At 65.8% G+C, this 57,671-nt stretch carries 49 protein-coding genes and 1 pseudogene; 14 read left to right on the forward strand and 36 right to left on the reverse strand.

Translation table 11 applies throughout. The features are described 5' to 3' along the window. The first annotated feature begins 246 nt into the window (after positions 1-246). Together DPV74_RS01550 and DPV74_RS01555 are read left to right on the forward strand one after the other, a co-directional pair. Positions 247-1,329, forward strand: a complete 1,083-nt coding sequence (locus tag DPV74_RS01550; protein ID WP_060372584.1) for a porin — start codon at positions 247-249, stop codon at positions 1,327-1,329. Between the two features lie 44 nt (positions 1,330-1,373). Then, the gene (locus DPV74_RS01555; protein WP_119336386.1) at positions 1,374-2,843 is read left to right on the forward strand and encodes an MmgE/PrpD family protein; all 1,470 of its coding nucleotides are present in this window, start codon (positions 1,374-1,376) and stop codon (positions 2,841-2,843) included. 16 nt (positions 2,844-2,859) lie between these two features. Here the strand turns inward: DPV74_RS01555 and DPV74_RS01560 are convergent, their stop codons facing one another. The 10 genes from DPV74_RS01560 to DPV74_RS01605 form a co-directional block, all read right to left on the reverse strand. Continuing rightward, a complete protein-coding gene (locus tag DPV74_RS01560; RefSeq protein ID WP_059699660.1) occupies positions 2,860-3,789 on the reverse strand; it encodes a LysR family transcriptional regulator in 930 nt (309 codons plus the stop codon). A gap of 292 nt (positions 3,790-4,081) precedes the next feature. Next, positions 4,082-5,101: a cyclase family protein gene (locus DPV74_RS01565; RefSeq protein ID WP_060196938.1), complete on the reverse strand. Its 1,020-nt coding sequence runs from the start codon at positions 5,099-5,101 to the stop codon at positions 4,082-4,084. Further along, entirely contained in the window at positions 5,098-6,591 is a 1,494-nt protein-coding gene (locus DPV74_RS01570) for an MmgE/PrpD family protein (protein ID WP_060316824.1), read from the reverse strand. The genes DPV74_RS01565 and DPV74_RS01570 overlap by 4 nt, the downstream gene beginning before the upstream one ends. Then, complete coding sequence (locus DPV74_RS01575) at positions 6,588-7,460, reverse strand: CoA ester lyase (RefSeq protein ID WP_027792760.1); 873 nt, start codon at positions 7,458-7,460, stop codon at positions 6,588-6,590. The genes DPV74_RS01570 and DPV74_RS01575 overlap by 4 nt, the downstream gene beginning before the upstream one ends. After that, complete coding sequence (locus DPV74_RS01580) at positions 7,457-8,695, reverse strand: CaiB/BaiF CoA-transferase family protein (RefSeq protein WP_119336387.1); 1,239 nt, start codon at positions 8,693-8,695, stop codon at positions 7,457-7,459. The genes DPV74_RS01575 and DPV74_RS01580 overlap by 4 nt, the downstream gene beginning before the upstream one ends. 102 nt (positions 8,696-8,797) lie before the next feature. Then, a complete protein-coding gene (locus DPV74_RS01585) occupies positions 8,798-9,961 on the reverse strand; it encodes a zinc-binding alcohol dehydrogenase family protein (RefSeq protein ID WP_162922919.1) in 1,164 nt (387 codons plus the stop codon). A gap of 58 nt (positions 9,962-10,019) precedes the next feature. After that, positions 10,020-10,607: a hydrolase gene (locus DPV74_RS01590; RefSeq protein WP_119336389.1), complete on the reverse strand. Its 588-nt coding sequence runs from the start codon at positions 10,605-10,607 to the stop codon at positions 10,020-10,022. A gap of 9 nt (positions 10,608-10,616) precedes the next feature. Then, complete coding sequence (locus DPV74_RS01595; RefSeq protein WP_059699439.1) at positions 10,617-12,110, reverse strand: MFS transporter; 1,494 nt, start codon at positions 12,108-12,110, stop codon at positions 10,617-10,619. A 654-nt stretch (positions 12,111-12,764) separates the two neighbouring features. Then, a complete protein-coding gene (locus DPV74_RS01600; protein ID WP_119336417.1) occupies positions 12,765-13,856 on the reverse strand; it encodes a triacylglycerol lipase in 1,092 nt (363 codons plus the stop codon). A 606-nt stretch (positions 13,857-14,462) separates the two neighbouring features. Continuing rightward, complete coding sequence (locus tag DPV74_RS01605) at positions 14,463-15,416, reverse strand: LysR substrate-binding domain-containing protein (protein ID WP_060372577.1); 954 nt, start codon at positions 15,414-15,416, stop codon at positions 14,463-14,465. A gap of 166 nt (positions 15,417-15,582) precedes the next feature. On the opposite strand from DPV74_RS01605, the gene DPV74_RS01610 reads away from it, so the two are divergent. The 6 genes from DPV74_RS01610 (at position 15,583) to DPV74_RS01635 (ending at position 20,038) form a co-directional block, all read left to right on the forward strand. Then, positions 15,583-16,125, forward strand: a complete 543-nt coding sequence (locus DPV74_RS01610) for a hypothetical protein (RefSeq protein WP_027792767.1) — start codon at positions 15,583-15,585, stop codon at positions 16,123-16,125. A 7-nt stretch (positions 16,126-16,132) separates the two neighbouring features. After that, positions 16,133-16,459 (forward strand): hypothetical protein, encoded by a 327-nt coding sequence (locus DPV74_RS01615; protein ID WP_060372575.1) that lies wholly within the window; start codon positions 16,133-16,135, stop codon positions 16,457-16,459. Between the two features lie 29 nt (positions 16,460-16,488). Then, a complete protein-coding gene (locus DPV74_RS01620; RefSeq protein ID WP_119336390.1) occupies positions 16,489-17,334 on the forward strand; it encodes an MBL fold metallo-hydrolase in 846 nt (281 codons plus the stop codon). 340 nt (positions 17,335-17,674) lie between these two features. Continuing rightward, positions 17,675-18,421: an SDR family oxidoreductase gene (locus DPV74_RS01625; RefSeq protein WP_027792770.1), complete on the forward strand. Its 747-nt coding sequence runs from the start codon at positions 17,675-17,677 to the stop codon at positions 18,419-18,421. A gap of 134 nt (positions 18,422-18,555) precedes the next feature. Then, the gene (locus tag DPV74_RS01630) at positions 18,556-19,428 is read left to right on the forward strand and encodes a DJ-1/PfpI family protein (RefSeq protein ID WP_370448754.1); all 873 of its coding nucleotides are present in this window, start codon (positions 18,556-18,558) and stop codon (positions 19,426-19,428) included. Between the two features lie 124 nt (positions 19,429-19,552). Further along, positions 19,553-20,038 (forward strand): DUF4440 domain-containing protein, encoded by a 486-nt coding sequence (locus DPV74_RS01635; RefSeq protein WP_027792772.1) that lies wholly within the window; start codon positions 19,553-19,555, stop codon positions 20,036-20,038. A gap of 92 nt (positions 20,039-20,130) precedes the next feature. Here the strand turns inward: DPV74_RS01635 and DPV74_RS01640 are convergent, their stop codons facing one another. Continuing rightward, the gene (locus DPV74_RS01640) at positions 20,131-21,078 is read right to left on the reverse strand and encodes a GlxA family transcriptional regulator (protein ID WP_027792773.1); all 948 of its coding nucleotides are present in this window, start codon (positions 21,076-21,078) and stop codon (positions 20,131-20,133) included. A gap of 272 nt (positions 21,079-21,350) precedes the next feature. Between DPV74_RS01640 and DPV74_RS01645 the strand changes: the two genes are divergently transcribed. After that, entirely contained in the window at positions 21,351-22,256 is a 906-nt protein-coding gene (locus DPV74_RS01645; RefSeq protein WP_060196955.1) for an AraC family transcriptional regulator, read from the forward strand. A gap of 14 nt (positions 22,257-22,270) precedes the next feature. Here DPV74_RS01645 and DPV74_RS01650 read toward each other — a convergent pair whose 3' ends face one another. Continuing rightward, a complete protein-coding gene (locus DPV74_RS01650; RefSeq protein ID WP_027792775.1) occupies positions 22,271-22,585 on the reverse strand; it encodes a hypothetical protein in 315 nt (104 codons plus the stop codon). 414 nt (positions 22,586-22,999) lie between these two features. Between DPV74_RS01650 and DPV74_RS01655 the strand changes: the two genes are divergently transcribed. Then, positions 23,000-23,203: a hypothetical protein gene (locus tag DPV74_RS01655; RefSeq protein WP_162922921.1), complete on the forward strand. Its 204-nt coding sequence runs from the start codon at positions 23,000-23,002 to the stop codon at positions 23,201-23,203. Here the strand turns inward: DPV74_RS01655 and DPV74_RS01660 are convergent. Together DPV74_RS01660 and DPV74_RS01665 are read right to left on the reverse strand one after the other, a co-directional pair. Then, entirely contained in the window at positions 23,184-23,783 is a 600-nt protein-coding gene (locus DPV74_RS01660; protein WP_059699453.1) for a DJ-1/PfpI family protein, read from the reverse strand. The two genes, DPV74_RS01655 and DPV74_RS01660, sit on opposite strands and share 20 nt — an antisense overlap. 164 nt (positions 23,784-23,947) lie before the next feature. Then, positions 23,948-25,399, reverse strand: coding sequence for a DEAD/DEAH box helicase (locus DPV74_RS01665; RefSeq protein WP_048027318.1), 1,452 nt, complete (start codon positions 25,397-25,399; stop codon positions 23,948-23,950). A 399-nt stretch (positions 25,400-25,798) separates the two neighbouring features. Here DPV74_RS01665 and DPV74_RS01670 point away from each other — a divergent pair, with 399 nt between their 5' ends. Beyond that, positions 25,799-26,533 carry an ABC transporter substrate-binding protein gene (locus tag DPV74_RS01670; protein ID WP_027792779.1) on the forward strand — a complete coding sequence of 245 codons (735 nt, stop codon included), beginning with the start codon at positions 25,799-25,801 and terminating at the stop codon, positions 26,531-26,533. Between the two features lie 79 nt (positions 26,534-26,612). Here the strand turns inward: DPV74_RS01670 and DPV74_RS01675 are convergent, their stop codons facing one another. From DPV74_RS01675 to uvrA, 11 genes are all read right to left on the reverse strand, one after another. Next, a complete protein-coding gene (locus tag DPV74_RS01675) occupies positions 26,613-29,330 on the reverse strand; it encodes a TonB-dependent receptor (protein WP_119336391.1) in 2,718 nt (905 codons plus the stop codon). Between the two features lie 363 nt (positions 29,331-29,693). Further along, positions 29,694-31,052 (reverse strand): MFS transporter, encoded by a 1,359-nt coding sequence (locus tag DPV74_RS01680; protein WP_162922922.1) that lies wholly within the window; start codon positions 31,050-31,052, stop codon positions 29,694-29,696. Beyond that, on the reverse strand, positions 31,045-31,755 hold the full coding sequence (locus DPV74_RS01685) for a hypothetical protein (protein ID WP_048027334.1): 711 nt from the start codon (positions 31,753-31,755) through the stop codon (positions 31,045-31,047). Before DPV74_RS01685 ends, DPV74_RS01680 begins: the two co-directional genes overlap by 8 nt. 2 nt (positions 31,756-31,757) lie before the next feature. Then, positions 31,758-32,531, reverse strand: coding sequence for a 2OG-Fe(II) oxygenase (locus tag DPV74_RS01690; RefSeq protein ID WP_230948779.1), 774 nt, complete (start codon positions 32,529-32,531; stop codon positions 31,758-31,760). A 76-nt stretch (positions 32,532-32,607) separates the two neighbouring features. Then, the gene (locus DPV74_RS01695; protein ID WP_240439898.1) at positions 32,608-34,992 is read right to left on the reverse strand and encodes a TonB-dependent siderophore receptor; all 2,385 of its coding nucleotides are present in this window, start codon (positions 34,990-34,992) and stop codon (positions 32,608-32,610) included. A gap of 752 nt (positions 34,993-35,744) precedes the next feature. Beyond that, a complete protein-coding gene (locus DPV74_RS01700; protein ID WP_119336394.1) occupies positions 35,745-36,176 on the reverse strand; it encodes a biopolymer transporter ExbD in 432 nt (143 codons plus the stop codon). Positions 36,177-36,188: 12 nt separating this feature from the next. Continuing rightward, positions 36,189-36,611 carry a biopolymer transporter ExbD gene (locus DPV74_RS01705; protein ID WP_119336395.1) on the reverse strand — a complete coding sequence of 141 codons (423 nt, stop codon included), beginning with the start codon at positions 36,609-36,611 and terminating at the stop codon, positions 36,189-36,191. A gap of 12 nt (positions 36,612-36,623) precedes the next feature. Further along, complete coding sequence (locus DPV74_RS01710) at positions 36,624-37,559, reverse strand: MotA/TolQ/ExbB proton channel family protein (RefSeq protein ID WP_119336396.1); 936 nt, start codon at positions 37,557-37,559, stop codon at positions 36,624-36,626. A gap of 66 nt (positions 37,560-37,625) precedes the next feature. Then, the gene (locus DPV74_RS01715) at positions 37,626-38,321 is read right to left on the reverse strand and encodes an energy transducer TonB (RefSeq protein ID WP_119336397.1); all 696 of its coding nucleotides are present in this window, start codon (positions 38,319-38,321) and stop codon (positions 37,626-37,628) included. 108 nt (positions 38,322-38,429) lie between these two features. After that, entirely contained in the window at positions 38,430-39,470 is a 1,041-nt protein-coding gene (locus DPV74_RS01720) for an LLM class flavin-dependent oxidoreductase (protein ID WP_119336418.1), read from the reverse strand. An 859-nt stretch (positions 39,471-40,329) separates the two neighbouring features. Next, positions 40,330-46,224, reverse strand: a complete 5,895-nt coding sequence (uvrA, locus tag DPV74_RS01725; RefSeq protein WP_119336398.1) for an excinuclease ABC subunit UvrA — start codon at positions 46,222-46,224, stop codon at positions 40,330-40,332. A gap of 312 nt (positions 46,225-46,536) precedes the next feature. On the opposite strand from uvrA, the gene DPV74_RS01730 reads away from it, so the two are divergent. Together DPV74_RS01730 and DPV74_RS01735 are read left to right on the forward strand one after the other, a co-directional pair. After that, positions 46,537-46,920 (forward strand): cytochrome c, encoded by a 384-nt coding sequence (locus DPV74_RS01730; protein WP_119336400.1) that lies wholly within the window; start codon positions 46,537-46,539, stop codon positions 46,918-46,920. A 212-nt stretch (positions 46,921-47,132) separates the two neighbouring features. Then, positions 47,133-47,516 carry a hypothetical protein gene (locus tag DPV74_RS01735; protein WP_027792792.1) on the forward strand — a complete coding sequence of 128 codons (384 nt, stop codon included), beginning with the start codon at positions 47,133-47,135 and terminating at the stop codon, positions 47,514-47,516. A 112-nt stretch (positions 47,517-47,628) separates the two neighbouring features. On the opposite strand, the gene DPV74_RS01740 is transcribed toward DPV74_RS01735, so the two are convergent. From DPV74_RS01740 to DPV74_RS01780, 9 genes and pseudogenes are all read right to left on the reverse strand, one after another. Next, positions 47,629-47,949 carry a high-potential iron-sulfur protein gene (locus DPV74_RS01740; protein WP_027792793.1) on the reverse strand — a complete coding sequence of 107 codons (321 nt, stop codon included), beginning with the start codon at positions 47,947-47,949 and terminating at the stop codon, positions 47,629-47,631. Positions 47,950-48,077: 128 nt separating this feature from the next. Then, complete coding sequence (locus tag DPV74_RS01745; protein ID WP_027792794.1) at positions 48,078-48,419, reverse strand: cytochrome C oxidase subunit IV family protein; 342 nt, start codon at positions 48,417-48,419, stop codon at positions 48,078-48,080. A gap of 8 nt (positions 48,420-48,427) precedes the next feature. Beyond that, positions 48,428-49,162 (reverse strand): heme-copper oxidase subunit III family protein, encoded by a 735-nt coding sequence (locus DPV74_RS01750; RefSeq protein WP_119336401.1) that lies wholly within the window; start codon positions 49,160-49,162, stop codon positions 48,428-48,430. After that, the gene (locus DPV74_RS01755; RefSeq protein WP_119336402.1) at positions 49,159-49,770 is read right to left on the reverse strand and encodes a cytochrome c oxidase subunit 3; all 612 of its coding nucleotides are present in this window, start codon (positions 49,768-49,770) and stop codon (positions 49,159-49,161) included. Before DPV74_RS01755 ends, DPV74_RS01750 begins: the two co-directional genes overlap by 4 nt. Then, entirely contained in the window at positions 49,767-51,521 is a 1,755-nt protein-coding gene (gene ctaD / locus DPV74_RS01760; protein ID WP_119336403.1) for a cytochrome c oxidase subunit I, read from the reverse strand. The genes DPV74_RS01755 and ctaD overlap by 4 nt, the downstream gene beginning before the upstream one ends. A 13-nt stretch (positions 51,522-51,534) precedes the next feature. Beyond that, on the reverse strand, positions 51,535-52,686 hold the full coding sequence (locus tag DPV74_RS01765) for a c-type cytochrome (RefSeq protein WP_119336404.1): 1,152 nt from the start codon (positions 52,684-52,686) through the stop codon (positions 51,535-51,537). A gap of 104 nt (positions 52,687-52,790) precedes the next feature. After that, the gene (locus DPV74_RS01770) at positions 52,791-53,306 is read right to left on the reverse strand and encodes a hypothetical protein (RefSeq protein ID WP_119336405.1); all 516 of its coding nucleotides are present in this window, start codon (positions 53,304-53,306) and stop codon (positions 52,791-52,793) included. 197 nt (positions 53,307-53,503) lie between these two features. Then, complete coding sequence (locus tag DPV74_RS01775; RefSeq protein ID WP_027792800.1) at positions 53,504-54,013, reverse strand: hypothetical protein; 510 nt, start codon at positions 54,011-54,013, stop codon at positions 53,504-53,506. 119 nt (positions 54,014-54,132) lie between these two features. Further along, positions 54,133-54,347, reverse strand: a pseudogene (locus DPV74_RS01780) (DUF3820 family protein). Between the two features lie 165 nt (positions 54,348-54,512). Between DPV74_RS01780 and DPV74_RS01785 the strand changes: the two are divergent. Continuing rightward, entirely contained in the window at positions 54,513-54,701 is a 189-nt protein-coding gene (locus tag DPV74_RS01785; protein WP_027792802.1) for a hypothetical protein, read from the forward strand. A gap of 192 nt (positions 54,702-54,893) precedes the next feature. Here DPV74_RS01785 and DPV74_RS01790 read toward each other — a convergent pair whose 3' ends face one another. Both DPV74_RS01790 and DPV74_RS01795 read right to left on the reverse strand, forming a co-directional pair. Continuing rightward, positions 54,894-56,354 carry an aspartate/glutamate racemase family protein gene (locus DPV74_RS01790; RefSeq protein WP_119336406.1) on the reverse strand — a complete coding sequence of 487 codons (1,461 nt, stop codon included), beginning with the start codon at positions 56,352-56,354 and terminating at the stop codon, positions 54,894-54,896. After that, complete coding sequence (locus tag DPV74_RS01795; protein WP_027792804.1) at positions 56,351-57,625, reverse strand: dicarboxylate/amino acid:cation symporter; 1,275 nt, start codon at positions 57,623-57,625, stop codon at positions 56,351-56,353. Before DPV74_RS01795 ends, DPV74_RS01790 begins: the two co-directional genes overlap by 4 nt. Positions 57,626-57,671 lie beyond the last annotated feature (46 nt).

Below are 57,671 nucleotides of genomic sequence, written 5' to 3' on the forward strand. Positions count from 1 at the left end.
GTGCTCGCACGTCACGCGGCGGTACAGGCGCGCGCCGACGGCGTGCCCCGGTAATGCGGGCGCCGCCCTTCATCGCTGCACGTCCATGCGCGCGTCGCGCGGTGCGCGCACGCGCCCCGTCACGATGCCGTCCGTTCACCACCCGGCCCGGATAGCGTCGCCCCGCAGCACCGCCGCACCGCCGCACCGCTCGACCGGCGCGGCGCCGAACTCAAACAAAGAACAAACCCTGGAAGGAGACAAACCATGGGCAAGCGGATGTCCGCACTGTGCGGACTGGGCCTCGTATCGGCCGGCGCCTGCGCGCAGAGCACGATCACGCTGTATGGCGTGGCCGACATCTATACGGAATTCCTCACCCATCAGGCCGCGCCCGGCGACAAGTCGTCGGCATCGCTCGTGCGGATGGCGTCGGGCGGCAAGAGCGGCTCGCGCTGGGGCCTGAAGGGCGTCGAGGAACTCGGCGGCGGCTGGCAGGCCGCGTTCCGGCTCGAAAGCGGCATCAACCTGAACAACGGTACCGGCACCGGCGCGGGCGGCTTCGACCGCTCCGCATGGGTCGGGCTGCAGCACGAGCGCTGGGGCGCGCTGCGGCTCGGCCACCAGTACACGACGCTGTTCGACGTCATGGAGCGCTATTCGCCGACGGGCGCGTACTCGACGCTGTACGAGCCGGCCGGCGCGATCGTCGGCGTCAACTTCCGCGAGAACAACGTCGCCAAGTACCTGGCGAAGATCGGCCCGCTGACGCTCGAAACGCACTATTCGTTCGGCGGCACGCCCGGCGCGTTCCAGTCGAACGCCGCCTATGGCGCCGGCTTCGACTATGCCGGCGGCGCATTCTCGCTCGCCGCCGCGTTCGACAACGTCAACACACCGCAGCCGGGCGGCTTCGCGCACTTCCGCCGCTACGCCGCCGCCGCGATCGCGTCCGTCGGCCGTGCGCAGCTGCTGGCCGGCGTCACGCACGGCCAGAGCGGCGTCGCCGCGCCGTCGGTCGTGACGCGCTACACGTTCTGGTGGGCCGGCGTGCGCTACGCGATCACCCCTTACCTGCAGGCGGTCGGCGCGTTCTATTACGAGGACATCCGCGCGCAGAATGCGCCGAACGCGCAGACACCCACCCCGCACCCGGCCAACCCGCAGCAGGTCACGCTGCAGCTGAACTACTTCCTGTCGAAAGCCGTCACGCTGTACCTGGCGGGCGGCTACGCGCGCCGCGCCGCGCTCGATTTCGACAACTACAACTACAACTTCCTCCACTACACGCTGGCCGGCGACCGCGCCAGCAGCGCGGGCCTGGCACTCGGCCTGCGCAAGCTGTTCTGATCTCGCCTCTCCCCAGCCTCAGGAACCTTCGGAGTCTTCGCACAATGAACCGCCGCCACTTCCTTTCCACGCTGACCGGCGCGGCGCTCGCGCTGCCGTTCGCCCACGCCCGCGCGGGCGCACTGCCGGCCGCCGGCGTCAGCCCCGGCCGCCCCGATCTCGCGCAGCAGCTCGCCGACTACGCGGCCGGGCTGCAGTATCGCGACCTCGACGCCGCGACGATCGAAACGATCAAGGCGCACCTGATCGACGCGCTCGGCTGCGCGATCGCCGCGCACGACGAACGTCCGGTGCGGATCGCGCGCGACGCGGCGCTCGCGTCGCCGGGCGGCGTGTCCACGATCGTCGGCACGAACCAGCGCACGAGCCCCGATCTCGCCGCGTTCGCGACCGGCACCGCACTGCGCTACTACGATTTCAACGACGCATACGCCGGCAAGGAGACCGGCCATCCGAGCGACAACATGTCCGCGTGCCTCGCGGTCGCCGAAGCGCAGCATGCGAACGGCCGCGACCTGATCCTGTCGATCGCGATCGCCTACGAGATCGCGTGCCGGCTGATGGACGCCGCCGCGATCAGCCCGCGCGGCTGGGATCACACGTGCTACAGCCTGCCCGCCGTCGCGCTCGCCGCGGGCAAGCTGATGCGCATGCCCGCGCCGCAGCTGGTGCAGGCGGTGAACCTGTCGATCAACAGCCATCTCGCGCTGAACCAGACGCGCGTCCAGGAATTGTCGAACTGGAAGGCGCTCGCCGATGCGGACGCGGCGCGCAACGCGGTGTTTTCGACGCAGCTCGCGCGGGCCGGGCTGACCGGCCCCGCGCCGATCTTCGAAGGCATGGCGGGATTCTTTCCGCAGGTGTCCGGGCCGTTCGCCGTCGACACGCGCGAATTCGGCGGGCGCGGCGGCGCGTTCCGGATCGGCAAGTGCTTCGTGAAGTTCTATCCCGCGCAAGGGCTCACGCAAACCGCGATTCCGGCGGCGCTCGACGTCGCCGCGCAGGTCGGCGACCTGCACCGGATCCGGCGCATCGAGATCGACACGACCGAAGTCGGTTATGTGACGGCCGGCCGCGACCGCGAAAAATGGGCGCCGTCGACGCACGAGACCGCCGATCACAGCCTGCCGTACATCGTCGCGCGCGCGATGCTCGACGGCGACATCACGACCGAGAGCTACCGGCCCGATGCGCTGCACGATCCGGCGCTGCGCGCGTTGATCGAGCGGATCACGGTGCGCGAGGACCCGGCGCTGACCGCCCGCTATCCCGCGCACGCGCCGAACCGGGTAACGGCCGTGTGCGAAGACGGGTCGGTCTGCACGAAGCAGGTGGACGACCTGCCCGGCTCGCCGACGCGGCCGATGCGGCGCGACGACTACGAGGCGAAGTTCGCGAAGAACTGCCGGCGGCACTGGAGCCCGGCGCAGATCCGCGCGGCGCTCGATTACCTGTGGCGGCTCGACGAGCAGCCCGACGTCGCGACGCTGCCGCCGCTGCTCGTCGTCGGCTGACCTGCGTGAACGAACCCTAAGCTTCCGCCGCGACGCCGTGCCGTTCGAGCGCTTCCGCGACCTCGACGATGCGGCTGCGCAGCCACGCGTGCGCGTTGCTGCCGTCGTAGCGCCGGTGCCAGTACAGCGACCACGCGACGGGCTCCATCGCGAGCGGCAGGTCGCGGATCACGAGCCGCGCATCGTCGAGGCTCAGCGCATGCCGCTCCGACATGATCACCGCGTACGGCAGCGCGTCCAGCATGTTCGGCACGACGAGCCAGTGCGGCACGTTGAGCGCGATGCGCCGCGTGCAGTTCATGTTCGCAAGCAGGTTGTCGACCAGGCTGTGGTCGACCGGATTGATCGTCACGTTGAGGAAGTCGAGCGCGAGAAACCGTTCGAGCGTCAGCGGCGTGCCCGCTTCCGGATGGCTGCGGCTCATCACGCAGACCATCCGGTCATGAAACACGATTTGCGACGACAGCGTGCCCGAATGTTCGAGGCCGGCGCTGATCGCCAGGTCGAGCAGCCCCGATTCGAGTGCGTCGGCGGTCTTGGCGGCACTCATGTGCACGACGTCCATGCCGATATTCGGGCTGGTCAAGCGCATGCAACGCAGCAGAGCCGGCAGCAAAAGCAATTCGGTGAGATCCGACATGCGCAACGTGAAATGGCGCTCGGACGTAAAAGGATTGAATTGATAATCCGATTCAAATAATTCCTCGATTTGTTGCATGATCTGTCGAATCGGCATCGCCAGTGCCTGTGCGCGCGGCGTCAACTCCATGCCGACCGCGGTGCGCGCCAGGATCTCGTCCTTGAACAGGAACCGCAGCCGCGCCAGCGCGTTGCTGACGGCCGGCTGCGTGAGGCCGACCTTCTGGCCGGCCCGGGTGACCTGTTTCTCCGTCAATAGCGCATCGAGTATGACCAGCAGGTTCAGATCGATCGAACGTAGATTCATGTTTGCGACCATCCACTAAACAGGTTAAACACCGCCTCCGATTGCGATCGCGAAATTCCGCAATCGGAGCAATCCCCTGATATTTAGTGCAATGCACAAGAATAGTCCAATCTTGACGTATCTATATTTTTAGGTATCGAGCGGTATTGGTTAATTTTTTAAATTAGTGGGTCCGTTTCGCATCGATTCTTCCGGATACCGTGCCAATCGGCCATTTGATTCGCGATTTTTGAAAAAAGGTCGCATTGCAAAAAAATGCGGGCGAGCGCCGCCCCGGCGGCCGCCCGCAAGCTCAAACGGTCGCGACCGGATTCGCCGGTGCGCCGACCAGGCCGCGGATATGCAGCGGCGGCGCGGTCAGCAGAAACCGGTTCCGGCCGTGTGCATGCAGCCAGTTCGCGAGCGGCGTCAGGTGCCACAGCTCGCCGAGGTGAATACCGAGCTTGAACAGGCACAGTTCGTGAAGCGGCATCAGCGCGCCCGGTTGCGCGAGCGGCTGCGCATGTTGCGGACGTTCCTCGATCGCATGGTTGTCGGCCACGAGCGCGGCCAGCCCCGATTCGTCGATCCATTGCAGCAGCCGCGCATCGCTGCTGTCCAGCACGCACGCGCTCGCGACCGTTGCCGGCGATCCGCCGTCGTCATGCAGCAGCAGATCCGCGAAGCCGGTGTGAATGCAGACGATGTCGCCGCGCTCGACCTGCACGCGGTCCGCCTCCATCACCTGCATCAGTTGCGCGAAGCCGACCTTCGTGCGCGCGTCGCCGAAATGACGCCGCAGGTCGATCAGCACGCCGCGCCCCTGCACACCCGTTTGCGCCATCACCTCGATGCCGAGCGCGTGCGCGCCGCCCGTCGCGTCGCCCTCTTGCGGCACCCGCAGATGCTCGCCCATCCGGAAGCCGTTGTAGAACACGATTTCAGGCACGCCGTCGTCGTCCGCGTCGAACACGCCGCCCACGTGCGACAGGCCGTCCCATTGCGTCGAGAACTGCGAGTGCATGCAGAACGAATCGTCGCAGACCACATCGGTTGCGTTCGCAACCTGTTCGTCCGCGCGATAACCGAAATACGGCTTGTCGCCGAGCAGCGCCGGCATGATCGCCGGCGGCCGCCGCCGCGCGTTCAGCCCGCCGCCGCGCGGCACGTCGAGCGGCAGGCTCAGCGAGAACGACAGCCCCTCCCGCACTTCGGCTGCGCCCTGCCGCACCTTGTCCGGCGTCAGCCAGTTCAGCCGCCCCTTCTGATCGTCGGGACCGAAATCGCCCCAGTTCGAGCCGGGCGGCCGCTTTTTCCAGCGGGGTGCATTCAAGATCGGTGTCCTCCTTCAGTGCCCGACGTCAGCGCCGCGAGCGCATCGAGCGGCGCATCGTCGGCGAGCGACCGTACCGCGTCGCGCAGCGCGAGCGCGCGCTCCATGCCGAGCGCCGAACTCGCCGCCAGCACGAATTTCGCGGTGAGTTCCTGTTCGGTCAGCGGCCGCGAATTCGTGCCCTTGCTCGACTCGATCCACGCCTCGCGCACTTGCCCGTCGCGCAGCTCGACGCGCAGCACCGCCGGCAGGAAATGCGGGAAGCGCGCATCGCACCACGGATCGGCCACGCAACGCACCTTCGCGGCCAGGGCGCGCCGTGCGGGGTCCCGCGCAAGCGCATCGTCGAAATCGTCGAACCAGACGCCGAGCCCGCCGCCGCCGAGCAGCGCCGCCGCGACCGTGTACGGCCCCGAGAACGCCGCCGCATAACCGTTCGGCGGATTCGCCTTCAACTCCGCCGGCTCGCCGATCGTGCGCAGCGTCGACGTCGCGACCCGCAGCTCGGCCGACACCACGTCGTCCGCCGTCACGCCTTGCGCCTTCAGTTGCAGCGCCGCGTCGATGCCCGGATGCGTGAAGTGGTTGCACGGATACGGCTTGAAGATGATCCGGCTCGTCTCCCATTCGTCGCCCAGGTCGCGCAGCACTGCGTCGACGTCGGCGAGGTCGCCGCACCACGCATGGAAGAAGCCGAAGCGGCCTTCGAGCGCGGTCGGCGGCGCGGTGACGCCCGCGCCCGCCAGTTCCGCCGCGCTCACGCCCGCATGCGCCGCCCAGCCGCAGTGGATCCGCTTCACCGAGCCGCCGGTGCGGTTCGCTTCGAGCAGGCCCGCGCCCATGCTCGCGGCAATGCCGAGCGCCGCCGCGATCTGCGCGGCGTCGAGCCCGAGCAGCATCGCCGCGGCCGCCGCCGCGCCGATCGTGCCGCAGATCGACGTCGCGTGCTGGCCGCGCTCGAAAAACACCGAATTGCCGAGCCGCTCGTTATAGGCGGCGACGCCCAGCCGGATGCACACCTCGGTGCCGACCGTGATCGCATCGAGCAGCGCCGCGCCCGACGCGCCGCTCGCCTGCGCGGCGGCGAGCGCGGCCGGAATCACCGACGCACTCGGATGCAGCACCGACAGCATGTGCGAATCGTCGAAATCCATCGCATGCGCGAGCGTGCCGTTGACGAGCGCGGCACTCGCGGCCGGCAGCCGGTCGGGCGCGCCGATCACGCTCGCCGGGCCGGTGCCCGCCCAGCGCCGCGCGACTTGCAGCACCGACTGCACGACCGGTTCGTCGTGCGCGATCAGGCTGTTGCCGACCACGTCCAGCACGCGCGCGGCGGCCTCGACGCGCAGCCGGTATTCCAGCCCTCCGGCGCGCACCTCCGCCGCGAAGCGGCCGAGCGCGCCGACGATGCCGTCGGGCGGCGCGGGCCGGTCCGGTGCGACCGGATCGGCAGTGGCCGCCGGAGCGGAAAGCGTCTCGGGTGTGCTCATGCCAGTGCTCCACTGAGTCGAAGATTGTTCGCGAGCGCGAGCGTCACGCGCGCGTTGGCGATCAGCGGCGGCGCGACCACGCGGCCGTCCGGCAGCACGAAGACCGACGACGCCGAGGCCTTGCCCGCTGTCGCATCGACCGCCTCGAGCACCCGCTCGGCCGCGCGAATCTCGTCTTCCGACGGCGTGAACACCTCGTTGATCACCGCGAGCTGCGACGGATGAATCGCGAAGCGGCCGAGGAACCCCATCGACTTGGCGCGCAGCGTCGATTCCCTCAGCCCGTCGAGATCGGGCAGCGTGTGATAGACGGTCTGGATCGGCCCGGCGAGCCCCGCCGCGCGAGACACCACGACGCAGCGCGCGCGGCACACCTCGAGCGTGAAGTTGTCGACGCCGATCTGCAGGTCCGCGCGCAGGTCACTCTCGCCGAGCCCGATGCGCTCCAGCCGCGGCGACGCGGTCGCGAGCTGGTAAGCCGTCTCGACACCGTACGCCGACTCGATCAGGATCTGGATGCCCGCATCGCTGCCGAGCGCGTCGAGCCAGCCGGCCACTTCCTGGATATGCTGCGGCAGGTCGCATTTCGGCAGGCGCAGCGCCTGGAGCGCCGGCTGCGCGATCGCGTCGACGTCGTCGCGACACCACGGGCTGCCGATCGGGTTGATCCGCACGTAGGTCGGCTTCGGCGGGCCTTCCGCGAGAATCGCGGCGGCCGCCTCGCGTGCCTCGGCCTTGTGGCTGGCCGGCACGGCATCCTCGAGGTCGAGCACGATGGCATCGGCTTCGCTTGCATACGCCTTGTCCACCACCTGCGCCTTGTGCGCGGGCACGTAGAGGTAACTGCGGTAGGTTGCGCTGGTTTTCATACAATGCCCCGTTCGGTCAAATCGGCGATCTCGTGCCGCTCCAGCCCCAATGCGCCGAATACTTCGTCGTTGTGCGTGCCGCGCGCCGGTCCGCCCCAGCGGATCGCGCCGGGCGTGTCGGACAGCCGGAACGGCACGTTGTGCGTGCGGAACGCGCCGAGCTCCGCATCGGGCACCGACACGACCGAGCCGAGCGCCGCGTACTGCGGATCGCGGAGCACGTCGGCGACGTCGTAGATCGGCGCGACCGCCGCCTGCGCGCGCTCGAATTCGGCGATCACGTCGTCGCGCGAGCGCTGCCCGATCCAGCCGCCGACCGCCGCATCCAGTTCGTCCGCATGCTTCGCGCGCTCGGCGCCGTTCGCGAACCAGGGTTCGTCGATCAGGTCCGCACGGCCGACGAGGCGCATCACGCGCTCCGCGATGCTGTGCGCCGACGTCGACAGCGCGACCCACTTGCCGTCCGACGTGCGGTACACCCCGCGCGGCGAATTGTTCGGCGAACGATTGCCGGTGCGCTCGGGCACCCGGCCCGTCTGGTCGTAGCTCGCGACCTGCGCGCCCATCGCGGCGAGCATCGTCTCGATGATCGCGAGATCGACGACCTGGCCGCGCCCGGTGTGCTCGCGCGCCTTCAGCGCCGTCATGATCGCGAATGCGGCGTTCAGCCCCGCGACGGTGTCGGCGAGCGGGAACGACGGCAGCAGCGGCGGCCCGTCGGCCTCGCCGGTGACCGACGCGAGCCCGCTCATCGCCTCGGCCAGCGTACCGAAGCCGGGGCGGCTCGCATACGGGCCGAACTGCCCGAAGCCCGTCACCCGCACGAGCACGAGCCGCGGGTTGATCGCGGACAGCACGTCGTAACCGAGCCCCCAGCGTTCGAGCGTGCCGGGCCGGAAATTCTCGACGACCACGTCCGCCTGCGCCGCCATTTCGCGGAAGATCCGCTGGCCGTCGGCCGTGCCGAGATTCAGCGTGACGGCCCGCTTGTTGCGCGCGAGCACCTTCCACCACAACGGCACGTCATCGCGACGCGCGCCGTACTTGCGCGCCGGATCGCCGTCCGGATGCTCGACCTTGATCACGTCGGCGCCGTAGTCCGCCAGCATCGTCGCCGCGAGCGGGCCCGCGAACAACGTCGCGGCGTCGATCACGCGAATGCCGTCGAGCGGCGCCGGTTTGGACGCGTCCGACGCCGCACCGGCGTCGACGCTCCCCATTTCCACAGTGGCCATGCCGTTCTCCAGTCAGATGGATTGCACGGCGCGCCGCACACCGCCATCATCTGCATGACTAATCGTCTTGCAGCGATGCGTGCGCGGCGCGCGACCTGCCGCTCAGACGGCGTTGATCCGGTAGATCGGGAAATACGTCTGGATCTTCCCGTTCAGGTAGTCGGACGCGAGCTTCGGCACCTCGTCGAAATCGAAGATCTCGGTCGGTTCCTCGCCGATCCAGCCGCTCGTTTCCTGGAAATCGCGGATCGTGATGCTGTCGTCGTAGCGCCACGCGTGCGTGTGGATGTGCAGGCGGCGGTTGATGCATTCCGTCGCGCGCAGGTTCCACAGGCGCATCCCGGTCTTCCAGCCGACCGTCGTGACGATACCCGTGCGGCCGACCACGCGCATCGTCGCGCGATACAGCGCGCCGCCGAGGTTGTCGAGGAAGATCGCGACGCCGCGGCCGCCGCTCAGCTCCGCGATCGTCTCCACGAACACGCGCTCCGACTCGCGATAGCTCGCCTGGTACTCCGGATCGGTCTTGTAGCGCTCGTCGTCATACGCGAGGTTCGGGAACTTGCGGCGATCGACCGGCGTGATGCCGAGCTTCGCGAGCTCCTCGAGGCGCCGGTCGTTGCTCGCCGTCATCGCGACGCGAAAACCCTCGCGCTTCGCGAGCTGCAGTTCGGCGAGCGTCGTGCCGCCGCCCCAGCCGAACACCAGGTAGTCGGCCGGATCGACGTCCGGCAGCTGCGAGCGCCAGCACGTCGACGCCACCTTCCAGTTGTCCCACGCGGTGAAGTAGCGGCCGTACGTCGCCCATTGCAGCAGCGAATGACGGCTGTCCGTCGGCACCGCCACGAGGTTGTCGGCGCGCATCTTGGTCCGCTGCGCCATCACGCCGATCGTGCCCGGCGCGTCGTACGCGTAGACGAGCTCGGCGAACCCGTATTCGTCGCGCTTGCCGAACGGCATCACCATGCAGATCTCGCCTTCCTTCAGCGTCTTCACGCCGCTGCCGCGCTCGACGATGCGCACCAGCGCACCGTTGCCGAGCACGATCTTGTCCTCGCGGCGCTGCCGGCAGATGTCGACCGGATTGCGCGACAGCGCGTGGTCGAGGTTCGCCTCCCACGATCCGTACAGCGGCTCGACCAGCACCTCGTCGGCTTCCAGATCGGAGAATTCGAAGGTCTCGCGACGCAGCTCGCCCGCCACGGGCGCCTGCTTCCTGCTCGGTTCCGGTCCTGCGTAGAGAACCCATGCATCGGTCTTGATCATCGTCATGCCTCGGTAAATGACTCTGTTTGAATGGTGCACGCCGAACACGCCGCTTCGTTCAGCGCGAATACGCCTGCTTCAGTGCCGCCTCCACGTCGGCCGTCGCGGCGACCTGCCCGAGCTTCGGGAAGATCTGCGTCAGCGCGAAGGTCTGCGCGTCGGCGGACGACGTGCTGACCGCGTCGCTGACGACGACGACGTTGTAGTTGTTCTCGTATGCCTGGCGCGCCGTCGATTCGACGCCGATGTTGGTCGCGATCCCGGTCAGCACGATGTCCGTGATGCCGCGCCGGCGCAGCTGCACGTCGAGGTCGGTGCCGGTGAACGCGCCCCATTGGTGCTTCGTCACGACGATGTCGGACGGCCCGACGCCGAGCGCCGGTGCAAACGCGCTCCATTCGGGGTCGAGATTCGGCGGCGCCGACGGCGTATCCGTCCTGACCTTCAGCGCGACGCCGCCGTCCGGCTGGTAGCTCGTGTGCACGTAGATCACGGGAAGCTTCAACGCGCGGAACGCGGTCGCGAGCTCGACCGTCTTCGCCACGACCTGCGCGCCGGTGTAGGGCACGACCGGCAGCGACACGATGCCGTTCTGCAGATCGATGGCGACCAGGGCGACCGTGCGATTGAGCGTCGGAGTGGACATGTCAAAACCTCACTTCTGTTGGGGGATGGAAGAAGCGGCGGTATCCAGGTGCCGGCTCGACGCTGCGTTGAGCAGCAGCAGCACGCTGATGACCGCCAGGACGATGGCCAGCTCGCGCAGGCCGCGATCGCTCGCCGGATGGCCGAGCGCCAGCCCGACGAGCGCAAACGACAGGCTGCCGCCGACATACTGCGCAGTGCGGTACAGCCCCGAGGCCGTGCCGATCCGGTCGTGCGGCGCGCTCTGGTAGAGCGCGGCCTGGTTGCCGAGATTGTTGAAACCGTTCGGCACGCCGAACACGATCGATAGCAGTACGATCGACCAGACCGGCATCGCGCTGGTGAGCAGGCTCATCACGACGCTGCCGACGCACAGCATCGCGGAACCGATGATCAGCACCGGCCGCGAGCCGTGACGGTGTGCGAGGCGGGTCGCGAGCATCGTCGCCACGGTGCCGATCCCGGCGACCGGCAGCATCACGAGGCCGGCATCGGCGGCGGACAGGTGCTTGGCCTCCTGCAGCCACATCGGCAGCGCATAGAAGATCGCGTAGAACACCGCGTAGGTGCCGACGCAACGCAGGTACGTACTCGTGAGCGCACGGTTGTCGCCGAGCATGCGGATGTCGATCAGCGGCGTCGCGGCCCGCCGCTCGTGCCCGACCAGCACCGGGCACAGCACCAGCGTCGCGACGAGCAGCAGCCAGTCGGGATCGTGCGTGACCGATTGCAGGAACAGCAGCAGGCTCGCGAGCGTCAGGACGAACAGCACGACGCCCGGCAGGTCCAGCTCCTTCAGCGTGCCCCGCAGCGTGCGGCGTTGCTGCGCGCCGCGCGGGACGACGTCGGCCGGAATCCACAGCCATGCCAGCGCGAACGCCAGCAGCACGATCGGCACGTTGATCCAGAAGATCGCACGCCAGCCGGCGAACTGCACGAGCGCGCCGCCGAGCGGCGGCCCGAACGCGACGGCCACCTGCGCCGCAACCGAGATCGCGCCGAGTCCGCCCGTCGGCGTCGCGCCGTTCGCGTGCCGCTGCGACCACGTGCGGATCATCGCCATGCCGGCCGGATACGCGGCCGACGTGCCGATGCCGAGCGCGACGCGCGACGCGATCAGCCACCCGAGCGACGGCGCGAACGGCGCGAGCGCGGATGCGATCAATACGATCGCGAGGCCGATGCAGAAGATCCGCTTCGCGCCGAACCGGTCGGCGAGCCGCCCCATCGTCGGCTGGCCGACGGCCGTCGCAAGATAAAGGCCCGACACGAGCCACATCGTGTCGATGCGTTCCTGCCCGTGCGGGTTGAACGCCTGCTGGATGCTGACGAGCGCGACCGCGATCATCGACGAGTTCAGCGCGTTGAGCAGCGTGCCGAGCACGATGGGGCCCACCAGCCTGGCCGGCAGGCGCGGGCCCGCCGCCCGCGCATTGCCGCCTGCCGGCGTGACACCGGAAGGCGGGGCTGGCACTTTGGCAGGTCGATCGCGGTTCGTTGTCATGGCATCGTCACAGGGTGGTTTCGCATCGCTCGATCAAATTCGAACGTGCGTTCACCTTACCGTTACGATTGCCGTGAATGAAATGGATTGTTGCGATGCACACATTCGTCGCTTGAATGCGGATCGCGAATCTGACGATCGAGCGCGTCCCCTGCGAGCCGGGAATGAAATCGTCAAACGCCCGGCATTCCTTGCTGGACGGTCATACTCCCGGATCGCGATGAATTTTTTAGATGGAGTACGAAGCGATTTTTTCCGTGCACTCCCTGCGGATGACGATCGTTTTATGCGGCAGCGCAACGGGAATCCAGAGCGGTGGCTCTAGACCGGCACCGCACTCGCGAGTGCGGGAGTAATCGACGTCGTTGCGCCCTGCGCCCGCACGATGAGATCCTGACGCGTTCGAGACTGACGCGGCCGCATGGCCGATAGCCGTCACGACAGCTCGCCGGCGCCTCCGGAACGGTTCCGCGATGAAGCGCGTATCGACCGCGCCGAAGCACGGATAAGCCACGCCCTGGTAACCGTTATCGACGACGCGCTGAAGCAATCGCTCGATGCACGGCGACCCGCCCGATCGCGCCCGGATCGCGGCATCGCGCGACGCCGGACATGCCGGCGTCGCGCGATGCCGCGCTTGCTCCCTGTCATCGATTACACGCCTTGATTCTTCAAGCGGTTCGCGTGCGTGCGGATTACCGCAACCGGATCCTCCACATTCGCGCCGAGCACGCCGAGGATCTGGTTGATCGCATCGGTGTGATTCCAGTGATACGTGCCGAGCACCTGGCCAAACCGCGCGCTGCATTGCGACACGACGCCGTCGTTCGGACCGGCGCTGCGATTGATCATCACCGTGCCGCTGCCGAGGAGTGCCAGCGTCGACGGATCGAGCGCGTTCGCCGGATCGATGGCCCCGCTCGCGCTCGTATCGACGGCCCCAGTCACGCCGGCCACCGTCGCTGTCGGCTGGATCGCCGTGCCGCCCCACGAATAAAGCAGGTGCGTATTGCCGCCGACAGTCTCGGTCGACGCGCCGGTTTGACACGAGCCCGGCGCACCGAGCCCTGCGCTCGGGAATTTCTGGTTGTATGCGGCGGCCTTTGCCGTCGTCAGCACCGACAACGCCTGAATCGCATTCTGGTTCGTATTGAAGTTGCTGCTCGTCAACGTGCCGAGCGCATTCGCGAATGCACCGAGCACGGTCGACGACAGGCCGGTCGGGTCCGTCTGCAACAGTTGCTGGACGAAGTCCGCGAATTGCGAGCCCCAGTGCGGCGTACTGATCGTCGTCACCGACGCGACCAGTTCCGGCGCAACGGACGCAACATAACGCGATGTCAGGCCGCCCTGGCTATGGCCGATCAGATTCACTTTCTGCGCGCCCGTCGCCGCGAGCACCTGCTTCACGAACGCAAGCAATTGCTCGCCACGCCCGTTCGGGCCATCGTCGCTCTGAAAGCCGGACAGATTGGCAACGTATACCGCCGCGCCGTGCGCCTGCAGGTCCTCCGGAATGCGATACCAGTACTCGACGACGCCACCGTACTTGTCGGTGCCGGTCAGCCCGTGCACGAGAATGATCGGGTACCGGGTCGCCGCATAGTCGTCAACGGCGGTCGTCGCGGCGGTAGCAGCCTGCGCGCCGGCCAGCGACAGAACGGTTCCAACACTCGCGGCCGGGGCCGCATTCATTGCGATTGCCACCACGGTCGCCACTGCTTTCGCTCGTATCGATCTGCTCATCTTGCTCTCCATTTTTTACGTACATGTCAGTTGCTCGAGGATGAGGATGCGGAAATCGCTGATGCAGCGACGCTTCCGGCACTGAAGCGTCGCCCGCGCGCGGGATGTCGGCCGTACCGACTCGACGGCTTGGCGCGACGGTTTGGCCCGACGTACTCCGACGCCGGAAAACGAATAAAAACGAACACAAACGAACGTTTTCGCACCAGCACGCGAAGTGAATCACGTTCAACAACGCTGTGCAGGCAGTTAGACAGGGCCCTCCAGTCAGTTGACAACGGGTGCATCAACCGCTAAATCCACCGATCTTCCTCGACGTCTTGTGATCCCGCCGTGACGGCTTTGCACCGGCACGTCGTCCCGCCCGACGTGCCTTATCGAGTTGCCGTCATGGAGCAATGGTCATCAAGGATGCAAAGGAGACCAAACGATCATGTGGAAGAACCCGCATTGCGCGGGTGGAACCGGTTTTCAGTACCGGCAGCACGGTTGGTCTTGGGGCTTTGCAGGCCCGTCGGTTGAGCGCATACGCGCGACTGACGGGCGCATTCGGCAGGCGGTGTCTCGCCGAGCGAGCGCACCCGATCGCGGCCTGCGTGCGGCGAATCAACGTGGAGAGGAAGCGCCGCGCTGACGTCTGCCTCGCGGTGTGCGTCGCGCGCTGCCGTACGGTGCCAGGCCCGGGGCGTCATTCAGCATCCACGTCGCGAAAGCCTGCAACGGCCCCTGGGCCAGTTCGATCGGTTCGGGCAGGACGAGGCAGAAGTTTTTCGTGACGGACCTGCCCGCCGGCCAGGGTGCGACCAGCCGCCCCTGCTCGAGCTCCGCGTCGACGTAAAGACGCGGCACCAGCGCGACACCCAGGCCCGCGAGCGCCGCTTCGATCAGCATCGAATGGAGATCGTAGCGCGCGCCAACCGCCGAATTGCCCAGCACGATGCCGGACTCCTGCGCATAGGCCTGCCACGCGTCCGGGTTCTGCCGCCGGTGAAGGCGTGGCAGTGCATCCAGCGACGGGTTCGCCCCGGCGCCCGCCAGCAACGCCGGACTGCACACGGGCACCAGCACTTCCTCCAGCAGCGGATGCAGATGCATCCCCGCCCATGCCGGATGCTCGAAATGGATGGCGGCATCGAAACCGCTCCCGGCCAGCAGGAACGGTTCCATGCGCTCGGCGATATGCACCGTGACGTTCGGATGCCGGTCCTGAAAGTGTTTCAGCCGGGGGATCAGCCAGCGCGTGGCGAAGGTCGGAATGGCGGCGATATCGATGCTCGCGCCTTCGACGGGTTGCCCCATCAGGTACAGGCTGTCCCGTTCCAGCCGGTCCAGGATCTCGCGAACCTGCACGGCGTACCGCGCACCGTTCGGTGCCAGCCGTACCCGGTTGCCGATCCGCTCGAACAGCGTGACACCCAGGAACGCCTCCAGCCGGGCGATCTGACGGCTGACGGCGCCCTCGGTTCGGGCGAGTTCATCAGCGGCTCGGGCAAAGCTGCCGTGTCGGGCCGCGGCTTCGAACGCCTGCAGTGCGGAATTGCTCGGGATCTTGCGGGGCATGCGTGGCTCGCCGGTCAGGGTGGGTTCGACGTCAGCTTGAGTAAATATCACTGATGGCTGACTTTATTTCGTTTTATGGGCTGCAAATGCGAGCTTAGCATTACGTTACCGCACTGACCATCAAGCGCTCGCTGACGGAAGTGCACCCTGTTCAAAGGACGATCCGATGATCTACACCGTGGAATGCAGCTTCGCCGACGTCGACAGCGAAGCCGAATGGAACGACTTCTACAGCCTCGAAAAGCTGCCTGCCCTGATCTCGGTGACGGGGTTTCACACGTCGCAGCGGTTCAAGGCGATCGGCAGCGGTTGCCCCGTCTATCTGGCGATTCACACGATCGACGGTCTCGATGTCCTGACCGGCGACGAATATCGCCGGAAAGGCGGCGGCAATTTTGCGAAGTGGCAGCAGCACATCACCGACTGGCATCGCAATCTCTATGGCGCTATCGGATTGGCCCCGGCGGTGGAGGAAGGCGAACACCTCGCGCTGTGCGCCGGCGGCCCTGATCCGCTGATCCGGTTGGGCCTCGACCCGCTGGCCATGCAAGCCGTCGCGCTGGAGCAGTTTCCGGCACGACGCTGGCTCGCCGTCGTGCCGCGCAACAACACGCTGCTTGTCGACGAACGCGCGGAAGGCGTTCACCTTTACGCGCCGATGACGGAGCAACTGACAAGCGCACGCGCCCTTTCAACTGCCCAGGAGTAAGCCCACGATGCCGAACGTCACTTTCTCGATCGATGCACAGCGGATGCCCGCTGACGAAAATCTTGCCGAGCTGTCGCGCGACTGCGTCGAGCTCTGTACGCATGTGCTCGGCGCTGAGCTCAAGAACGTCCACGTCATTTTTCAGCCGGTTCTGCACGGGCACGGGCATCCTGTCTACGCGGACATTCGGTATCGCGCCGGGGCGCCCCGCACGTCGGCGGTCATGGACCGGTTCATGGAAGCGCTGGATCGTGCGATCGTTCAGCGCACCGGCCTCACCGCGCGCATCCGGTGTTTTGGTTACACCGCGTCGAACATTCACGCCCGCAACTAGCCCACCATTCGCCGATCCGGAGAAGCACGATGGCCATGCTTACCTTTCCCGGCCAGCAAGTCGGGGATTTCACGATTACCGCCATCAGCGATGGCTACCTCACCGCGAGTCTCGACTTTCTGTCGAATGTCGATCCGGCCGACGCGTCGAACATGCAACGTGACGCCGGGCAGAAAGAGCCAGAAGCCGTACACATCAATTGCTACGTCGTACGCGGCGCGGGCCGCACCGTGCTCATCGATGCCGGGGCGGGCGGGTTCAGGCAATGGGGCGGCCAACTCAGGACGAACCTGGCGCTGGCCGGTATCGAGCCCGCCGCGATCGACACCATCCTGCTGACCCACGCGCATCCCGATCATGTCGGGGGGCTCGTGAACGGTGCAGGAGAGATCGCGTTCCCGAACGCGGAACTGGTCGTGCATCGACGCGAGGTCGGGTTCTGGCAGGACGACGGGAATCTGAGTCGCGCCAGCGAACGCGCACGCGGAAATTTCCTGGTGGCGCGCCGGGTATTCGATGCTTATGGCGACCGGCTTCGTCTTTTCGACGACGGACAAGTGCTCCCCGGCATCGACGCACTGCCGATACCGGGGCACACCGATGGACACACCGGATATGTGCTTGAATCCCGCGATCAGGGGCTTCTTGTGTGGGGAGACGTGGTTCATTTCCCGCATATCCAGATTCAGCGACCGGAGGTGTCGATTGCCTTCGATCACGATGCGTCGTTGGCCGCTGCTACGCGGTCACGGCTTCTGGATCAGGTCAGTTCGGAGGGGCTGTTGATCGCCGGCATGCATCTGGGGGAACGCGGGTTCGCACGCATCGAGCGAACGAATGGGGGATACCGTTTGCGTTATGAGCGCGAGGAATGAAGCAGACGGCCTCCAGATACCGGCCACTCGTTGCGATCGCGCGGACATCCGCATCGCGACCACTGCGCGTCCGACCGCCGCGCGAGCCTGCTCCAAACGCCACTCGCCGCCCGCGAGACCACACATGACGCGTGCGAACACGCAATGCTTCCGCCAAACACCGAGCCGCGTTATTCACCCGTTTGAACCGAGTGGCGCTTTTTGAGGGTTATACGACCTTTGCGCCATACGCCTCGCGTTCCATACTGCACGTGGAAGATCGAGCCGGAAAAGGCACACAAACGCAATTGCGTTTGAAGCCTTCGGCCCGATCAATCACGACGTAAAAATGGAGCAGAAGATGAGGCTTAAAGACAAGTCAGCGTTAATCACCGGTGGTACCAGCGGCATCGGCCTCGCAACCGCGAAGCTGTTCATTGCGGAAGGCGCCCGCGTAGCGGTGACGGGCCGCGATGAGACGGTGTTCGAGCGCGTGAAGGCCGAGCTTGGCGAGCATGCGCTCGTTCTCAAGGGCGACGTCCGTTCGCTCGACGACATGCGGGCGATTGCCGCCGAGGTCAAGGAGACGTTCGGCGGCCTGGATGTCGTATTCGCGAACGCGGGCTGGGCGTTCCCGTCCGCGGTCAACGACATCGACGACGCGCTCTATGGCGAGATCATGGACATCAACGTCAAGGGCGTGGTGTTCACGCTTCAGGCGGTGCTGCCGGACCTGCGGCCAGGCGCCTCGTTCATTCTCAATACATCGTTCGTCGCGCAGACCGGCAAGCACGGCATCTCGTTGACCGCGGCAGCGAAAGCCGCCGTGCGATCGCTCGCCCGCAGCTGGTCCTACGAGTTTCTCGACCGCAAGATCCGCTTCAACGCGATCGCGCCCGGTGTGATCGACACGCCGCTGCTCACCAAGTGGGGCATGCCCGACGAATGGGTTCGCGACCGCAAGGCCGAATTCGCCGAAACCATTCCGGTGGGCCGCATGGGCAACGCCACGGACATCGCGTACGCGGCGCTCTATCTCGCCAGCGACGAATCATCGTATGTCGTCGGCACCGAACTGGTCGTCGATGGCGGCGCGTCGCAGCTTTAAGCCTGCGGCGCGCGATGCCTGAGCCCTGCACGTCATCCGGGCTCATCCCCATCCCGATCTCACGTCCGCCACGCCGTTCGTCGCGGCGGCCATTCAATCCGGCCCAATCTGGTTGCGCTCGCAGAGGGGCCGAAGTGCAAGGAGAAACGATCTTGACCGACCGTAGCGAAGACAATGCTTCCGGAACACCGCTCACGAGAGCGGGCCGTTCGCGCCGCGATGCCCTCAAGCTGGGGGGCGCCGCCACCCTCGGCGCCATCCTGGGCGGCAGCGCGTTGCTCGCGCACACCACCCCTGCTCTTGCGCAGGCCGGCAGCAAGGGCGAACTTGCTCCGAATGAACCGCTCAACATCCTGATCGTCAATTACGACGGCGGGACGCTGCTCGACTTCGCCGGCCCCAGCGAGATCTTCCATCGGCTGCCGAATACGAACGTCCGCTACGCGAGCCTCGATGGCGGCAACGTGACGCTCGAATTCGGCGTCGTGTACGGCAAGACCGAGCGGCTGGCCGACATCGAGAAGACGGACGTGATTCTGGTCCCCGGCGGGTCCGATTTGACGGCGCCGATGCGACCCGCGTACCAGGCGCAGATCCGGCGCCTGGCGGAAAGCGCCAGGCACGTTACCTCGGTCTGCAACGGATCGCTCGTGCTCGCTGCAACGGGCGTGCTCAAGGGCAAGCGAAGCGCGTGCCATTGGGCCTTCGTAAACAAGCTGGCCGAATATGGCGCGATTCCCGTTCCCGACCGCTTCGTGGAAGACGACAACGGCCGGTTCATGAGCGGCGGCGGCGTGACGGCGGGCATCGACTTCGCGCTTCGCGTGGCGGAGAAGCTGCGCGGCCGACAGGCGGCCGAATTCACGCAACTCGTGATCGAATACGATCCCGCGCCGCCGTTCCACTCCGGCCATCCGAGGGACGCGCGGCCGGAAGTCGTCGCAATGGTCGACAAGGAATTGCCCGGCGCCTCCAGGGGGCTCGCACGCATTCCTGGCGTTCGGTGAGACATGCGCCGGCAATGTGCGCGGGCCGTTTTCAGGCCTCGATGATCACCGGCTCCGACATTGCCTGCCCGCCCTGCCAATTTTCGCAGTCCTCTCAATTCGATCTATAACCGGAAATCACCCGATGCAACAGAATCGTACTTTCGCTACCGCACTTGCAGCAGCCTGCGTCACCTTTTTCGCGTTTGCAACGCCGGCATCTGCCGGTGGTTCGCAACATCCGCCCGAAGCGGCCATCAAAGCCGAGAATGCACGATGGGCGGATGCCTTCGCGCGAGGAGACTACGAATCAATCGGTCGCCTCTATACCCGCGACGGCACACTCTTGCCGCCCGGCGGCGACAAGGTAACGGGGGGCCGCGCGATCACCGAATACCTCACCAAAGGGTATGGCGGATCGAAGCCTGTCACCGTATCGTTCAGCAACTACGAGTTCTACGGCAACGACCGGGTCGTGACCGAGGTCTCGGATACGGAGATCCATGACCACGACGGAAAGCTCAAATACCGCGGCAAGCAGACGCTCATCTTTCTGAAGCAGGGCGGCGCGTGGAAGCTGCATCGCGACATGTGGAACGATTACGGTCCGCTGCCGACGAATGACCAATGAGCATCCGGCGAAACGGATCATGACCTGCCCGCAGCACGACTAATTCGTTAGACGGACATTCATGGGCAGTGCGCTGATCGGCCGGCAGCCGATCAGCGCGCGCCGTTCGATCGGCTCTCGCGTCGAATCGCTTGCGGCGGGTGCCCATGCAGTTTGATGAAGGCCCTGCGCATCCGCTCCGGATCGGTGAATCCCACCGCCAGCGCAATCTGCTCGATCGGTTCGCTACCACTCTGCAGGCGCAGCCGCGCCGCTTCGACTCGCAGGCGCTCGACCGCCTTCGCAGGTGTTTCACCGGTTTCCCGGCGAAATGCGCGTCCGAACTGCCGCACACTCAATCGTGCTGCATCGGCGAGCCGTTCGACGGGCAACGCTTCGGCCAGGTGCTCCCGGGCAAAATTCAGCGCGATGCGGATCCGGTCCGATTCCGGCTCCATCTGCGACATCGCCGAGAATTGGGACTGGCCGCCCGGTCGGCGATACGGAACGACCAGATACCTGGAGACAGCACGCGCAATCTCCGCACCCATATCCCGTTCAATCATGCCGAGCGCCAGGTCGATTCCGGAGGCGATGCCCGCCGACGTCCAGATGCGGCCCTCCTCGATATAGATACTGTCGCCTTCGACCCGGGTGCGCGGGAAGCGCGACTGCAACTGAGCCGCGTACAGCCAGTGCGTCGTGGCTCTCACGCCGTCCAGCAAGCCGGTTTCCGCCAGCAGAAACGCCCCCGTACACACGCTTGCCACCCGCGAGGCCCGGGCGCCGAGTTTCCTGGCAGCGGCGATGTTCTCCGGAGCCCGCATCGGCTCGATCTCCCCGCCCACGAAAATGACGGTGTCGAACGTACGCCGTCCGATCGGCCGCGTTTCGATCGAAACGCCCGTATTGCCGGGAACCGGGCCGCCGGACTGCGAGATGACCTGGAGGTCGTACGGCGTGTGGCCCGCCACGGTGGCCACCTGATTGAAGGCCGACAGCGGCCCACCCAGATCGAGCACATCGTAGCCACGGCAAACGAAGAATCCGATTCGATGCATGACGAAGTCGTTAACTGAGAACCCGGAAAGTCGCATTTTATCCGGAACCCTCAAATAACGACATTCCGCCTGAAACGAGGGAAAAACGTCCTTTACGCGCTGATCGATTGTCCGTATGTCCAATCGCTGACATCGACCCGGCCGGGACAGGAGCGCGGCCCACGTCACGCCGAATTCACGCTCTGCCACTACATCGGCGACACACGACGCACGCCAGCCAAATTTTGCTTTGATATACTTCGCCGCCCCATTCTTCACGTTCCCGCGGACTTATGACTGCCGCACAGTCGGACAACGCATCATCTGATTTCATGCCGGCCGACCTCAGGCAAAGCGTCGTCACGCAGACGTTGCCGCACTCACAGGTCAGCATCAGTCGGCTGAAGACATCTCGCAGGGATATTGGCCGAACCGCGCCATACGAACTTGAAGACGCCGATCTCGTCGTGTTGCAATTGCGCGCGTTCGGCGAACAGGAATTGTGGCTTGACGGACGTGTCGCTCGTTTCGTCCCTTATCAAGCAGGAACCGTCACGATCCATGACCTCGATCGCAGATGGGTTTCCGACCTGAAGGGAACGTTCGACTGCATTCATTTTCACCTCCCCCGCCGAACGCTGGAGGAGACAGTCGATGAACTCGGGGGCAGGCAGCGGCCACAGCTTTACCTGCCGCCGCATTTGAGCAAGGTGGATCCGATCATTCATCGCCTGGGCCAGGCCCTGCTCCCCGCTTTGGCGCAGCCCGGGCATGCCTCCCGGCTCTTCGTCGACCACGTCGCGCTCGCCTTTCAGGCGCATGTCGCGCGCCAGTACGGCGGCGTCGGCGAGCGGCGGGAGAAGTCGACGGGCAAGCTCACGGCGTGGCAGGAGCGAATGGCGAAAGGATTTCTTCTCGAGCACCTGACCGGGAACATCTCGATTGCCGATGTCGCAAAAGCGTGCGGCCTGTCTCGCGGCTACTTTGTCAAAGCCTTTCATCAGACGACCGGGTTGCCGCCCCATCGCTGGCTGATCAATCAGCGCATCGAGCGCGCAATCATGTACATGCGCACGTCATCCATGCCGCTGCACATGATCTCGGATATCTGCGGCTTCGCGGATCAGAGCCACTTCACCAGAACATTTACGCGCGTCACCGGCGTGTCACCGCGTCGTTGGCGCGCGGACAACATCTGAGGCCTCCGCGATACTCATCGCATCCCCGCCCGGGCATCCTGCCCGGCACGCACGCTGCCCGTTCGGGCAAAATCGGAAACCTTCAGCGAAACCGTATCGGCTTTCGCATTCGAGCGCGTCTTCCGGGCGACTGCCAGGATCGAGGCCAGATGCTCGTAAAAGCATTCGAGCTGTCGCGCATCGGATGCCAGTCGCTCGAGGTCGCATGCCTTCTCGAGAATCAACCGGGAAACATGAAAGCGCTGAAGCCCGCGGCCGACCCGAGCCTGAAACACGACGCCATCGCTGCTATGCGGTACCCCCGCCCACACAAGCGAACTGCGGTCCATGAAGCCTCCGAACATTCTTAATCGTCACATCAATATGCCAGCCATCTCCGACGCTGCATATTTGTATTTCAAAATTGTGGCGCGCGACACATCGGCACGTTCGCGTCATCCGGATATTGCGCTGCAGCAAAAGTGCCCGTAGACTGGGTTCGCGCATCCGATGTAGTTGCCCTGCAGTCGCCCCATGACGGGAGAGCACGCCATGACGACTTTTTCATCAGCACTGAATCAGGCACCCCCTGCCCTCCACGTGTTCCAGCAGGACGGTGGCTGGCATTGGGGTATCACCGTCCCTCGTCCCACGGGGTCCGGCTTCAAACTGATCGCATTCAGTCACCACATCTTTTCCACTGAAGACACGGCCCAACACGACGGCGCTCGAGCGTTGGCGTCCATCGTCGCAAATGACGTGCATTGAACCTCGCGGATCTGGACCCCATCACGCTTCCCGATTCGGTGGTATCCGACATCCGCAAGCAAGGGAAAACGAAAGTCACGGCTGCCGCCGGCAAGGCGGTTGCGAACCGAGGGCGCCGAAGAAGCCGCCATCGCGAACACCGCATGACCCGCGATGAACGCAGTGCGATTTTTTATCGCATTACGGCAGATAAGGCGTGATGTTCGTCAGCGCACGGGAAACGTACTCATCCTTCTCCCCGACCGGCGCAACGTAATGAAGTGCACTGCGCGCGGCTTCCTCGCCCTCGAGGCGCGCGATGATCCATGCGGCCAGGTATTGCGAAGCAAAACAGCCGCCTGCCGTTGCGACGTTACCTCGAGCAAAGAACGGCTGATTGAGGACTTCGACGCCTGCCTCGAGTACCCACGGTTTGGTCGTGAGGTCCGTACAGGCCGGGACGTTGTCGAGGAAGCCGAGCTTGGCCAGAACCAGCGTGCCCGAACACTGGGCACCGATCAGTTGCCGGGCGGGATCGAGTTTCAACTGCTCCATCAGCGTCGCGTCGTTGACGACATCCCGGGTTCGAATGCCGCTCCCGACGATGACGGCATCCGCCGTGCATGCGTCGGCCAATGTCGACTGCGCCTGTACGGTCACCCCGTTCATCGATGTGACGAAATGCTCCGGGCATGAAAGCGTGACCCGCCAGTCGGGCTTCTTGATGCGATTGAGCACGCCCAGTGCGATGAGGGAATCGAGTTCGTTGAAGCCCTGAAAGGTCAGAATGGCGATGTGCATGGGGTGCCCGTGTCCGAAGTCCGTCGATGCATATTGCCAGATCGCCGACGCGAGTGGCCTGGCGTTACGCCGGATTCATCCCGTCGATGCAATCGCCTTGAAGCTGCCGGCGGGCCCCGAACCGCCCGCCATGTTCAACGACCGGCGTGACTCGTCCCGGCACGTCAAGGCTGCCGCTTGCCACGGCCACCGGCGGGTTTGCCGGCCGGCTTGCGCGATCCCGCAGCCGGCTTGCCCGCCGGTTTGCCGCGCGGTTTCTGCACGCTGAACGGGCTGCCGATCGTGTAATCCGGTTCGTTACCGGCCGGCTTTGCGTGCGCCGCCGCAGGCTTGTGCCTGCTTTCTCCACCTTGCGCTGGCGGGCGCGGCTTTTTACCGGCCACCGGCCTGGCAACGGGCGCCGCTTGCTGCACTTTCGGCTTCTTCGGCTTTTTGGGTTTCTTGATGATCTGACCCGTCGCGCTGGTTTCCGGCACGCGGTGTTCGGCCTCGAAACCCGGCTCTTCTTCACGGCGCAGCGTTTGCCGGATCAGCGCTTCGATCGCGGCCAGTTGCGGCGCTTCGTCGGCACACACCAGGGACACCGCGACGCCGCTGGCGCCCGCGCGCCCGGTACGGCCGATCCGGTGCACATAGTCTTGCGCGACGATCGGCAGATCGACGTTGATCACCAGCGGCAGATCGTCGATATCGAGCCCGCGCGCCGCCACGTCGGTGGCGACCAGCATCTGGACTTCGCCCGTCTTGAAGCGCTCCAGCGCGCGCAAGCGCGCGGGTTGCGGCTTGTCGCCGTGGATGGTGTCGACCGCATAACCGGCTTCGTCCAGCATGGCCGCCAGGTAATCCACGCCGTTGCGCGTCTTGACGAACACCAGCGCATGCTCCCACTTGTTCTCGGCCACGAGGTGCATGAAGAGGTCGGGCTTGTTCCGCTTGTCCACCGGCACCACCCACTGCTTGATCTTGCTGGCCGTGGCGTTGGGCGGGCTGACGCTGATGTTGACCGGGCCGCGCAGAATGCTCGCCGCCATCGCGCGGATCTCGTCGCTAAACGTGGCCGAGAACAGCAGCGTCTGGCGCTGGGCGGGCAACGCGGCAAAAACGGCGTTCAGTTCGCGCGCGAAGCCGAGATCCAGCATGCGGTCGGCTTCGTCCAGCACCAGCGTTTGAACCTGATCGAACTGCACCGCGTTCTGGCGATTCAGATCCAGCAACCGGCCCGGCGTGGCCACGAGCACATCCACGCCCTTGCGCAACTTCATCATCTGCGGGTTGATGCTCACGCCGCCATACGCGGCCAGGAATCGCAGGTCGAGGCCCTTGCCGTAAGCGATGAAGCTTTGCAGCACCTGTTCGGCCAGTTCTCGCGTGGGCACCAGCACCAGGACGCGTGCGCGGTTGCTGGACACCGCCGGGCCGTGCTGCACCAGCCGCTGCAGCAGCGGCAGCGCGAAACCCGCCGTCTTGCCGGTGCCCGTCTGGGCCCCGGCCATCACGTCCTTGCCGCCGAGCACGGCAGGAATCGCCTTGGCCTGCACCGGCGTAGGAGCCTGGTAATTGAGGTCCTGCAGGTTACGCAGCAAGGGATCGATCAGGCCGAGCGAGGCAAAAGACATAGACGTATTCCGGGCTAAAACCGCAATTCTAGCGGTTGCCGGACCGATCAAGGCCCGCCGCGCCCGGCCGGAAGCCCGCTACGTGGAACGGCACGGCAAACCGGAAGCCGCCACGGGCGTAAAGCAAAAAGCGCTTCCAGCCCCTTTTCCACTTCAAAAGCGCGCTCGCCGCCGGTCGGTCATTTGCCTTTCCATGGCTTCATGGCCCACGGTCAGGCTGCGCCGTGACGGAAAGGCTGATGTATCGCGTCTCGGGGTCGGCGACGAACGCTGGCTCGCGACGCTCGATGCGGCCCCGTCACGAAAGCCGGGTGATAAGCTCGATGCCGGCGCACTGTCGTGCTTCGACTTGCATCGACACGCCCGGAACCCTGACCCTACGACCGCAACGAGCCACCCATGCCTCTCGCCCCCTCCGTCCTCTCCGCGTTCACGCCAACCGGCAAGCTGCGCGCGTCGATCAATCTCGGCAACCCGATCCTCGCGAACCGCGACCCGGAAACCGGCGAACCGTTCGGCGTGTCGATCGACCTCGCGCGCGCGTTCGCCGAACGCCTGTCGGCCGAGCTGGAACTCGTGGTGTTCGACACCGCGGCCAAATCGGTGCAGGCGCTGACCGACGAGCGTGCCGATTTCGGCTTCTTCGCGGTCGACCCGCTGCGCGGCGAAACGGTCGCGTTCACGGCGCCGTACGTGCTGATCGAGGGGTTCTATCTCGTGCGCGATGCGTCGCCGATCCGCACGAACGCGGACGTCGACCAGCCTCACAACCGCGTGACCGTCGGCAAGGGCAGCGCGTACGACCTGTTCCTCACACGCGAGCTGAAGGCCGCGCAGATCGTGCGTGCACCGTCGTCGCAAGCCGTCGTGCAGACCTTCGTCGACCAACAGCTGGAAGTCGCGGCGGGCGTGAAGCAGCAGCTCGAGGCCGATGCGGCGAAAACGCCCGGCCTGCGCCTGCTGGACGAACGGTTCATGGTGATCCGGCAGGCAATGGGCGTGCCGAAGAGTCGCGGCGAAGCCGCCGCCGCGGCGCTGAATGCGTTCGTCGAGGAAATGAAGGCGTCGGGCTTCGTCGCGGATGCGCTGCGACGGCATGGCATCACCGGCGCATCCGTCGCGCCGCCGGGCTGATCGAAAGCGGCTCGGCAGCAAGCCGCCGCGCGGCGCGTGACCATCAGCGGTTACCATTCGACGGCAAAGGCGACGGCCCTCAGAACCGGTACGTCGCCCCCACCTGCGCGAATCGCCCGACATACGTATAGAGCGACGAATCGTAGCCGGTCGGCCCCGCCATCCATACCGGATCGAACGGCGGCTTGCGATTGAAGAGGTTGTCGATCCCCGCGTACAGCGTCCAGTGCTTGAATCCCGTGTAGCCGATCATCAGGTTGAACTGGCTGTACGACGCAACGCCATCCGCCATGCCGGGGTACGTGCCCGGCGCGAGAATGGCCTGCGCGTAAGGGCCGACATAGAGCCAGCTCAGGGTCGCGTTCCACTGGTGATGGTTCCAGCTCAGGTCGGTGTTCCCTTTCCAGCGCGGCGAGCTGCCGCCGAACGGCTGGTGAAGTGCGCCGTTGTTGCCCGCGTAATCCCTTTCCACGCCGCCAACCGGCATCTTGAAGTGCCACATGTACGCCCAATCGCCGGACAACGTGAAGGTACCGATTTTCGTCGCGACCGTCTGGCGGAACGTGGCCTCGAAGCCGTCGGTGTCCAGCGACGACAGATTGCGATACGGCAGCGTGACATAGGCGATGCTGCCGTTGGCATTGCGAACCACCTGCGACGGATCGTTCTGATTGACCACGACCTGCACGTCGTCCGTGCCGATCACGTTGTCGATGTGAATCTTGTACCAGTCGAAACCGATATCGGTCGTACGCGTCGGCGAAAACTGGAAGCCGACGTTATAGTTCTTCGTGCGCTCGGGCTGCAGGCCGCGATTGCCCGCGCGAATTTCCTCGACGATGTTGTACGAACCCGGATTGTTCGGATCTCGCGCGTCCACCACGCCCTGCGAGCCGAACGTCCGCGACGACGTGTTCTCGATCAGCGTCGGCGCACGGAAGCCGCGATTGTACGAACCGTACAACGTGAGTTCCCGCACCGGCTGAAAACGCAGCGCGAACCGCGGCGAAAACGCGCCGCCGAAGTCGCTGTAGTGATCGTAGCGGCCCGACTGGCTGAACGTCAGTGTCTTCAGCAGCGGAATGTCGAGCTGATAGTAGACGGCCGCGACGTTGCGCTCGCCGTCGACGGACTGGATCGACGGCGACGTCAGCTGGCCGCTCGCCCAGCCCGCTCCCGTGCCGATGTACTGGCTCTGATGCATGAACTGAGCGCCGAGCCCGAGGCCCACGTTGCCCGTCGGCAGCCTGAACAGGTTCGGGCTCGATAGCGTCGCATCGAGCACGTCGAGCTTCGTGATCGCCTGGTTCGACGTGCTCTGGTAAAGGCCGTTCAGTCCGTTCGGCGTCGCGGACGGATTGGAGAAATCGAACGTGCCGTTCCGGATGATGTTCGTCAGCGCGCTGGCGCTCATCTGGTTCGAATAGTTCTGCGAGACCGTGTCCTGCGAATGCGCATACGACGCGCTCCAGTCCCAGTCGCCCGCGGACGGCACCGCGAACGTTCCCTTCACGCCCGTCGCGGCGCGCCAGTAGTTCGAACTGACATGCACCGACTGCGACGCCGGAAACGCATAGCGCAACTGCGTCGGCACGCCGAACGGATTGTAGGGATTACCGGCCGGCACGACGTTCGATACCAGCGCGACGCTGCCCGTCGCCGGATCGTAGGTCTGCGTACTGGTCGTCAGGCGGCCGACACCCCGGTTCGCGACCGTCGTGTTGTTGCTCTCCCACAGATCGGCGAACGCCTGCATCGCGTCGTCGATCCTGAACTCGCCGTGCAGCTTCGCGCTCAGGCGCTCGGTCCACGGCGAGAGCGACGACGCGCCTGCCGTGTTGCGCTGGCAGATCGTGCCGCCTGCGCCGAACGATTGGGAATTCGCGTTGCCGGGTGCGACCTTGCCGCCATACGCACAGGGGTCTAGCGGCACGTTGCCGTTCGCCCTCGCCCAGTACGACGTCGACTGGTTGGACAGGCCGCCGGGATAGTTCGAGAAATTCTGGTTCTCCGTCATGTTCCGGTCGGAAGCGAGCACGCCGTTGTTCTTGTAGTAGCTGAGCGCCGCCGTCACGTTGAAGCGATCCGCGTTTATGTCGCCGAAGCCGCCCAGCAAGCCGAACCGGGTCGTGCCCGCGCCGCCGCCTCCGTTCGTCGCACCGCCGTAGCTGCCGGTCAGCTCCAGGCCCCGATAGTTCTTCTTCGTGATGATGTTCACGACACCGGCGACGGCATCGGAGCCGTACTGCGACACCGCGCCCGTCTTGACGATCTCGATCCGGTCGATGATGTTGAGCGGCAGCGTGTTCAGGTCGAAGAACTGATCGGTGCCGTTGGCCGCGTACGCATACGGGGCGGCGCGCTGGCCATCGATGAGTACCAGCGTGTATTTTTCGCTCAGCCCGCGCAACGCGATCCCCGATCCGCCGACCGCGAAGTTGGCCGTCGCGGTCGAGCCGTCCCCCCAGCTGCTCGATGAATTGGCCGTCACGCTGCGCAGATAGTCCGCGACCGTCGTATGGCCGCTGTTCACGATGTCCTTCGCCGTGATCGTCTGGACCTGGTTGAAGCCGACCTTGTCCGCGCTGCGGATCAACGACCCCGTCACTTCGAAACGCTTGACCGTCAGCGCCTCGTGCGCGCCCGATGCCGGCAACGCCGGCGCCGCGGGCACGGCCACTGTCGACGTCGTCGCGTCGGGTGCCGGCTGCGACTGCGCCCATGCGGACGCTCCCGGTACCGCCGTGGACGCGCAGAACCACGCTGCGGCAATCCCCCTCACCACGCTTTGCTTCATCTTTTTTCCCGCCCACAATCGCCGGCCTGGCCGCGCGTATTCTTTAATACGGTATCTATTTAGAGATCCGAATTCATGTTCGAAATGCAGATCGTTCCGACTCGACGAGGTGCCTGCCACGTTTCGGTCACCGTGCCCGATTCCACGTCAGCCCGGATCGCATGGACGCCGCACGGGAATCGCCCGCGGCGTCGGGTCGACGCTGCCTGGAAAGCACGCATGCGCGAGCGCGCCCCGCGCGATCGAGGCCGAGCGCCTGTCGGGCAAGACGACGGATGCCCGGCAACCGCCCGGACATCCGCCTGCTATTGATGGGAACCCGTCTGCTCGACGATCCGCGAGCGATGCGTGTCCGGCAGCCGGTCAGTCGATGGCCACCGCCACCGACTCGCGCGACAGCACGTGGTACAGCGCGCCGGCAGCGAGGATGATGGCCGCGAGTGCCAGCATCAGCGTCTGGTAGCCATGCCGGAAATCGTCGACCTGCCGCATCAAGAAAATGGCGAACGCAATGCCGCTCGCGCCGCCCACGTTGTGCACGGTCCACGACGTGCCCATCGCCACGGCCGCCTTTTCGCGCGGCAGCGCACCCAGCGCCACCAGCGTCGAGGGCCCGAGTATCGCGCCCCAGCCGATGCCGAACAGCAGCAGCGGCACGACGAACCAGGCTGCGTCGGGCTGCCCCGCGACGATCGACAGCAGAATCGACGCGACGACGAACAGCGACAGGCCGGTCACGATCACCCGCGACGGGCCGAGCCGTTCGCTGCGGCCGCCGATCCAGGACGACGCGATGGAAAACGTGATGGTCGCCGGCAGCAGATACAGCCCGATGGTGATGTCGCTCTTGTGGAGCTGGGTCGAAAAGAAGATCGGCAGGGTGAGCAGCACGATGCAGTAGAAGAACGCGAGAAAGAACGTCGCGAGCAGCGCGGACAGGAACCTCGGTTCGCGGAAAAAATGAAACTCGACGATCGGGTCGCGCGTGCGCAACTCATGCCAGACGAACAGTGCCAGCGCGACGAGCGACACCGGCAGCAACCAGAGATTGAGCCGGCCGCCGTCGACGGACAGATAGCTGACGAGCGTGGTCAGGCCAACGACCAGCAGCAGGCACCCCGTCACGTCGATGCGCTTGCGCGCCTGCGCCTTGAACTCCGGTATCGCCCAGGCGCAGAGCGCCAGGCTGATCGCGATGAACGGAATGTTGATCAGGAACGCGTCGTGCCAGTCGAGCGCGCCGGCGAACAGGCCGCCGATGATCGGGCCGAGCGCCAGCCCGACGCCGTTGGCGCCGAACAGGATCCCCAGCGCCTTGCCCTGTTCGTTCTCGTCGAACGTGTAGCTGACGATCGCGCCCGATACCGTATACAGGATCGCGCAGCCGATGCCCTGCAGGAAGCGGAACCCGACCAGCAGCCAGAACTGATGCGCGATACCGGCCAGCAACGAAGCCGCGCCGAAGATCACGAGGCCGACGATCAGCAGCTTCTTGCGGCCCAGGTTGTCGGCCAGCGTCGCAACCGGCACCATGAACGCGGACAGCGCGACCATGAAGATGGACGTGATCCACTGCGTCGTCTGGATCGGGATCGAAAAGTCGCGGCCGATCGCCGGAAGAATCGTGTTGACGACCGTGAGATCGATACATCCCAGGAAGCTCGCGATACAGATGCCGGTCAGCCCGACGTATTTCCGAACCTTGCTCGATGAATTAGTCATGCGCCAGTGCCTCGGTTTCCTCGTCTGCGTGCGACTGCGATTTTTTCTTGAACTTGACCGCCAGCCAGTTGGCGCGGGCATCGCTCCCGTTCTGCACGAAAATCTCGCGGGTCTTGCTCATCGCGGCGGTCATCTGCTTCGGGTAGATGATGAAATCGATGCCGTCCCGCGCCCACATCGGCATGATGATCGGGCATTCCTCGAGAATGTAGAAGAGCGAGCGATAGAACGCGTCCTCGTGTTCGCGGGTGCCCTGCACGAGCCCGTTCCGCTCCGCGAACACGCCGATGGTGTCGTTGATCGCGTAACGGTATTCGGGATTCGAGTAGTATTCGTTCGTGATCAGATGGTAGTACTGCGAATAGTCGTCGCGGCGCAGCAGGTCGTCCCATCGCAGGATCTCGCGCCGCATCGACAGTTTCGCGAGGGTTCCCTCGTGGTCCCGCAGCCACGCGTCGCCGCGGTCGCGGCTTTTCTGATAGTTGCTGCGCGCGGAGCCGGTCGCATAGTTGTGGCGCTGCAGCGTATCGGCCACGCCGATCACGCATTGCCCGAACCCCGCCACGTTGATCTTGTCGACGGTCGCCGCCAGTTTTTCGCCTTCGTGATATTCCTTGCCGACGCTGATCAGCAGCAGTGCCGTCTTGCCGACGTACTCGTGCGCCTGAAATTTTCCTTGTGCCTGCAATGAAACCTTGTACATGGTCAGCTCCAGTAAACTAAGGGTTCGGTAACGGATTTGATGCCGACGAAGGCACTCAACGTTACCCGGTCGGCGCCCCGGACAGGGCGAACCGCGTGGATGAAACGCGGATTCAGGAAGATCAGGTCGCCCACCTCCGGCTTGATCACCAGGTCAGGCGCGCCCACCTGCTCGCGGCCGATCCCGTAGTGGCGATCACCCTTGAGCGCTTCGTATTCGCGCGCATCGGGTGCGACGCGCCAGAGTTCCAGCTCGCCGCCGTGCGGCGGCACCTGCAGATAGATGTTGGCCGACAGCTGATACTGCAGCGCCCATCCGGTGCCCGCCGGCAGCGTCCATTCCAGGTTGTCGATGTGCGGCTCGAGATCCACGCCGGGCGTCAGGTAGCGGCACACGCCGACGAAGCACTTGCTCCCGTCCACACTTAGCAGCCGTGCCCCTTCGGGCCACGCGTCGTCGAGCAGCGTGCGGAACCGGTCGACCGGCGACGCCAGCTCGCCGAACAACGTCCGAACGCGTTCGATATTGGCGCGCGCATGCCGGTGATACGCCTGCCGCACCTCTTCGGATCGCACCTCCGCGTACGCGATGCCGAGCCGCGTAAATTCAGCTGCGTGACCCAGCGCGCCCCGGTCGGGATGGGCGAACAGCTGCTCCTCCGCTCGCCGGACGACCGCCGGCGGCGTGAACGCACGAATGCGTATCGCGAGCGCATTGCCTCTGCACAAATCGAGAATGTGATCGGCGCACAGCGACGTTTCGTCGACGTCGATCACTGCATGGTCAACCTCTGCCGGTCGGTTCATGGCGTGATGGAATGAAGAAGTGAAAGAAATAAGGGAGCCACGCGCATCAGAGCAGGTAGCGGGCGCGCAGGTAATAGAAGCCGCCGTTGATGCCGATCGGCGACGACACGATGTCGTACTGCGTGCCCAGGAACTGGTTCTCGGACGGCAGCTTGCTCGGGTACACGTTGAACAGGTTGTTCGCGCCCACCGCGATTTCGAACTTGCGTGTCATCGCATAGCGCAGCTCGACGTCGGTGACGTAGCGCGCCGCGTTCGTGAAATGCGCGAAGCGCGTCGTCGAAAATGCATTCGGGCCGCTCCAGTAGCTCTCTTCGCCGGAGGTCGTGCCGTAACGCGTTTCGTGCAGGCTGAGCGCCCATTTGTCACGGTGCCAGGTGCCGCCGACGATGATCTTGTTCTTCGGCGTCGACGACGTGATGTAGCCGACCTGCTGCGCGTTCAACAGCGTGTTGCCGTTGGTGTCGCGGCCCACGCTCGTCACGCTCGTCGTGTTGAAGTTGATGCCGAGATCCCAGTCGACGCTCCCCCACCTCGCGAAGTTGCTGTGATACGTGGCCAGGATGTCGAGGCCGCGCGTGCGCGTATTCACGCCGTTCGTGAAATAGTTCGCCGTCACCGACGGCAAGCCCGCCGGCAACGTGATGCCGGCCTGCGTCAGCGCATCGATCGCGGTCTGTCCGCTATAGGTGCCGCCCTGCACGATCCGGTCGCGGATGTTGATCTGGTACGCGTCGATCGTCACGTTCAGGTTCGGCAGCGGGTTGAGCACGAGCCCGATATCGAAGTTGGTCGACTTCTCGGGCTTGAGCGGCGTCGCGCCGAGGTTGCGTGCGGCCTGCGAGTTCGGGGCCAGTTGCCCGTAGGCGGAAAGCGGCGAGATGTTCAGGTTCGTGAAGTACTGCTGCGCGAGCGACGGCGCGCGAAAGCCGGTGCCGACGCTTCCGCGGACCGCGATGCGCGGCGTGATGTCGTAGCGCGTCGAGACCTTGCCGTTGCTCGTGCTGCCGACGTCGTTGTAATGCTCGAAGCGCCCCGCGAGATCCACCTGCCAGTTCGGCGCGAGCCGGGTGGCGAGATCGATGTAGGTGCCGAGCACCTCGCGCGATTTCGACAGCGCACTGAGCGGCGACAGGCCCGGCAACGCCTGGCTGCCCGCACCGTAGGTCGACGCGGGATCGCCCGCGCCGACCGTGTAGCTTTCGTGGCGATGCTCGGCGCCGACCGACACGTTGAGCGGCGCGGGCAGCAGCGGCAGGTGGAATGCACGCGACAGGTCCAGGTTGTTGGTCCACTGCGTGTTCGTGAAGGTCGACAGGCGGAAGCCGGTCGGCGTCGATCCGGTCGCGGCGAACAGGCTCGTATTCGCCGAATTGACCATGCCGATGCCGATGTTGTCTCGGCCGTAGGTCGAACTGATGTCCCATGCCCAGCCGAGCAGCCGGTCGCCTTTCACGCCCGCGGTCAGCGAAAAGTCGTTTTCGTTGATCGTTTCCTGCGGCGTGAAGCCGTTCGGATAGAGCGCGGGCAGGACCGACGGCAACCGGAAATTCTGGTAGCTGCCGCCGCTCCGGTGCGCATACGTGCCGAAGCCGTACAGCTTCGCGCCGCCTTCGAGCAGGTAACCCGCGTTGAAGGCGACCGATTCCCGCGTGCTGGAAGGCGACCCGAGAATCAGGTTGTCGTTCCGGCCGGTTCGCGGATCGGCGTCGGTTCGCACCGTATGATTCTGCCGGTTGTATTCGGCGCTCAGGTCGACATAACCGGCATCGCCGAGCCTCAGCCCGATGGTGGCCGCATTGTTCTGCGCGAGGCCGTCGCCCTGATAGGTCTGGCCGGTGGTGTTCGACACCTCGCCGCCCTGGTAATTCGACTTGAGGATGACGTTGATCACGCCGGCAATCGCATCCGAGCCGTATTGCGCGGATGCGCCGTCACGGAGAATCTCGACATGATCGATCGCCGTGACCGGGATCAGGTCGACGTCGACACCGGTCGATCCTTGCTGCGGCCCGCGGTTCAGCGACACGTTCGCGGTCGAATGGCGGCGCTTGCCGTTCACGAGCACCAGCACGTAATCGGGGCTCAGCCCGTGCAGCGTCAGCGCGCTGGTCAGGTTGCCCGCATCGCCGCGCATCGCCTGGCGCGCGATCGACGGCGAGAGCTGGACGAGTGCGTCGCGCAGGTTGCCCTGCCCGGTGCGCCGCAGCGCGTCGCCGCTGATCACTTCCACCGGGGCGGCGGCATCGCGCACCTTCCGCGCGCTTTCACGCGTGCCGGTCGTGACGACGACGTCCTGAACGGTGACGACGACGTCCCGGGTATCGCCGGCAGGCGCCGGTTCCGGCTTCGTGCCCTGTGCCCACGCGGCGCTGCCGGCGGTAATCCAGCAGGCGGCCAGCGCCAGCGAGCGGCAACGGGGGATCCTCACGCGCGCAATGTCGTTTCTCTGATAAACCACTTCAAGGCCCTCATTTCAGCGCGCCGCGAAGTGTCGTTTCATTCTCGCGTCACGCTTCTCGTTTGTTTTGATATCAGTGCGTGACGAATCATCCTCCTGGTGTAATAGTTTGTTAAATAACAAATACGCATTTTCATTTATCGATTCATCCGACAATTGCCGGCCTTGCGCACGATTACGCAATCACGCAGAAAATGTTGCGATTGCGTGGCGAATGGAAATGGCACCCGTTAATTTGGTTGATATTGACGATGCCCGACTTGAATAATGAAAATGAATATGCGCACGTTTGTGAAATATCGATTTCGCTCGACAAGCTGCGCATTGCATGTTCGAACCGATGGGCCGGAAAGTATCGTGACGATGTCGACATCATTGCGATGGCGGAACAATCGCAGCCCGGCGGCCCTGCTCCGCTTCGAGCAGTCTCCGCTGATGGGGGGGGCCGGCTTAGGAGGAACGCGTCGGTTTCTCGATGCGAATGGATGGCCAGTCGCCCGGCGTATCCGTTTGCAGCGTGGCAGGTGATCTGCTCGTGCGGGAGCGCCGGGCCTGGACAACACGTTTGCGTCGCCCGGCCGGCGAATGCGATTCACGCGAGGTTGCGCGAAGTTGCGTGACAGTGCGGCGATTGTGCGGACAGCGGCACCCGAGAGGATCGCGCGATCGCGTGCGACCCGGCGGGATACGACTCGATCCGCGCCATCGTTCTTTCGAGCCGCTCACTCCAAGTACTGCTCGTTGCCGATCAGGCCGATCTTCGTCGCGCCTTCGCGCTGGGCGGAGGCCAGCACTTCGGCCACCGCCTTGTAAGGTGCGGACTTGTCCGGGCGCAGCCGGATCTCGTCCTGGTCGGCCTCGGCCGCCACCGCGCGGAACTTCGCGTCCAGCGCGGCCCCGCCGCCCACGGCCGCGCCGTTCCAGTTGACGGCACCGTCCGCACCGATGTCGATCTGCACCACCTGGGGCGGATGCGGCGGTGGCGGTGGGTTCCCCACCGGCAGGTTCATCTTCACCGAGTGCATCTGGATCGGGATCGTGATGATCAACATGATCAGCAGCACCAGCATCACGTCGATCAACGGCGTGGTGTTGATGTCCACCATCACGTCCGGATCGTCCTTGCTCCCTCCGGAGCCTGCGTTCATACCCATCGTTCGAACTCCCTAGCCCCCGCGCGCGGGCGGCTGCGTGATGAAGGCGACCTTGACGACCCCGGCCCGCTCGCATGCCGCGACGACCCGGCCGATGTACCGATACGGCGTGGCCTGATCGCCGCGCACGTGGACGTCCGGTTGCGGCGCCTGCGTCGAAGTCTCCTTCAGGCGCGACACCAGCGTCGGAAGGTTCACATGCTCGGTTCCCCAGAAAAGGTCGCCCTGCCGGTTCACCGCGATCTCGATGCTTTTCGGGTGGGTCTGCAGCGGCTGTACGCGCTCCGCCGGCAACTGCACCTGGATCGTGTGCGTCACCACCGGGATCGTGATCAGGAAGATGATCAGCAACACCAGCATCACGTCCACGAGCGGCGTCGTGTTGATCGCCGAGATCACCTCGTCGTTGTCGTCACCGCCGACACTGATTGCCATGATGCGCCCCGCTTACGACTGAACCGCCAGCGCTTGCGGCGACTGTGCCGCCGGCGTCGCGATGCGGCCCGCCGCGCGCCTGCCGCCCGCGAGCAATACCGTGTGCAGTTGCGCGCCGAAATCGCGCACGCGTTCCATCACGGACTTGTTGCGGCGCACGAGGAAGTTGTAGCCGAGCACGGCCGGCACGGCGACCGCGAGGCCGATCGCGGTCATGATCAGCGCCTCGCCCACCGGGCCGGCAACCTTGTCGATCGACGCCTGGCCCGCGATGCCGATGGCCGTCAGCGCGTGATAGATGCCCCACACGGTGCCGAACAGGCCGACGAATGGTGCGGTGGAACCCACCGTGCCCAGAAACGCCAGGCCGTCCTGCAGTCGGTTCGACACGCTGGTGATCGAGCGCTCGATGTTCAGCTCGATCCAGGTATTGCGGTCGACCGAATCGAGCAGCGCGGTGTCGTGGTGCTCCCCTGCCTCGATCGCGTTCTCGGCGATGAAGCGAAACGGCGACGTATCGTCGAGCTGGGCGGCACCCTCGGCCAGCGTCGGCGCATTCCAGACCTGCTCGTCGGCCGACTTCGCGCGGCCGTTCGCGCGCGCCTGCTCGATGAACTTGGTGACCATGACGTACCAGCTGCCGAGCGACATCACCACGAGCAGCCCCAGTACGAAACGCGCGACGAAGTCGCCGTTTGCCCACAGAGCGCCCAGGCCGTACGGGTTCTCGACGGTGGCCGACGTCGCGGGTTCGGGCGGCGGCACCGGGCGCTCCGATCCGTTCGACGCAGCCGGCGCCGCCACGATCGGCGCTGCGCCGGATGCTGTCTCGCCCCGTGCCGCAGCCTTCTCCTGGGCAAGCACGGATTGCGGGGCGACCAGCGTGCCGCTCACGCCGGCAGCGATCATCAGGCTTGCCGCCAGCGCGGCCCGAAAATGCTTTCTCATACGCACTCCATATCTATTTCGGATCGATCCGGGAAGCAGGCGGCGTCTGCCGCGTTGCCTTCCCCGTCAGTTCAGGTTGAAGGAAAACGGTACCCGCACACGCACGGATTGCCCCTGGGCGATACAGTTGAAGCGCTTGACCGCATTGAGCGCCGCACGATTAAGCACCGGGTCGGCCGGCTGCGCGACCCGCAGGTTCGTGACGCGGCCGTCCGGATCGACGGTGAACTCGACGGTCACGTCACCCGTGATGTTGTTGTCCTGCGCCTCCGGCGGGTAGACGATCGACGACCGGACTTCGTCCGAATTCGGGCAGACCACGCCAATCTCGCGATTCACCGGCTTGGCAACCGGCACCGGCGCCGGCGCGGGTGGCGCTTCGTGCACCGGTGCGCTCTGGACCGGCGCGTCCTGGTGCGTGATGGTGGCGGGCGGCGGGGCCTGCACGTGCACCTCGGGCGGCGGCACGAACGGTGGCGGCGGCGCCGTCACCCGCGGCTTCGACACGACCTTTTCGACCGGCTTCGGTGGCGGCGGTGGAGGCGGCGGCTTCACCGGTGCGATGATGCGTGCCTCGATCGGTTGCTGGACGATCTGGACGACCCGCGTCGCGAGACCGTTCACGAGCGCCCAGATCAGGACGAGATGCAGCGCAATGGCGATCGCGATGCCGCCGAAGCGGCGTACCGGATGCGTCTGCTTGTTGCCGAAGCGGCGCGGGCGGCCGATTGCCGCGAGCCGGGATGGAGAGGCGGTTGTCATGTTCGGTCCAGTTGCAACGAGATCGAAGGTGCGGCGTGCCCGGCGGCGTCCGGTCCGTCGCCGACTTCGATCACGTGCGCCATTCGATGGAATGTCATGTCGATCGCATCAGGCCGCGGCGGGCTCGCGCCGGTCGACCGGCTGCCACCCGAGTGCCGGGGCGATACGCGTGATGAAGTCCTCGAGAATCTGCCGGTAGTTCTCGAACGGCAGGTCGTAAGGCAATTCGAGGCGCAGCTCCCGCACCTGTCCGACCACCGGGTCGGCCAGCAGCCGCTCCACGATCTCGTCCGAGCTGCCGACGAGATCCGGTGCGAACAGCGTGCGCCGCTCGCCCTGCGGCGCCAGCGTGCGGGCATGACGCGCGTCGGCAAATGCGCGATAGCGTTCGCGCTCCTTCGCGCTCGCGCCGTCGGTCGGGACGATCACGCGCCCCAGCGCGATCCGCGGAGCGTGAGCTTCATGCCAATGGCCGCGATACAGATCCAGTTGCCGCAACTGGGCGTCGATATGGCTATCGGTGCCCTCGCCCGTGGTTATATTGCCGATCAGCAGGTTGAAGCCGTTCCTGGCGGCCCATTCGATCGATCGCCTGGAACCGCCCCCGTACCAGAGTCGCCCCGTCAGGCCGGGCGCAAACGGACTCACGCGCGGCCGGACCCGGCCGGCGGCCGATTCGACGAACGTGTCGTCGTCGCCGAGCCAGTCGCCGGCGAGATTGCGGCGCAGGCGTGCCACACGCGCGTGCGAGAAGTCGACGAGATCCGGATCGGTGTCGAACAGCCGCTCGCCCAGCAGCGCGCCGTGATTCGGTGCGCCCGCACTGAGCCCGACATTGAGCCGCCCGCGCGAGAGCACGTCGACGGTCGCGAGATCCTCGGCCAGCCGGAATGGATTCTCGTAGCCCATCTGGATGACCGCGGCGCCCAATCCGATCCGGGTCGTGCGCTGGCTCGCCGCCGCGAGAAACGTGGCGGCCGACGAGACGGCGCGCTCGAGGTGGCGTTGCCGCACCCACGCGCTGTCGTAACCGAGCGCTTCGCCCGCGCCGAACAGTTCGAGCGTCTGCTCGAATCCCGCCGCCGCGTCTTCACCGGCGTAATTGCCCGGTGTCAGGAAGGCAATATGATCAATGCGGACATTGCTCACTTTCGTATCCTTCGTCATTGGGTCTGTCTGGTGGTACACGCGCCGCGTGCTGTCGGCCCGGGATCTGCCCAATCTGCCTGTCGGCAGGCATGACGCACGACCAGCACGGCACCATCGACCAAAACGCGCGCGCTCGCCTCTTTGGCGAGCGGGTTTTTATCGGGGATCGAAAAAAGGAAACGCGACATCGAACTCAACCTCGCGAATGGCCGGGCTGACCGGATTCAAACTTTCATGAAAATGCGTCGAATAGGCAGGTAATCTCGAATGTCGATTATGGAGAACGTGCGACTGCCCCGTTGCGGTCATTTCTTCTATGAATATGACGCGCGGATCAAAACCGATAGCGCGCACACACATAATGGAATTCGCGATTGATTCAGGCGTGGCCCCGCAAATCCGGGCAGGTGTGTAAGTGGAACGCTCGATCCGTTGGCCCGCGATAATGCCGGCCCAGGAACCTGGACGATGAAGAAGAGAACCCGACGGTCACACCCGACGGGGTTCGATGCAAAAGTGCTGCGCTTGCAGCGCCAAAAGCGAGCGGACGCTGGCCGCACTGGCACAACGGTTCGATGTGCAACCGAGCCCGATCACGGAATGGATGCGACAGCGCGAAAACGCGTGGGGAATGTGTTTCAAGTGACGGGCACGCGATCGAGCGAGCCGCGGACAGACTTGACGGCGCCGGTCGACACCAGAAAACGAAGCTCCGATAGCGCGAGGTTTCGCGTATCGAAAGCGGGGTAACGGCGCCACACCGGAGCCATTACCCCACGTCTTGAAAGAAAAGAACCGAGCCCGTTAGCCGGGAGGCAATCCCCCTGGCACCGAGGCTCTCAACACGAAGTGCCCGCGCTCACCCTACCCGCGCTTCTCCCTCGCGCTCGGCTTCCCCTTCGCCCGTGCCCGTTCGCGCGAGCACCGGCTTGAGCGCCTGCCCCGTATGGCTCGCACTCACCTGCACGAGCGCTTCCGGCGGCGCCGCCGCGACGATCGTGCCGCCGCCCACGCCGCCTTCCGGCCCGAGATCGATGATCCAGTCGGCTTCCGCGATCACGTCGAGGTCGTGCTCGATCACGACGACGCTGTGCCCCGCATCGACGAGCCGGTGCAGCACGCGAATCAGCTTCGCGACGTCCGCCATGTGCAGGCCGACCGTCGGCTCGTCGAGCACGTACAGCGTGTGCGGCGCCTTCTGGCCGCGCCGCGTGATGTCGTCGCGCACCTTCGTCAGCTCGGTGACGAGCTTGATGCGCTGCGCCTCGCCGCCCGACAACGTCGGCGACGGCTGGCCGAGCGTCAGGTAGCCGAGGCCGACATCCTTCATCAACTGCAACGGATGCGCGATGTTCGAGATCGGCGCAAAAAACTCCACCGCCTCGTCGATCTCCATCGTCAGCACGTCGCCGATGTTCCGGCCGCGCCACGTGACGGCGAGCGTCTCCGGGTTGAAGCGCTGCCCGTGGCACACGTCGCACGGCACCTTCACGTCGGGCAGGAAGCTCATGCCGATCGTGCGCACGCCTTGCCCTTCGCATGCGGGGCAACGCCCGTCGCCGGTGTTGAACGAGAAGCGCGACGCCGTGTAGCCGCGCGCACGCGCTTCCAGCGTATCGGCGAACAGCTTGCGGATCGTGTCCCACACGCCGATATAGGTGGCCGGACACGAGCGCGGCGTCTTGCCGATCGGCGTCTGGTCGACTTCGAGCACGCGGTCGATCTGCTCCCAGCCGCTCAGCGATTCGCAGCCCTGCCACGCATGCGTGACGTTCAGCGACGGCCGCGGCGCACTGCGCGCGAGCACGCTCGAACGACGGTTGGTAGCCGGCGTGTCCTGCTGCGCGGCCTTGCGCGCGCGGCGCGTGGCCGGCGACGACAGCACCGAGCGGCCGACCGCGTCGAGCAGGTTCGTCATCAGCACGTCGCGCGCGAGCGTCGACTTGCCCGAGCCGCTCACGCCCGTGACCGCGACGAGCCGCGCGAGCGGAATGCCGACCGTGACGTCGCGCAGGTTGTGCAGCCGCGCACCGTGCACGGTCAGCCAGGCTTCCGGCACGGCCGCGCCGCCCTTCTTGCCCGGCAGGCTCACGCTGCGGCGTGGTTGCAGCGGATGCGTCATCGGCTGCGCGAGCAGGCGGCCCGTCACGGAATCCGGCTGCGCGGCCAGATCGGCGACCGCGCCCTCGGCGACCAGCGTGCCGCCGCGCTTGCCCGCGCCCGGGCCGACGTCGATGATGTGATCGGCGCGGCGGATCGTGTCCTCGTCATGTTCGACGACGACGAGCGTGTTGCCCTTGTCGCCGAGCTTGCGCAGCGCATCCAGCAGGATCTGGTTGTCGCGCGGATGCAGGCCGATCGTCGGTTCGTCGAGCACGTAGCAGACACCCTGCAGGTTGCTGCCGAGCTGCGCGGCGAGCCGGATGCGCTGCGCTTCGCCGCCCGACAGGCTCGGCGCCGCGCGATCGAGGCTCAGGTAGCCGAGCCCGACCTCCTCGAGAAACGCGAGGCGGCTGCCGATCTCGCTGACGATGTCGCGCGCGATCTGCGCGTCGCGCCCCGTCAGTTCCAGCCCGTCGATCCAGCGGCGCGTGTCCGACACCGTCCATTGCGCGACCTCGACGATCGGATGCGCGTCGAACGTCACCGCCCGCGCGGTCGGGTTCAGCCGCGTGCCGTTGCAATCCGGGCACGGCTCGTTGCCGACGCCTTCCGGTTCCTGTTCGTCCGACGGCAGCGTCTGCTCGCGGCCGCGATCGTCCCCGGCGAGCACCGTGTCGTCATACGCGGCGCGCTGTTCGCGCGTGAGCGTGACGCCGGTGCCGACGCAGGTCGTGCACCAGCCGTGCTTGCTGTTGTACGAGAACATCCGCGGGTCCAGCTCCGGGTAGCTCGTGCCGCACACCGGGCACGCGCGCTTGACCGACAGCACCTTGACCGTGCCGACCCGCGCGGTCGAATGATCGTTCTGCATCGCGTCGTGCAGCCCGTCGAGCGGCGCGAGCAGATGCATCACGCCCTTGCCGAGCTCGAGCGTCTCGTCGAGCACGCGTCGCAGTTCGGCTTCGTTGTCGGGGGACACGACGATATCGGCGACCGGCAGCTCGATCGTATGCTCGCGGAAGCGGTCGAGCTTCGGCCACGGATCGACCGGCACGAACTCGCCGTCGACGCGCAGATGCGTGCTGCCGCGCGCCTTCGCCCACTTCGCGAGATCCGTATACACGCCCTTGCGGTTCACGACGAGCGGCGCGAGCAGCCCGACGTGTTCGCCGCGATGATCGCGCAGCAACTGCGCGGCGATCGATTCGACGGATTGCGACGTGACCGGCGTGCCGTCGTGGATGCAATGCTGCAGGCCGAGCTTCACGTACAGCAGCCGCAGGAAGTGCCACACCTCGGACGTGGTCGCGACCGTGCTCTTGCGCCCGCCGCGCGACAGCCGCTGCTCGATCGCGACGGTCGGCGGAATGCCGTACACCGCGTCGACTTCGGGGCGGCCGGCCGGCTGCACGATCGAGCGCGCATACGCGTTCAGCGATTCGAGGTAACGGCGCTGGCCTTCGTGGAACAGGATGTCGAACGCGAGCGTCGACTTACCGGAACCCGACACGCCGGTGATCACGTTGAACTTGCCGTGCGGGATGTCGACGTCGAGCGCCTTCAGGTTGTGCTCGCGCGCGTTGACGATCCGCACGACGTCCTCGCCTTCGATCGCACGCCGCTCGCGCGCCGCGTTCAGCACGGCCTGCAGCGGCTTGCCTTCGTCGGCGAGCGCCATGTCGGCATCCATCGCGCGTTCGTACTGCAGCAGCGCCACGCCGGTATGCGATTCGGCGCAGGCTTTCACGTCGTCGGGCGTGCCCGCGCACAGCACGAGGCCGCCGCCGTCGCCGCCTTCCGGGCCGAGATCGATCAGCCAGTCGGCCGCGCGGATCACGTCGAGGTTGTGCTCGATCACGATCAGCGAATGGCCGACCGCGAGCAGCTTGCCGAACGCCTGCATCAGCTTCGCGATGTCGTCGAAGTGCAGCCCGGTGGTCGGCTCGTCGAACATGAACAGCTTCGCCCGCGCGATGCGCGCCTCTTCCGTGACGACCCGGCGGCCGTTCACGGCCGCCGCCGATTCGGCGAGGAAGCCGGCCAGCTTCAGGCGCTGCGCTTCGCCGCCCGACAGCGTCGGCACCGGCTGGCCGAGCTTCACGTATTCGAGGCCGACGTCGACGATCGGCTGCAGCACGCGCAGCACCTCGGCGTCGGTCGCGAAGAACGCGGCCGCTTCGCTGACGGTGAGATCGAGCACGTCGGCGATGCTCAGCGCGCGGCCGTCGCGCTCGATGCGCACTTCGAGAATCTCCGCGCGGTAGCGGCTGCCGTCGCAGTCCGGGCAGCGCAGGTAGACGTCGCTCAGGAACTGCATCTCGATGTGCTCGAAGCCCGAGCCGCCGCAGGTCGGGCAACGGCCGTCGCCCGAGTTGAAGCTGAACGTGCCGGCGCCGTAGCCGCGTTGCAGCGCGAGCGGCGCCTTCGCGAACAGCTTGCGGATCTCGTCGAACGCGCCGACGTAGCTCGCCGGGTTCGAACGGGTGGTCTTGCCGATCGGCGACTGGTCGACGAACACGACGTCGCCCACCTGGTCGGCGCCCGTGAGGCTGCGGTACGCGCCCGGCGACTCGGTCGCCTTGCCGTGGTGCCGCGCCATCGCCGGATAGAGCACGTCCTGCAGCAGCGTGGACTTGCCGGACCCCGACACGCCCGTCACGCAGACGAGCCGCTGCAGCGGGATCTCGACCGTCACGTCGCGCAGGTTGTGTTCGCTCGCGCCTTCGAGCACGATGCGCGGCGTATTCGCGTCGACCACCCGGCGCGCCCAGTTCGACGCATGCGCGACATGCTTGCGGCCGCCGAGATACTCGCCCGTCAGCGTGTGCGCGGAGCGGATGTCGCCCGGCGTGCCGTCGTAGACGATCGTGCCGCCGCGCTCGCCGGGGCCGGGCCCCATGTCGATCAGGCGATCGGCCGCGAGCATCACCGACGGATCGTGTTCGACCACCACCAGCGTATTGCCCGCGTCGCGCAGCCGCTGCATCGCCTCGACGATCCGCGTGAGATCGCGCGGATGCAGCCCGATGCTCGGTTCGTCGAGCACGAACAGGGTTTTCGTGAGCGACGTGCCGAGCGCCGTCGTCAGGTTGATCCGCTGCACCTCGCCGCCCGACAGCGTGCGGCTCTGCCGGTCGAGCGTCAGGTAGCCGAGCCCGACGTCGCACAGGTATTTCAGGCGCGTGCGCACCTCGGCGAGCAGCAGCTTCAATGCATCGTCGAGCAGCGCGCTCGGCAGGCTGATGTCGTCGAAGAAGCGGCGGATGCGCTCGATCGGCAACAGCATCAGGTCGTGCACGGTCAGGCCCGGCAGCGCTTCGAGCTGCGCGCGGCTCCAGTCGACACAGCGCGGCATGAAGCGGCCGGCCGGCGCGAGCACGCCGTCGGCGTTCTCTTTCGAGCCGAGCCGCCACTGCAGCGATTCCGTCTTCAGGCGCGCGCCGCCGCACACGTCGCACGGCGTGTAGCTGCGGTATTTCGACAGCAGCACGCGGATATGCATCTTGTACGCTTTCGACTCGAGATAGCCGAAGAAGCGCTTCACGCCGTACCACTGGCTCTGCCACTTGCCGTTCCAGTCCGGCGAACCGTTGACGACCCAGTCGCGCTCGGCGTCCGACAGCTCGGCCCACGGCGTGTCGCGCGGGATGCCGGCTTTCGCCGCGTAGCGCATCAGGTCGTCCTGGCACTCCTTCCACGCGGGCGTCTGCATCGGCTTGATCGCGCCGCCGCGCAGCGTCTTGCGCGCGTCGGGAATCACGAGGCCGAGATCGACGCCGATCACGCGGCCGAAGCCGCGGCAGGTTTCGCACGCGCCGTACGCCGAATTGAACGAGAACAGCGCCGCCTGCGGCTCCGCGTAGCGCAGGTCGCTGTCGGGATCGTGAAGCCCGGTGGAGAAGCGCCACACCTGCGGCTCGGCGATCGCGTTTTCCGCTTCCGGCGCCAGCACGTACACGTTCACGCGCCCGCCGCCGCGCTTCAGCGACGCCTCGATCGCCTCGACCACGCGCACCTTGTCGGCCTGCTGCACGCGGAAGCGGTCGGCCACCACGTCGAGCACCTTGCGCGGCCCGGTGGGCGACGCGACCTCGCGCTGCGCCTGCACCCTCGTGTAACCGCTCGCGGACAGCCACTGCGCGACTTCTTCATCGGACGCCGTTTCGGGCAGCTCGACCGGGAACGTGACGACGACGCGCGGATCGTCCGCCTGCGTGCGCGCGACGAGCTCAGCGTAGATCGTCTCCGGCGTGTCGTGCCGCACCTGCCGCGCGGTCTTGCGGTCGAACAGCTCGGCCGCGCGCGCGTACAGCAGCTTCAGGTGATCGTTCAGCTCGGTCATCGTGCCGACGGTCGAGCGCGAACTGCGCACCGGGTTGGTCTGATCGATCGCGATCGCGGGCGGCACGCCGTCGACCCGCTCGACCTGCGGGCGGTCCATCCGGTCGAGGAACTGCCGCGCGTACGCGCTGAACGTCTCGACGTAGCGCCGCTGGCCTTCCGCGTACAGCGTGTCGAACACGAGGCTCGACTTGCCGGAGCCCGACGGGCCGGTGACGACCGTCATCTCGCCGGTGCGCAGGTCGAGATCGAGGTTCTTGAGGTTGTGCTGACGTGCTCCGCGAATGCGGATCAGATTGCTGGATGACAATTTGCCTGCCCGTCTGAATGAGTTAACCAGAGTGCCCGGTGCCGGAACGCTGCGGCGGATGCCCGCAGGCGCGGCGCACGCGCCGCAAGGGTTGCACCTGTGCGGCCCGATTTCGACGGACACTATACTGTATATTCATACAGTTTTCCATGACGACCCTGAGGGCGGCATGGGATGGGGGTTGGGGCCGGGACTGCTGCAGGGAGCGATACGGACGCCCGGCCGTCCGACCCGGTTCAGCCAGGCGCGGCCATTCCGCGATGACGCATTTATACTCCCCGACCCGGCAATCCGCGTAATACGACAAGGAAAATGAAAGCAAAAGCATTGCTCATCACTTCGCTGGGAGCGTGGGTGTTGACTCAGCCGTCACTCGCCTTCTCGCAAAACATCAACGGAAAAAATCTCTTCATACAGAGATGCGTGATGTGCCATGGCGCAGATATCAAGGGCACCGGGCCATTGGCCAGGAAAAGCAATCCCCCCACGCCCGACCTCACGACTGCCGCGTTCAAAAAGCGGCTCCACGATTATCCAGGCGTCATCGTTTCGTCGGTAATACTTCGCCCGAACGGGGACCTGATTCCGAGAACCTTGAGGGAGAACGGCGTAAAGCTGGCGCCGCACGCCTGGACCGTCCAGGATTTTCGCGACCTGAATCAATACATGAGCGACGTGATTTCCAACAGCCGATGATTCCGTGTTGACCGGCTGACCGCTCCGGGTCGTTTCGAGCCGGTAACATACCGCCGACGCGATATCCGGCGGAGGCATCAACCTTCCGAAAATGGTGCCGTTGCCCGGGTCGGACTTCGGCACGCAAGCCGTGTGTTGCGCCATCCTGATTCGACGCACCTGCCCGGGCGCAGCCCGTGCGATGATGCGCGCTGATCAACATGAGAAATGGAATGACGACTACCTTCGACGAGGCGACAACGGCGGCGATCGCCGCGTTTGCCCAACTGGATTTCCACACGGCCGTGCAAGCGATGCGCGCCGAAGCCGACTACGACCGCGAAATAGACCAGTGGATCTCGCGCTACATCGACGAGCACGGCGGCGGCGCGGACGATGCGGAATACGACGCGTTGCACGCGCAGGCCCAGGCAACCCCGGAATTCGCGCAGTTCGTCGATGCGGCTCGCCGCGAGATCCTGGAATACTTCGACGTGACCGACGATCAACTGGACTGGATGGTCCTGCTGCGCAACGACGACAGCGACGAGCTTTGGGCGGAAGTCAACCGGCAGCGGACCGCGCTGGGAACCGGTGAAGTGCGCGGCGATCTCTGACCCTTGCCTGCCATCCGGATTTCGCGTCGCGCTGGGTGCGTGGCTCGAGTCCGATCAGTCATGAGGTGGGCCGGGCATCACGTATCCCGGCCACCCGCTCGCCCCTGCCCTGCTACGCCTTTTTCGCGTAGGCGCCACACCAGCCTTTCGCATTGACCTGCTTGCCGCCGAAAATGGTGCACGGCGCCGTCGCCGCACCGGTCTTGCCCTGGAAGAACTGGCAATTCGCGCAGGCCTCGCCCGCCTGAAATTTCGGGAATTTCGCATGGTCGACCCGGCTTGCATCCGTCTTGTAGCCGAGGGCCTGGGCGTTTGCATCGGTTTCCTGCACGGCACCGGCCCCGGCATCTGCCGCGGCCGCGCGGCGCCCAACGGCCAGCGCGGATGCCAGAACGGTGGTGGCAGCGATAAAACGTCGGCGTGAAAACTTCATCTTGCCCTCCTCGAGGTTTGCATGGCCGGATGACCGGCATCCTCCGATGCCGCGAAGCCGCCCGGCGCACAACCGCGGCCCGTCACCGTACCCGTCGCGCCGCGACACGTTCATCCCCTGCGAAGGAATCACCGAAAAAACAATTCCCGCATCCCGAACGTGTGATGCGCCTCGGCCGCCATCAGCACCATGAGCACCAGCAGGCACAGCGGCGGCACGAGGATCGCGTACACCAGCGCCAGCCGCTCCCACATCATGTGCATGAAGATCGACACGATCAGCCCGGCCTTGGCGATCATCAGCACGACGATCAGCACCCAGCGCAACAGGCCCTGCACGTTGAAATAGTCGACCAGGTACGACAACGTGCTCAGCACGAACAGCAGGCCCCAGATCTTCAGGTAAAGGCCGATCGGATGCTGCTGGCCGTGCGCGGCGTCGGGTCGATCGGCGGGATCGGTATGGTCCATGGCCTGCCTCACCACAAGTAGAACAGCGCGAAGATGAACACCCACACCAGGTCGACGAAGTGCCAGTACAGGCCGGCGATCTCGACGATCTGGAAGTTGCCGTGTTCGGCGAACCCCGGCTGCAGGATCTTGCGCGCGATCAGCAGCAGGTAGATCACGCCGCAGGTCACGTGAAAGCCGTGGAACCCGGTGATCGTGAAGAAGCACGCGCCGAACTGCGCCGCGCCCAGCGGATTGCCCCACGGGCGGATGCCTTCCCGGAAGATCAGATTGCTCCATTCGAACGCCTGCAGCGACACGAAGGTGGCGCCCAGCAACGCGGTCGCCAGCAGCAGCGCGGCGGCGGGCCTCGCGTTGCGCCGGTAGCCGAAGTTGACGGCCATCGCCATGGTGCCGCTGCTGCTGATCAGCGTGAACGTCATGATCGCAATCAGCAGCAACGGCACCTCCACGCCGCCCACGCTGAGCCCGAACACCTTCGCGGTGTCGGGCCACGGCGCCGTGGTCGACATGCGCACCGTCATGTAGCCGATCAGGAAACTGCTGAAGACAAAGGTGTCCGACAGCAGGAAGATCCACATCATCGCCTTGCCCCACGGCACCTTGAAGGCTTCGCGATCGGCCGACCAGTCCGTGACGATGCCGCGCCAGCCGTCGGGCCGGGCGTCGGCGGATGACGCATCGGCAGGCGGGACCGCGGGCGAATCGGCGGCGGATCCGGTGGGGGCCGTGGGCGCGGTCATGGCGCGGCTCCATACAGCGGCCCGCAGACGGCGGCGACGATCCCGGGGGTCAGCCACCACATCGCCGCCAGCAGCACGAGCCACACCGCGAGCAGGAAATGCCAGTAGAGCGCGCACAGATCGATGACGCGCCGGGCCCGGAACGGGTCCGCGCGCCGGAGCTGCGCGATCGTCACCGCCCACGCCGCCAGCCCGCCCAGCACATGCAATCCGTGCAGGCCGGTGAGCAGATAGAGGAAGCTATTCGACGGATTGACCGCAACGGTCTGCCCGCCAGCCGACAGCAGGTGCCAGGCGGTCAGTTGCCCGGCCACGAACACGGCCGCCAGCACGCCGCCGCATACGAGCCACGCGGTGCGGTGCAAGGTCAGTTGCCGGGCTCGCTGCATGGCGACGCTGGCCAGCGCCAGCGCGCCGGTGTTCCACCACAGCAGCGCCGGATGCGGGATCGGCTGCCAGTCGGGCTCGCGCATGCGCATCGCATAGGCGAGCAGCAGCAGCGAGAACAACGTCGTCGCGACCGCCATGAAGACGATCAGGCCGGTGCGGCCCGCATTCGGCAAGCCGGGTGGCGCGTCGTGAACGAAGGGGCGCGGCAGCGTGGTCATTCGTGGGCCTCGCCGGGGTGAAGCGCCGGGTGGGCCGGTTCAGGCACCGTCGCGGGCGGCTGGTTTTGCGGCACGAAATCTTCCTCTTGCCCCGGCGGACTGTATTCGTATGCCCAGCGGTAGACGACGGGAAGCGCCGCGCCCCAGTTGCCGTGCGCGGGCGGCGTTTGCGGCGTCTGCCATTCCAGCGTGGTGGCCCGCCACGGGTTGCCGTCGGCGCGCCGGCCGTGCACGAGGCTCCACGCCAGGTTGAACAGGAACAGCAACTGCGCGGCCGCGACGATCAGCGCGACGACGGTGATGAACGTGTTGAGCGTCTGCGCCGAATGCGGGATGAAGCTGTAGCCCTGGTACGCGTAATACCGCCGCGGCATGCCGAGGATGCCGAGATAGTGCATCGGGAAGTAGATCGCATAGGTGCCGACGAAGGTGATCCAGAAGTGCGCGCGCCCGAGCGTGTCGTCGAGCATGCGGCCCGTCACCTTCGGGTACCAGTGGTAGAGGCCGCCGAACACCACCAGGATCGGCGACACGGCCATCACCATATGGAAGTGCGCGACCACGAAATACGTGTTCGACAGCGGGATGTCCACGCTCACGTTGCCGAGGTAGAGCCCGGTCAGGCCGCCCAGCACGAAGGTGCTGATGAAGCCGATGGCGAACAGCATCGGCACGGTCAGGTGGATATCGCCGCGCCACAGCGTCAGCACCCAGTTGTAGACCTTGAGGGCGGTCGGCACGGCGATGATGAGCGTGGTGGTCGCGAAGAAGAAGCCGAAGTACGGATTCATGCCGGCGATGAACATGTGGTGCGCCCAGACCACGAAGCTCAGCGCGCCGATGATGACGATGGCCCACACCATCATCCGGTAGCCGAAGATGCTCTTGCGCGCGTGCGTGCTGATCAGGTCCGACGCGATGCCGAAGGCCGGCAGCGCGACGATGTAGACCTCCGGATGCCCGAAGAACCAGAACAGGTGCTGGAACAGCAGCGGGCTGCCGCCGGCATGCTTGAGCGTCTGCCCCATCGACACCACGGCCGGCACGAAGAAACTGGTGCCGAGCGTCCTGTCGAACAGCATCATCACCGCCGACACGAACAGCGCCGGAAACGCCAGCAGCGCCATGATGGTCGCGATGAAAATGCCCCACACCGTGAGCGGCATGCGCATCAGCGTCATGCCGCGCGTGCGTGCCTGCAGCGTGGTGGTCACGTAATTCAGGCCGCCCATCGTCGCCGCGACGATGAAGATCGCCAGCGACACGAGCATCAGCACGATGCCCCATTCGACGCCCGGCGTGCCCGGCAGGATGGCCTGCGGCGGATACAGCGTCCAGCCCGCGCCGGTCGGCCCGCCCGGCACGAAGAAGCTCGCCGCCAGCACCAGCACGGCCAGCAGGTAGACCCAGTAGCTCAGCATGTTGAGAAACGGGAACACCATGTCGCGCGCGCCGAGCATCAGCGGGATCAGGTAGTTGCCGAAACCGCCCAGGAACAGCGCCGTCAGCAGGTAGATCACCATGATCATCCCGTGCATCGTGACGAACTGGTAGTAGTGGTTCGCGTCGATGAAGGCGAACTTGCCCGGGAAGCCGAGCTGCAGCCGCATCAGGTCGGACAATACGAGGCCGACCAGCCCGATCGCGATGGCCGTCATCGCATACTGCACCGCGATGACCTTGTGGTCCTGGCTCCAGACATAGCGGGTCCAGAAGCTCCGCGGGGCGTGGTCGGTGTGCGCATAGGTCATGGTTTCTGCTCCGCTATTGCCTGGCCGCGGTACCGGCCGGAGGCGGCCCGCCTTGCGCCTCGATATATGCCACCAGTGCCGACAGTTCCTGGTCGCTCAGGTCGAAGTGCGGCATGATCGGCGAAAACCCCTTCACGACCCGCGCCGCCGGATCGCGGATGAACGCGCGCAGATAGGCTTCGTCCACCTTCGCGGTGCTGCCGTCGGCCATTGTTTCGGTCTTGCCGTACAGGCCCTTCCAGGTCGGGCCCACGAGCGGGCTGCCGTCCACGGTATGGCAGGCGACGCAGCCCTTGGCCGCCGCGAGCGTCTTGCCCAGTTCGGCGAGCGCGTGCGCGCTGCCGCCGGCAGCGGCGGGGGCTGCCTGCACGTGGGCGAGTTGCTGCCGCGCGAAGGTGGTCTGCTGCGCCAGCCAGCGCGAGAACGCGGCTTCGTCTTCCACGACCACCACGCCGCGCATGCCGGAGTGCCCGATCCCGCAGAGCTGCGCGCACAGGATGTCGTAGCGCCCCGCCTTGGTCGGCGTGAACCAGAAGGTGGTCACCATGCCCGGCACCATGTTCATCCGCGCCCGGAACGGCGGAACGTAGAAATCGTGCAGCACGTCGCGCGAGCGCGTCAGCACCTGGACCGGCCGGTTGAGCGGCAGGTGCACCTCGGGCGTCTCGATCAGGTAATTGTCGCGGCCGTTGGGGTCGGCGGGGTTCAGGCCGAACGGGTTGTCGTTGCTGATGTAGCGCACGTCCGTCGTGCCCAGCTTGCCGCCGGGGCCCGCGAAGCGGAAGCGCCATTGCCATTGCTGGCCGAGCACTTCCATCTGCAGCACGTTGCGCGGCGGCCGGATGTAGTCCGCGTAGACGAACAGCCCCGGCGCCAGCAACGCCGCCACGCCGACGGCGGTCAGGCCGATCAGCCACCATTCCAGCCGGCGGTTGTGCGGCTCGTAGGCCGCGCGATGCCCGCTGCGGTGGCGATAGCGCACCAGTGCGACGACGATGAACAGGTTGATGGCGATGAAGAATGCGCCGGTGATGACGAGCGTGATCGTCAGCATGTCGTCCATGCGCACCCAGTTCGACGCGATCGGCGTGATCCACCACGGACTGGCAAAGTGAAACCCCACCGCCAACAGGATGATCAGGACCAGGGCAATCGCAAGGGCCATAGGCCGCCTCGCTGCATATCACTCGCCGGCGCCGCCGACGCCGGGTTCCGTGTCTCCCGCGAACGCCGGGTGGTCAGGCTCGGCGCGGCGGGAAACGCGATGTATCAGTCGTCCACGTTGTGCTTGCGCAATCGCTCCAGCCTGCCGTAAGTGATGGCCGCAACCACGCCGAACAACAGGTTGGCCAGCAACGGCCCGGTACCCCGCTCGGAGACGAACCACGGGAACACGGCCGTCATGACGTAGAAGTTCCACCCATACGCGACGATCCCGAACGCCAGCCCGATGGCGGCTTCCATGCCCACGCTCGAATCGAGGCGGAAAGGCGCCATGATCGCGGCGAGCATCACCCCCATGATCGCGCCGAGCACGTAGTGCAGCAGCAGCGCCATCGCGACGATTTCAAGGTTGAATTGCGTCATCTGGCCGAGCGCGCTGCGGCCCATCACCATCGCCGCGATCTTGTGTGTCGGTTGCCACGGGCTCGAGCCGAGCACGAGTGTCGACCAGACGAATTCCAGCGCGATCACCAGCGCACCGCCTGCGAGACCGGCCACGGCGGCGGCGACCCAGTCCGGCGTCCGACGCGCCCAATGGTGCGATTGCATGTGCAGTTCCATACGACCTCCTTGCCGACGCTTCGACGTCGGCGCTTCGGTTCCGAGGGCGTCACGCGCGTCGGGCCTGCGTCACTCGAGCGATTCGGAAGCAGGGTTGCCTGCGCAACGTGCGAACGCCCTTCTCCGCGCGCGGCCGTACGCTCGACGAAATGCGCCGATGAACCCGGGTATCGGGCAGGCCGGCTTGCTGTCGCGCGTCAGGGGAAGATCGGTGTCGTGGGCTCGGCGCCTTCCAGGTCAGCCGTCGGAAAGTGCCTGGCGACCATCTCCTCGATTTCCTGCTCTCGCAATGCCGGCACATCGGCCATGATCAGGATCTGGCCTTCCTGTATGGCCTCGCGAAATCGCTGGAGTCGCGCGTTCGGCTCGGCAATGCCGATCATCGCGGCGGTCCACGCCCCGAAACCCGCTCCCGCCAGCGTCAATCCGACAACGGCGCCGCCTGCGATCACGAGTTCCGCCGGGGGAAATACCAGCGCGACGAGGCCGATCAGTGCACCCGCCGCGCCGCCAAGCGCGACGCCGCGCTCGAGCGCATGCACGACATCGCTGCTTTGCAGCAACGATGCTTCGGGCAACTGATCGAGTGTGACGCTGTGATCGGCGAGGACGTGGATATGGCGCCAGATGATACGTGCGCGCAATAGATCGTCGACGATGGCCTTGGCCATCTGCGTATCGGGTACGAGGAAATAAAGGCGTCTCATGTTGGCACCCCTTTGTGCCGTCAACTACTCTTTCCATTCTATGTCAGCAATGGCAACGCAGTAGGTGCGCGTGGGCCAGCGACGGTGCCGCATGCGCAGCCGTTCGGCCCTGAGCGACGCTATCCGCGTTTGCGCAACGGCTCCAGCAAGTCCCGCAGGCCGTTGTGGTCGATTTCATGCATCAGCGCAAGCTGCCGGCCGATTTCGCCGCGCGGGACCCTTCGCGGGCCAGCCAGTTGAGGTAAGGCCCGGGCAGGTCGGCAATGAGTCGGCCCTTGTACTTTCCAAAGGGCATGGTGACGGTGACGAGGTGTTCGAGATCTGGGGTCTGCATGCCGGTATTGTGCACGGCTTTCCGCTCCTGTCGCAGGTCTAGCGGACACGCGACGCGGCAAACCCTCCGGCGACCGCCTCGCGAAAACGGGGCGCCGCAAACCGCCCGCGCCCCTTTTCTGGCCTGCTAGACTGAAATTTCCCCCTGCAAACGATGGAGGGAATCATGTTGTCCGTCTACGTCGTGAAAACCGGCGAGCAGTTCCTGTGCACCGCCGAGGATGGCGATATCGGCATGGCACCGGCGGTTGAAGATGCCACGTCGTTTCGTTCGTATGAGGAAGCGGAAATGGCGGCGCACATGCATGCCGACCCCGGATACGAAATCGTCGCCGTCTGCGTGCTCAGACACTGACATGGCGCCCGCTGCCGGGCGCCCGGTTTGTCTGCCTCCGGAAACTGCTTCGTCACGCGCGCGGTCGTCGTGGAATCGCACAAGACCGGCATCGGCTGATCCACGCCCGAGCCGCCCGAACCACGCGGCACATCCGACACCCGCCGGCCGCCGCGTCGAAGGCGGCGCGGCCGCTTAATCTCAAGCCCAATCTCAAGCACCGGCAGCCGTCGCGTACGCGACGCATTGGCGCGCGAGCACGTCGGTCGGATCGACCAGCGTCGCACGCACACCGTTCGGCGCGACATATTCGCGGCCCGGCAGCAGGATCGGCAGCTCGGTGCAGCCGAGAACGATCACGTCGACGCCGTCGGCAATCAGCGCGTCGACGGCGGCGCCGATGTCCGCTTGGCACTGGCCGGTCGTAAAGCCGGCCTTGACACCCCGCTCTCCGTAGATTGCTTCCATCACGCGCGCCTGCAGTGCCGGCGCCGGCGCGACCTGTCGGAATCCATACGATTCGAGCGCCTTTTCGTATACGCCGCTTTCGATCGTGCCCGACGTTGCCAGCACGCCGACCTCGCGCAGCCCCGGATACGCATCGCGTAGATGGGCGGCCGTCACGGTCAGCATGTTTACGATCGGAATGCCGAGGTGCGGTTGAACCCGCTCGACAAACGCATGCGCGGTATTGCACGGAATCGCGATGAGATCCGCCTCCCCGTCCTCGAGCCGCCTGCACGTCGCATACAGCGAGATCGTGGGGTCGGTACCGTCGCCGACGAGGTTCGCCGTGCGGTCCGGGATCTGCGGATTCTGTTCGACCAGCAGCTTGATGTGCTCCTGGTCGCGCGAAGCCGGCGTGTTTCGAACGATCTTGTCCAGGAAGTCCACCGTCGCGGCCGGCCCGACGCCACCGACAACCCCGATCTTGAATACCGGTGCACGGGCCGCGCATCGGGTCGAAACCGCGTACTGCGCATACGCGAGATTCGAATCGATCAGCGGTATCGGCAGCGGCCCGATTTCGTCCACCACGAGCGCGATCTCCGTCAGCCCCGGAACGATGACCTGCGCGCCCTGGTCCGCCAGATCCTCGCATGCGTCGCGCAGCAGCTCGACCGGCCGGCCGCGAAGATTGCCGCGCTTGATGCCGTCCGCCCCGTAGATCGCCTCGGTGACGGGATCGACATCGCCGCGCGGCCGCGGATGGACGATCTCGAACTGCGGCGCCGGGAAATACCGTTCGAACAGCCCGTCGGCCCGCACATGGTCCGAAGCCAGCACGCCGATGCGTATGGCGCCGGGATACGTGCGCTGCACGTGGCTGCGAACGGCTTCGACGATGTCCACGATCGGCAGGCGCGTATTGGCCTTCAGTTCGTCGATGAAGGTGTGGCTCAGGAAGCACGGCAGCACCACGGTCGTCACGCCGCGTTTCTCGAACGCGCGGATCATGTCGAACACATATAGCTTGCGCGCCGTCGTCGCCGCGCTGCCCGAACCCGCCCCCCTGAACGGGTGCTGCTCGAAGATCAGATCGACGTGATCCTCGTCGGACGACGCCGGAGTCGCCTTCACCAGCTTGAAGAACACGTCGGCGCTTCCCAGCGGCCCGAGGCCGCCGACCACGCCGAACGTCCGTCCCGTGCCTGCGATGTCCCGGTGCGTCATGCGTTCAGCTCCCGCGAATCGAACGCGGCGCTGTCCGGCTGCGCGGCGCGCGCGCCCTCCCACTTCGCGATCACGGCCGTCGCCACGCTGTTGCCGATCACGTTCGTCATCGTGCGGCCCATGTCGAGCACCTGGTCGATCGCCAGGATCATGGCCACGCCGGCCGCCGGCAAATGGAACATCGGCGCGACGGCCGCGACGACGACCACCGATCCGCGCGGCACGCTCGCCATGCCCTTGCTGCTCAACATCAGGATCAGCAGCATGAACACCTGCTGCGAAAGCGGCATGTGCACGCCGAACGCCTGCGCGATGAAGAGGGCCGCAAACGCCTGATACATCATCGAGCCGTCCAGGTTGAATGCATAACCGAGCGGCAGCGTGAAACCGACGACCTTCTTGTCGACACCGAACTTCTCGAGCTGCTCGGTCAGGCGCGGATACGCCGCTTCGCTGCTGGCGGTCGAAAACGCGATCAACGCGGGTTCGCGCACGGCCCTCAGCAACGCGCCGACGCGCCGCCCGAGAAACAGGTATCCGGCGCCGATCAGGATCGTCCAGAGGACGAGCAGCCCGAGATAAAACGCGCCGATCAGCTTGCCGTACGTATAGATCACGTCGAGCCCGCGCAGCGCGACGGACGACGCAATCGCACCGAAGACACCCAGCGGCGCCGCGCGCATCACGTAGTTCGTCAGGCGCAACATCACCGGCACCATGCCGTCGATCGACCGGATGACGATGCCGACACGCTGATCGTGCTTCAGCGCGCCCAGCGCGATGCCGAGAAAGACGGAGAAAACGAGAATCTGCAGGATGTCGTTGCGCGCCATCGCGTCGAGCAGGCTGGTCGGAAACGCGTGCGTGATCACGTCCCTGGCGTTCAGTGCCGCGGTATTCAGGCCGAGGTTGGCCTCGCCCGCGGGTTCCGCCAGGTTCAGGCCGGCGCCGGGCTGCAACGCGTTGGCCATGACGAGGCCGAGGCCCAGCGAAACCAGCGATGCGCAGACGAACCACGCAACCGAGCGCAATCCGATGCGCCCGACGTCTTCGCCGCTGTCCATGCCGGCCAGGCCGGAAACGAGCGTCACGAACACCAGCGGCGCAATGATCATCTTGATCAGCCGAAGAAAGATGTCCGTCACGATCGAGAAATACCCCGCGACCGTCTTGAGCGTGCCCGGGTCCGCGATGCTCGTGTGACACGCATAGCCGGCGGCGACGCCGAGGACCATGCCGATTGCGATGCTTGAGGTAAGCCGATTTTTCATGTCCATCCGTCCTTGGGTGACGCCCGACCGCCGGCAGGCGACGGGC

Origin of the sequence: Burkholderia sp. HAN2018 (assembly GCF_024704855.1) — a bacterium.
In the GTDB taxonomy this organism is placed as follows: Bacteria; Pseudomonadota; Gammaproteobacteria; order Burkholderiales; family Burkholderiaceae; genus Burkholderia; species Burkholderia cepacia.

What these genes read in the sequence shown, in the direction of transcription:
- DPV74_RS01575 (WP_027792760.1), bottom strand. Translation starts at nt 7,460, where the DNA reads ATGAAAACCAGCGCAACCTACCGCAGTTACCTCTACGTGCCCGCGCAC.
- DPV74_RS01685 (WP_048027334.1), bottom strand. Translation starts at nt 31,755, where the DNA reads ATGTACAAGGTTTCATTGCAGGCACAAGGAAAATTTCAGGCGCACGAG.
- DPV74_RS01755 (WP_119336402.1), bottom strand. Translation starts at nt 49,770, where the DNA reads ATGACCACGCTGCCGCGCCCCTTCGTTCACGACGCGCCACCCGGCTTG.
- DPV74_RS01585 (WP_162922919.1), bottom strand. Translation starts at nt 9,961, where the DNA reads ATGATCAAGACCGATGCATGGGTTCTCTACGCAGGACCGGAACCGAGC.
- DPV74_RS01730 (WP_119336400.1), top strand. Translation starts at nt 46,537, where the DNA reads ATGAAAGCAAAAGCATTGCTCATCACTTCGCTGGGAGCGTGGGTGTTG.
- DPV74_RS01735 (WP_027792792.1), top strand. Translation starts at nt 47,133, where the DNA reads ATGACGACTACCTTCGACGAGGCGACAACGGCGGCGATCGCCGCGTTT.
- DPV74_RS01600 (WP_119336417.1), bottom strand. Translation starts at nt 13,856, where the DNA reads ATGAGCAGATCGATACGAGCGAAAGCAGTGGCGACCGTGGTGGCAATC.
- DPV74_RS01675 (WP_119336391.1), bottom strand. Translation starts at nt 29,330, where the DNA reads ATGAAGCAAAGCGTGGTGAGGGGGATTGCCGCAGCGTGGTTCTGCGCG.
- DPV74_RS01775 (WP_027792800.1), bottom strand. Translation starts at nt 54,013, where the DNA reads ATGAGACGCCTTTATTTCCTCGTACCCGATACGCAGATGGCCAAGGCC.
- DPV74_RS01710 (WP_119336396.1), bottom strand. Translation starts at nt 37,559, where the DNA reads ATGAGAAAGCATTTTCGGGCCGCGCTGGCGGCAAGCCTGATGATCGCT.
- DPV74_RS01570 (WP_060316824.1), bottom strand. Translation starts at nt 6,591, where the DNA reads ATGAGCACACCCGAGACGCTTTCCGCTCCGGCGGCCACTGCCGATCCG.
- DPV74_RS01580 (WP_119336387.1), bottom strand. Translation starts at nt 8,695, where the DNA reads ATGGCCACTGTGGAAATGGGGAGCGTCGACGCCGGTGCGGCGTCGGAC.
- DPV74_RS01610 (WP_027792767.1), top strand. Translation starts at nt 15,583, where the DNA reads ATGATCTACACCGTGGAATGCAGCTTCGCCGACGTCGACAGCGAAGCC.
- DPV74_RS01625 (WP_027792770.1), top strand. Translation starts at nt 17,675, where the DNA reads ATGAGGCTTAAAGACAAGTCAGCGTTAATCACCGGTGGTACCAGCGGC.
- DPV74_RS01645 (WP_060196955.1), top strand. Translation starts at nt 21,351, where the DNA reads ATGACTGCCGCACAGTCGGACAACGCATCATCTGATTTCATGCCGGCC.
- DPV74_RS01550 (WP_060372584.1), top strand. Translation starts at nt 247, where the DNA reads ATGGGCAAGCGGATGTCCGCACTGTGCGGACTGGGCCTCGTATCGGCC.
- DPV74_RS01715 (WP_119336397.1), bottom strand. Translation starts at nt 38,321, where the DNA reads ATGACAACCGCCTCTCCATCCCGGCTCGCGGCAATCGGCCGCCCGCGC.
- DPV74_RS01555 (WP_119336386.1), top strand. Translation starts at nt 1,374, where the DNA reads ATGAACCGCCGCCACTTCCTTTCCACGCTGACCGGCGCGGCGCTCGCG.
- DPV74_RS01635 (WP_027792772.1), top strand. Translation starts at nt 19,553, where the DNA reads ATGCAACAGAATCGTACTTTCGCTACCGCACTTGCAGCAGCCTGCGTC.
- DPV74_RS01660 (WP_059699453.1), bottom strand. Translation starts at nt 23,783, where the DNA reads ATGCACATCGCCATTCTGACCTTTCAGGGCTTCAACGAACTCGATTCC.
- DPV74_RS01785 (WP_027792802.1), top strand. Translation starts at nt 54,513, where the DNA reads ATGTTGTCCGTCTACGTCGTGAAAACCGGCGAGCAGTTCCTGTGCACC.
- DPV74_RS01605 (WP_060372577.1), bottom strand. Translation starts at nt 15,416, where the DNA reads ATGCCCCGCAAGATCCCGAGCAATTCCGCACTGCAGGCGTTCGAAGCC.
- DPV74_RS01795 (WP_027792804.1), bottom strand. Translation starts at nt 57,625, where the DNA reads ATGAAAAATCGGCTTACCTCAAGCATCGCAATCGGCATGGTCCTCGGC.
- DPV74_RS01560 (WP_059699660.1), bottom strand. Translation starts at nt 3,789, where the DNA reads ATGAATCTACGTTCGATCGATCTGAACCTGCTGGTCATACTCGATGCG.
- DPV74_RS01665 (WP_048027318.1), bottom strand. Translation starts at nt 25,399, where the DNA reads ATGTCTTTTGCCTCGCTCGGCCTGATCGATCCCTTGCTGCGTAACCTG.
- DPV74_RS01740 (WP_027792793.1), bottom strand. Translation starts at nt 47,949, where the DNA reads ATGAAGTTTTCACGCCGACGTTTTATCGCTGCCACCACCGTTCTGGCA.
- DPV74_RS01640 (WP_027792773.1), bottom strand. Translation starts at nt 21,078, where the DNA reads ATGCATCGAATCGGATTCTTCGTTTGCCGTGGCTACGATGTGCTCGAT.
- ctaD (WP_119336403.1), bottom strand. Translation starts at nt 51,521, where the DNA reads ATGACCTATGCGCACACCGACCACGCCCCGCGGAGCTTCTGGACCCGC.
- DPV74_RS01670 (WP_027792779.1), top strand. Translation starts at nt 25,799, where the DNA reads ATGCCTCTCGCCCCCTCCGTCCTCTCCGCGTTCACGCCAACCGGCAAG.
- DPV74_RS01595 (WP_059699439.1), bottom strand. Translation starts at nt 12,110, where the DNA reads ATGACAACGAACCGCGATCGACCTGCCAAAGTGCCAGCCCCGCCTTCC.
- DPV74_RS01650 (WP_027792775.1), bottom strand. Translation starts at nt 22,585, where the DNA reads ATGGACCGCAGTTCGCTTGTGTGGGCGGGGGTACCGCATAGCAGCGAT.
- DPV74_RS01750 (WP_119336401.1), bottom strand. Translation starts at nt 49,162, where the DNA reads ATGACCGCGCCCACGGCCCCCACCGGATCCGCCGCCGATTCGCCCGCG.
- DPV74_RS01770 (WP_119336405.1), bottom strand. Translation starts at nt 53,306, where the DNA reads ATGGAACTGCACATGCAATCGCACCATTGGGCGCGTCGGACGCCGGAC.
- DPV74_RS01745 (WP_027792794.1), bottom strand. Translation starts at nt 48,419, where the DNA reads ATGGACCATACCGATCCCGCCGATCGACCCGACGCCGCGCACGGCCAG.
- DPV74_RS01620 (WP_119336390.1), top strand. Translation starts at nt 16,489, where the DNA reads ATGGCCATGCTTACCTTTCCCGGCCAGCAAGTCGGGGATTTCACGATT.
- DPV74_RS01790 (WP_119336406.1), bottom strand. Translation starts at nt 56,354, where the DNA reads ATGACGCACCGGGACATCGCAGGCACGGGACGGACGTTCGGCGTGGTC.
- DPV74_RS01615 (WP_060372575.1), top strand. Translation starts at nt 16,133, where the DNA reads ATGCCGAACGTCACTTTCTCGATCGATGCACAGCGGATGCCCGCTGAC.
- DPV74_RS01590 (WP_119336389.1), bottom strand. Translation starts at nt 10,607, where the DNA reads ATGTCCACTCCGACGCTCAATCGCACGGTCGCCCTGGTCGCCATCGAT.
- DPV74_RS01700 (WP_119336394.1), bottom strand. Translation starts at nt 36,176, where the DNA reads ATGGGTATGAACGCAGGCTCCGGAGGGAGCAAGGACGATCCGGACGTG.
- DPV74_RS01680 (WP_162922922.1), bottom strand. Translation starts at nt 31,052, where the DNA reads ATGACTAATTCATCGAGCAAGGTTCGGAAATACGTCGGGCTGACCGGC.
- DPV74_RS01705 (WP_119336395.1), bottom strand. Translation starts at nt 36,611, where the DNA reads ATGGCAATCAGTGTCGGCGGTGACGACAACGACGAGGTGATCTCGGCG.
- DPV74_RS01765 (WP_119336404.1), bottom strand. Translation starts at nt 52,686, where the DNA reads ATGGCCCTTGCGATTGCCCTGGTCCTGATCATCCTGTTGGCGGTGGGG.